Here is a 57,671-nt window from a genome sequence, read left to right on the forward strand (position 1 = left end):
CGCTTCTCCAAGGGGCTGTTCTCCTGGATCGGCTTCGACACCACCGGCTTCACCTACCGCAACGCACAACGAGCCGCCGGACGCTCCAAATGGGGCGGACGACGCCTGCTCGACTACGGCATCGACGGACTGCTCTCCTTCAACAGCCGCCCCCTGCGCATGGCCATCCACACCGGCCTGTGGCTCTTCCTGTCCGCCCTCGTCTACGCCCTGTGGATCGTCGCCAACGCCGCACTCAACGGCATCGACACACCCGGCTACGCCACCCTCATCACCGCGATCGTCGCCCTCAGCGGCATCCAACTCGCCACCCTCGGCATCATCGGCGAATACGTCGGCCGGATCTACCACGAATCCAAACGACGCCCCCACTACGTCGTGCGAGAGACCGACGTATCGGGACCCGTGCGCCACGCCGGCCGCTCCGCGGCTCCGGCCGGTGCACCGGCCCCACCGGAGCCATGAACGCCTCCGGCTTCCGGCAGTTCGCCGTCTTCGCCGCGATCGGTTTCGCCAACACGGGCGTGTACTGCGCCGTCTACGCGGTGCTGAACATCTGGCTGCCGTATCTCGCTGCCCATGCCCTGGCGTATGCGGTCAGCATCACCGGTTCGTTCCTGCTCAACTCGTCCATCACGCTTCGGACCAGGCCGACCTGGCGTGCTTTCGTGCGGTATCCCGTTTCGGCCGCCGCCAATCTCGTGGGCAGCGGTCTGTTGCTGCATCTCGCCGTGGCGAGGCTGGGGATGGACGAGCAGCTCGCCGCCCTTGCGGCCGGCGTCCTCGTCACACCGCTCTCGTTCCTGCTCGCGCGGTGGGCGATCACCTCCGGTGCGAAGGAGCCCGTCACGGAACGCGCGTCGAGTAGATGACCCGGTCCAGGTGGTAGTAGTCGGCCACACAGCGGGCCGGCCATGGGTGGCGCCCCTGGTCGCCGAAGGGCTCCAGCATGCCGCTCACGGGCAGCGGCTTGTACGGAAGTGCGTCCGCGCCCTCGGCAGCGCGGGCGCGCAGCCATGCGTCCTGCCGGTCCCAGAGCTGTGCCCTGGCCCGCATGTCGTGGCCCAGCTGCAGCAGCGGTGCGGCGAGTCCGGCGACGGTGACGAGGCAGACCGTCGCCATGACCGCAGCCGCGACGTCGGTCCACCGCCCGGGCAGGCGCGTGCGGACCACACGCCCCAGCAGACAACCGGCGGCCATGAGCATGAAGACGTACAGCAGCAGGTAGTCGTTCCAGGTCCGCGCGGCGGATGCGACGCGTGCGCCGAAGACGGGATAGGTGATGACCGTGCACAGATAGCCGGAGACCAGGAATGCGAGTGCGCCGCAACAGATCAGCAGCAGCGGACTCCGTCGCGGGGAGGCCGGATCGATGCGCCGGCGACGCGCAAGCAGGCCCAGCAGCGCTCCGGCGGCGACGGCGCCCGCGTACTGCCATGAGGTGAGGACCGTCTCCAGGATGCGCAGATAGCCTCGTGCGGCGGCGATGAGCGTCTCCGGCGCCGCCATGGACGCGGACTCGGCACCGTAGCGTTCACGCCTGTGGCGCGCTCCTGGCGACGTGAGCAGCACCACCGTACCCACGGCCACCCCTGCCATGGCGATCAGGGCAGTGCCCCTCGCACGGCCCCGGTCCCGTTCGGTGAAAAGCCGGCGGCTGAGCAGGAGAAGCCCGGAGAGCACCACCAGGACGACGACGGATGTCTCCTCCGAGAGGGTGCCCAGGAAGACTCCCGCCACGGCGGCGACGGCGAGCGCGGCCCGGCGTGCCCGTCGGCTGCGGGCGAGCAGCGCCGGGACGGCCGCGGCGCAGGCCAGCACGGGGGCCAGAGTGTGCGAGACGGATGCGGCCGGCCAGTAGAACGTCTTGTACGTGTTGGGCGTGGCGAGCAGCAGCACCGCGGTGACCATGGCCGCCGCGGACAACGGCACGCCACGCGGCACTCGCAGTGCCGCGAAGCGCAGCACAAGCACGACGAGAACCCACATGACGAGCAGCACGAGAGCCCCGCTGACGAGGCCGAACCACTGATGACCGGCAACCGGGAACCGGGCGTACAGCCCGACCAGCAGTCCGTTGCCGAGTCGGCCGTTGTCGGTGACGTAGAACTTCTCGATGAGACCGGCGATGCCGTGGTCCCGCACCACGGGCAAAAAGCACCAGTCGTCGGCGCTGGGCCGGACATGGCGGCCCAGCCACGCGGCCAGGGCCAGCAGCCCGAGCGGGGGCAGCACAGGCACCAGGGCCGGCAGCGCCGTGAGCATCCCCCGCTCGCGCCGCTGTCGTGCGTGCCGTCGGCGTGGTGCGCCGGGTCCGTCCGGTTCTCGCGGGACGGTGGCGCTCGATGCGCCGACGGCCATGTGCGTCACTGCCTTTCGGGATCCTTCCCCGCCGTTGGCCCGGCGGGTGCTCCCCACTCGACGGCAGGCTTCCGGCGTCCGCAACCCGCATGCGTCAAGTGGGGCAACGCGGGCGCACGCCCGCAGCCCCGGCCGTTGCATCCGTGCTGGTCGAGAAGAAGGCTCCGGGTGCCGTCCCGGCAGGCAGGGGCCGGTCCGGCCACCCGTCCCGTCCGCGGGTACGGCACGCCGGACGCCCCCTCAGGTACGCACGTTGCCGTCGCCGTTGCCGTCGATCCGGACGCGGGGGCTCAGCCCTGTGCGGAGTGCCGTGCCGGCTCCGGGCGCGCCTCCGGCCGACGCACCTTCCCCCGCCCCGGCGGGCGGTTCCGCCGCGCCGACGGGCACGGACGCATGGGCTGCATCCGGTCGCGGGGACCACGAGCCCACCGCGCCGGAGGGCGTACCGCCCGCGCCTGCCGTGCCGGGCGGGGCGACTCCCTGGGCCGGGACGGACACGGACGAGGCCCGGGGGTGCTGTGGACCGACCGCGTGTCAGGGCCTGTCGGGCCTGGTGACATCGTGCTCTCCGGGCGCGGCGAGCTCCTCGACCGCGTCGACGCCGACCACCGCTCCGGTGGACTTCTTGCCGCGTCGCAGCCGGCCCTCGAGCCAGGCGGCAAAGGTGGTGAGGACGAGGTTCAGCACCACGAAGACCACGGCGACGACGGTGAAGCTCGCGATGGTGTTCGCCCCGTAGTTGGCACTCATGGGCCGCACCGACGCCAGCAGTTCGGAGAAGCCCAGCAACGCGCCGCCGAGCGCGGTGTCCTTCACGATGACCACCAGCTGGCTGACGATGGCGGGCAGCATCGCGGTGACCGACTGCGGGAGCAGGACGTAGCGCATGGTCTGGCCCTTGCGCATGCCGATCGCCTTGGCCGCGTCCGTCTGGCCCCGCGGCAGGGACAGGATCCCGGCCCGTACGACCTCGGCGAGTACCGATGCGTTGTACAGCACAAGGCCGGTCACCACGGCATACAGGGGTCGGCTGTCGGGACTGACGTCGGTGAATTCGGAGTAGGCCGCGTTGGCGAAGAGCATCAGGATCAGCACCGGGATGGCACGGAAGAACTCCACGACGGTGCCGGCCGAGCCGCGCACCCAGCGACGCTCGGAGAGTCTGGCGACACCGAACAGCGCGCCGAGGGGCAGGGCGATGGCCATGGCGAGAGCGGCACCGATGAGGGTGTTCTCGAGACCGGGCAGGATGTAGGTGGTCCAGACGCGGGGGTCGGTGAAGAACGGCTCCCACTTGGCCCAGTCCAGCTGGTTCTTGTCGGCGAGGCTCTGGACGACCCACCAGCCGAGCGCCACCAGCACGGCCAGGAACACCACCGTGTACACGGCGTTGCGGCGTCGGGCCCGGGGCCCGGGTTCGTCGTAGAGGGCGACGGTCATCGCTTCACCGCCACCTTCTTGGCCACCCAGCCGAAGAACAGCCCGGTGGGCAGCGTGAGGCAGATGAAGCCGACCGCGAAGATGACGGAGATGAGGATGAGCTGGGCCTCGTTCTCGATCATCTCCCGCATCAGCAGCGCGGCCTCGGCCACGCCGATCGCGGCGGCCACGGTGGTGTTCTTGGTCAGCGCGATGAACACGTTCGTCAGCGGACCCACCACCGAGCGGAAGGCCTGGGGAAGGACGATGAGGCCCAGGACCTGGGGGAAGCCGAGACCGATGGCCCGCGCCGCCTCCACCTGGCCGATGGGCACCGTGTTGATGCCGGACCGCAGCGCCTCGCAGACGAACGCCGCCGTATAGGCGATCAGGCCGAGAACGGCGAGCCGGAAGTTGATGCCCTCGAAGTCCTTCGCGCCGAGGCTGACGTTGAGCGTCTGGAAGAGACCGAGCGAGGTGAAGACGATGATCACGGTGAGGGGGATGTTCCGCACGACGTTCACATAGACGGTTCCGAAGCCGCGCATCAGGGGCACCGGACTGACCCGCATGGCGGCCAGGAGCGTCCCCCAGATCAGGGCGCCGATCGCGGAGTAGACCGTGAGCTGCACCGTCGTCCAGAACGCCCCCAGCAGGTCATAACCCTCAAGGAAATCGAACACGATCTGCCGCACTTCCGCGTGTGTGGAGGGCGCAGCGCGCCACCCTGGCGTGCGGTGCGCCGGTCGGGCCCTGTCTCAGCCGACGATGACGCCGATCTTCGGGGCGGGCTCGTTCTGGTAGCCGGCCGGGCCGAAGTTCTTCTTGACGTATGCCTCCCAGGAGCCGTCCTGGACCATCTTCTCCAGTGCAGTGTTGATCTTGCCCTTGAGCTCGCTGCCCTTCTGTACGCCGATGCCGTAGTTCTCGTCGCTCATCTTGAAGCCGCCCAGCTTGAACTTGCCTTTGAACTGGGGCTGCGCGGCGTAGCCGGCGAGAATGGAATCGTCGGTGGTCAGCGCGTCCACGGCCTTGTTCTCCAGCCCGGTCAGGCACTCCGAGTAGCCGCCGTACTCCTGCAGCTGGGCCGCGGGCGCGAGCTTCGTCTTGACGTTCTGCGCAGATGTGGACCCCGTGACCGAGCAGAGCTTCTTGTTGTTCAGATCCGAGGGCTTCTTGATGGAGTTGTCGTCGGCCCGGACCAGCACGTCCTGGTGCGCCAGCAGATAGGGGCCGGCGAAGTCGACCTTCTTCTGGCGCTCGTCGTTGATCGAGTACGAGGCCGCGATGAAGTCGACGTCGCCGCGGTCGAGCAGGGACTCGCGGTCGGCGCTCTTGGCTTCCTTCCACACGATGTCGCCGGGCTCGTACCCGAGCTGCTTGGCGACGTAGGTGGCGACATCGACGTCGAAGCCGGTGAATTTCCCGTCGGGCGTCTTCAGGCCGATGCCCGGCTGGTCGTACTTGATACCAACGGTGATCTTGTTTCCGTCGCCGTCCGATCCGCTGCCGTCGCCGCCGTCGGATCCGCAGGCTGCGGCGGTCAGGGAAAGCGCGGCTGCGGCCGCGGCCGCAGCGGTGACCTTGTAAAACTTCATCGTGATCATCCCTGGGGATAGCTGTGCAGTGCTTGTCGGGCTCAGTGGTGGAGGATCTTCGAAAGGAAGTCCTTGGCCCGCTCACTGCGCGGATTGACGAAGAACTCGTCGGGCGTCGTCTCCTCAACGATCCGCCCATCGGCCATGAACACCACACGGTTGGCGGCCGAACGGGCGAAGCCCATCTCATGGGTGACGACGACCATGGTCATGCCGTCCTGGGCGAGCTGCTGCATGACCTCCAGTACCTCGTTGATCATTTCGGGATCGAGCGCCGAGGTCGGCTCGTCGAAGAGCATGATCTTCGGCTCCATGGCCAGCGCTCGCGCGATGGCCACACGCTGCTGCTGGCCGCCCGAGAGCTGGGCGGGGTACTTGTCGGCCTGGGAAGCGACACCGACGCGGTCGAGCAGCGATCGAGCCCGTTCCTCTGCGGCGCGTTTCTCCTTCTTACGGACCTTGATCTGGCCGAGCGTGACGTTCTGCAGCACGGTCTTGTGCGCGAAGAGGTTGAAGGACTGGAAGACCATGCCCACGTCGGCCCGAAGCCGTGCGAGTTCCTTGCCCTCGGCCGGCAGTGGCTTCCCGTCGATGACGATCTCGCCCGAGTCGATGGTCTCGAGCCTGTTGATGGCACGGCACAGGGTGGACTTTCCCGACCCCGAGGGCCCGATGACGACGACGACCTCACCGCGATGGATGGTCAGATCGATGTCCTGGAGCACATGCAGCGCGCCGAAGTGCTTGTTGACCTTGTTCAGGACAACCAGGTCACCACCTGCGCCGGGCATGGCATGGTCCTTGCTCACTGTCGCTCCGCTCCTCGGCTTCATGCTGCGTCCTCGCCGGGCGGTGCGCACGCCGGGAACGGGGTTACGGTCAGGGGCCCGGTCCAGGGGCCCCGGGAAGCTCCTGCTCGGTCCAGATGATCTTGCCGATTCCGGTCCGTCGAGTGCCCCATCGCCGCGCGAAATGCGCGACCATGTCCAGGCCCCGGCCGCCCTCGTCGTCGTCCTCGGCGTGCCGCAGATGGGGGGAGGCATTGCTGGTGTCGGAGACTTCGAAGATCAGAACGGAGTCGCGGATCATCCGGAGCCCGACGGGTCCGGACGAGTAGCGCACCGCATTGGTCACCAGCTCACTGGCGATGAGTTCGGTGGTGAAGCCGAGTTCCTCGAGGTCCCATTCCGCGAGCAGCCGTCCGACCAGGCGGCGGGCTGCGGCCGCGCTCTCCGGCTCGTTGCGCAGCGTCCAGGAGCGGATACGGTCGGGTCCGAGTGCGCGGGTGCGCGCCAGCAGCAGCAGGGCGTCGTCGTCGGGGGGCTCGGGCAGCAGCGCCGAAACCAGCGCGTCGCACATGTCCTGCAGGCGGCCCGACGGCCGTCCCAGGGCTGCGGTGTAGTGCGGAAGCCGGCTCTCGGCGGTGCCCTGGAGGAGCCCCGCGTTCTGGAGGGTGAGGATGCTGCCCTCGGGCAGGTCCACGAGGGTGGTCGTGTACGCGGGCATGCCCCGGCCGAGCACCGGGCCGTCGGGACAGTCGACGACACGGACGCTGCCGTCGGGCAGGGCGAGGAACGGCGGTGGGTGGCCGGCCCTGGCCAGTGCGCACGTGCGGGTGGCGGGGTCGTAGACGACGTACAGGCAGGCGGCGGTGAGGGGGGCCGGATCGGTACGGTCGAGGTGGGTGAACGGATGCTCGTGGGCGAGCTGCCCGGTCAGGTCGTGGAGGCATTCGAGGAGTTCGTCGGGCCGCAGGTCCATGGAGGCGAAGGCACTGACGGCCGTGCGCAGCCTTCCCATCGTGGTCACGGTGGACATGCCCCGCCCGGACACGTCCCCCGCCACGAGAGCGACACGCGCACCGGACAGCGGGAGGACGTCGTACCACACGCCGCTGGAGGCCACCGGCAGATAGGTGTAGGCGGTCTCCAGGGCGGTGTGCGCGGGCAGCCGATAGGGCACCAGGGCGCGCTGGGTCAGACGGGCGAGGGTGTGCTCACGGGTGTAGCGGCGGGCGTTGTCGACGCACACCGCCGCACGTGCGGCCAGGTCGCGGGCGACATCGAGGTCGGCGTCGACGAAAGGCCCGGAGCCCTTCGTGCGGTAGAAGGCCGCCATGCCGAGCACCACGCCCCGGGCGGTCAGCGGGACGGCCATCAGGGAGTGTGCGCCCGTCTGCCGCAGCACCGCGGAGCCGCTCGGGTCCCGGGCGAGCCAGGCGTCGTCGTCCTCCAGCCGGCGCACCAGCCTGGGCCGCAGATCGGCCATGGCCTGGGCATACGGGGTGCCGAAGCGCATCACTCTGGCATCGCCGATCTCGTACGGACTGCGGATCCCGCTCTCGCCGGCCGAGCCGAAGGCCGCCCTGCGGACGGTGATGTGGTCGACCAGCGGCCCGGGAGCCGGGGCCTCGCCGTGCAGCACCGAGTCCAGGACGTCGACCGCGACCACATCGGCCAGACCGGGCGCAGCGGCGTCGGCGAGCTCCTGTGCCGTGCGGAACACGTCCAGCGTGCTGCCGATGCGCTCACCGGCGCGGTAGACGAGGTCCAGACGCCGTTCGGCGCGGTCCCGTTCGGTGATGTCGACCACCGTCGCGGAGACTCCCAGGGTGCGGCCTTCGGCGTCCTGGAGGCGGAAGGCGGAGATGGACAGCAGTCGTTCCTCCCCTACCTGCGCATGCAAAGGCAGATAGCGGTGCCTGAAGCCGATGACGGATTCACCGCTGTCCAGTACATGACGGAGCATGCGTTCGGCGTCGTCCGCGATGACTCCCAGCTCGGTCCATGTGCGGCCGACCATCCCGCTCGTGTCGACGCCCCGCATGCCAGGCGCACCAGTGTTGAACCGCACGATCCGCAGATCGCGGTCGAGAACGTGCAGTCCGATCGGCGACTGGGTGAACAGCGCCTGGAGCAGAGCCGCACCATAGGGATCCATGCCGTACGCGCCTCCTTTGTCGTACGGCGCTTGCGCACACCTCGTCCTCCATTGACCCGCGGCAGACGCGGTCCCGCACCCCAGGCCCCGTCCGACCGGGTGAGAGCGCGGCGTCAGGCACGCGGAACCGGCCATTGCCGGTCAGCTCTGAGTGACGGGTTCCGCACACTCGGCGACGGATCCGGGGCGGGAGTGCACATGGGTGATACCCGGCGCATATGCGGGCCACCACGGGCGCGCAAGGAACGCCGGGAACCGCCTTCGACGTCCGCAGGTTTCGCGCCGTGGGGGCCACTACCGGGCGCAGAGCGGAAGACGTCACGGGCGGAGGTCTCCTAGCCTCCCTGCCCATGCGCATCACACACCTGAGACGTTTAGGTCTCTCCGCGGTCCTGGCCTTCGCCCTCGCCTGCTTCGGCATGGCGCAGCCCGCCGGCGCCGAAACCCCCGATCTGAGCTTCACCATCGACCAGCCGGTCTCAGCGCCGGGCTCGACGGTCTCGCTCACGATGACCCTGACGAACAACCAGTCCACGGACATCTGGTTCGTGTACCAGTCCGTCCAGCCGACCTGGACGACGACGCAACGCAAGGACCTCAAGTACAGCTTCGTCTCGTGCACCGCCGAGGGCGCCTCGTGCTCGGGGACCGGCAGCACCGGCCTCGGCGTCAACTACGAGATCCCGCTCCCGCCGGGAGCGACCCGCACGGTCACCCTGACCTACCGGATCGCCGCCGATTCCGGCTGCAACGGCAACATCGGCTTCTACTCGTACCTCTACTACGAGTACAACAACGGTCAGAACACCAAGGACGGCATCGTCAACACCCCGGACACCCGCGTCGCCTGCCAGCCGACGACACCGGCTGCCTCCTGATCCAGGGCACCGCACGGCATGCACCGCACCGCATGCACCGCACCGCACGGCATGCACCGCACGGCATGGCGGCCGGTCCGGACCCTTGGGTCCGGACCGGCCGCCATGACTTTCCGCGCCGCGTCCGATGGCGCAACACCCTTGGCCGAAAATACTCATGCACGGATCAGGGCATCTTGTCTGGACCACTGGCAAAAGCAAGCGTTTACCCTCCGTGCCCACTTGATCTCGACTCGTACGGGCTGCCCCCCACGGACTTCGACACCACCGCGACAGCTGCGCTTTTTCGTCAATTTTCACCGCAGGCGCACATAACTCACACGCAGACTCCACTATGTGACGCGTCAGGGCACAACGGCGGCACGCTCCCGGGAGCGGTGCGGCCGTTGTGCTGGGGGGAGACGGGGAGGGACCTCACCGCATGAAGCGGACCCGCACACAGCGGACCCTGCGCATGGCCGCGCTCACCGCCGGAGCGCTCATAGTCTCGCTCGGCCTGCCGGCAGCGCCGGTTCAGGCCGACGACGGAACACCCCGCATCGATCTGCGGGTGCTGATCGTGTCCGACGGGGGGCCGGCCACGGACGCCATAGCCGCCGAACTCGACGGTGCGGGAACCCCGTACACCGTCATCGAACTCGCGAGTTCCGACCGCCCGTCGATCGACGCGGCGTTTCTGGCCGACACGGTCGACGGGCGCCCGAGAGCGAAGTACCAGGCCGTCGTCCTGCCCAACGACAACCCGTTCCCGGCCGGTTCGCCCGAGATGGCGGCTCTCGTCGCGTACGAGAAGACGTATGCGATCCCGCAGGTCGACGCCTACACCTACGCGAGGCCGCAGGCGGGGCTCGACTACCCGGTGAACGGCGGATACGCGGGGCCCGTCGACGGGATCACCGCGGGGGTCACCGCGGCCGGCACGGCAGGGCCCTTCGGCTATCTCGACGGCTCCTTCACCTTCGAGGACAACGACCCTTCCGTGGACGAGAGCTGGGGCTTCCTGTCCCGACCCAGGGCCGGGGCGAACTTCACCACCTACGTCGACGCGCAGATACCCGGCAGGGCGACCAGGGGCAGCCTCGTCGGCGAGTACCGGCACGACGGCCGCCGCGAACTCGTCGTCACTTTTGTCGCCAACCGGTACCAGCAGCAGTTCCGGCTGCTCGCCCGCGGAATCGTCGACTGGATGACCCAGGGCGTGCGTCTGGGCTCCTCGCGGAACTACTTCTCCGTCCACGTCGACGACGTCTTCGCGAGCGACGACCGCTGGGACACCGTGCTCAACTGCACCCCCGGTGATGTGGACTGCCGGCCGGGGCAGGGCACGCCGAACCCGATCCGCATGACTCCCGACGACGTCCGGCAGGCCGTCGACTGGTCCCGCGCCCGTGGCCTCACCCTGGACCTCGCGTACAACGGCGGCGGCAGCGTCGAGTACCGCGAGGACCACGGCGGGGCCGACCCGCTGGCCGACCGCCTGACCGCGGACCGCGACGCATTCCGCTGGATCAACCACACCTACGACCACCCGTATCTGGGCTGCGAGCAGGACGTCACCGTCGTCCCGTGGAAGTGCGCCACGAACCCGGACGGCAGTACCCGCTATGTCGGCCGGGCCGAGATCTCGCGGCAGATCTCCGAGAACCGGCAGTGGGCGCAGCAGGCAGGTCTGCCGCTGGAGAGCGGTGAGCTGGTGACCGGCGAGCACTCCGGTCTCAAACTGCTGCCCCAGCAGCCCGACGACAACCCCGGCCTGGCACCCGCGCTCTCCGACAACGGCATCAGCTGGCTCGGTTCCGACAACTCCCGCGATCCGCAGCAGCGTCGGGTCGGTCCGGCCCTGACCGTCTCGCGCTACCCGATGAATGTCTTCTACAACGTGGGCCGGGCCGCCGAACAGGTCGACGAGTACAACTGGATCTATACCAGCAGGGCCCAGGGCGGCAGCGGCATCTGTGAGGGTTCGGCGACCACGACCTGCCTCGACGCACCGCTCGACCCCGCGACCGGCTACACGGACCACATCGTGCCGCTGGAGGCGCGGATCGCGATGGGACACGTGCTGGCGAACGACCCCCGTCCGCACTTCATCCACCAGTCGAACCTCGCCGAGGACCGTATCGCCTACCCGGTCCTCGACCGGGTCATCGGCCAGTACACCGCGCTCTACGCGGACAGTGCCCCGCTGGTGAATCTGCGGATGAAGGACATCGGGGCCGAGCTGCGCGAACGCGCCGCCTGGAACAGCGCGGTGAAGGCCGGTCAGGTCACGGCCTACCGGATCGGCGACTCGGTGAGCATCACAGCACCCGAGGGCATCGCGGTGAACGCCACGATGCCGTCCGGCACGGTCCTGTCGCTCCCGGACGGCCCGGCCGCCTTCGGACAGCCGTACGCGGGGACCGTCTCGGGCCGGGTGTCGCCGGCGGCGGGCCAGGAGAGCGTGGCGCTCGTCCTGCCGTCCGCGCCGGCAGGGGCCGAGGCCGGCGTCGGGACCGCGCGCGGTACGACACCCGCGCCCGACGTGCCCGTGCCTGCAGGAGTCGAGCGCCAGGTGCCGCCCGACGGCGACCGGCGTCGCTGAACCGGCCGCACCGGCCGACCGCGAGCAAGCGGGTTCCGGACGCCCATGCGGCGTCCGGGACCCTTCGCTCGCCCCCCGCACACTTCTTCCTGCCGTGGAGCTCATCCATGCACGTTCAGCACCGCGCGCCGCGCCCAGGCGCGGCGCGGGTCACTCTTCTCACCGAAGGCACCTACCCGCACAGTCACGGCGGCGTGAGTGTCTGGTGCGACCAACTCGTGGGCGGCATGCCCGACATCGACTTCGACGTGATCGCGGTGACCGGCACCGGGCGTGAGCCCGTCGTATGGGACCTGCCACCCCATGTGGCCGAGCCGGTGACGGTGCCGATGTGGGGCCCCGCCCCCGCCGGTTCCCCTCCGCGCGGCCGCAGGGAACGGCGTCTGATGGCCGCGTACGAGAGATTCCTGACCGCCCTGCTCGACCCCACCGCCGAGGACGGCTTCGCTCCCGCGCTGTACGAGATGGCGCGCGTCGCACGCGACGGGCAGCTCAGCCCGGCGCTGCGCGGCGACCGCGCCCTGCGGGTGCTGACCGGCGTCTGGAACCGGCCCGGCCTGACCGTTCGGGAGGCACGGCCCACACTCCACGATGCCGTCACCGCCACCGCGCTGCTGGAGCACGCCCTGCGGCCGCTCGCGGCCCTCCCGCCCGAGCAGGGCGTGGCGCATGCGGTCAGCGGAGGGGTCGCCGTGCTGCCCGGCCTCGCCGCCCAGGAACTCCACGGCGTCCCGCTGTTGCTGACCGAGCACGGCGTATACCTGCGGGAACGCTATCTGGGCTACCGGACGGCGCCTTACCGCTGGCCGGTCAAGGCCGTGCTTCTCGGCTTCTTCCGGCTGTTGGCGGAGGAAACCTACCGGCGCGCCGCCCTGATCACCCCCGGCAACCGGTACAACCGGCTCTGGGAGGAGGAGGGTGGTGCCGATCCCCGGCTGATACGCACGGTCTACAACGGGGTCGACCCGGCCGCTTTTCCGCCCGCCGGTCCCGAGCCGGAGGGACCGACCCTCAGCTGGGCGGGCCGGGTCGACCCGATCAAGGACCTGGAGACGCTGATACGGGCGTTCGCCCAGGTCCGTGGTGTCCTCCCGGAAGCCACCCTCCGGCTGTTCGGCGGCACTCCGCGCGGCGGCGAGGCCTACCGCGAGCGCTGCGAGGCGCTCGCGGACGAGCTCGGCCACGGCGACGCGGTCACCTTCGAAGGCCGGGTCGACGACATCCGCGACGCCTATGCGGCGGGCAGTGTGGTGATGCTCTCGAGCATCAGCGAAGGCTTTCCCTTCACCCTGATCGAGGCGATGTCGTGCGGCCGGGCCACCGTCTCCACCGATGTGGGCGGAGTGCGGGAGGCGGTGGGCGACGCCGGACTGGTCGTCCCGCCGCGCGATCCGGGCGCGATGGCGGCGGCCGCGCTCGAGCTGCTGGCCGATCCACCCCGCCGGTCGGCGATGGGAGAGGCCGCCAGACTGCGGGTCATCGAGCAGTTCACGCTCCGTCAGACCATCGACACCTTCCGGGCCATCTACCTCGAACTGTCCGTACGCGGCACGCTCCGGCTCGCCGATCCCTGGAGCGAGGACCTCACAGGCGAGGCGGTCCTCAGGAGCGTGGCCGGATGAGCGGTCCCATGGCCCTGGAACCCGACGGCGGCCAGGGCGACACCCTCGCGCTGCGGCTCTCGTCCTGCGACACCATGCTCGCGTTGCGCCTGGACGGATCCGCGCCCGACAGCGCGCTCGCGCTGCGGATGCCACGGGCGGCCGACGACCCGGTGGACGTGCTGGCCGCCGAACTGGCGGACCGGATAGGGCCCTCGGTGCACCCCTACGAGGTCGCGGCCGTGCTGGAGTCGGAGGGGCTGACGGGCGAGCAGATCAGGGAGCGATACGGCCACCCGGACCTGTTCTCCCTCGCCGCCGACCTCTACGGACGGGTGCCGCGCAGCTTTCCAGAACCGCCGACGGGGGCCGATCCATGGGCGCCCGACCATGTCAGATGTGCTCTGCGTGGTGCGCTGTTCGCCCTGCCGGGACTGGCGTATCTGCTGACCGGCCGGCTGTGGCACGGCGAGCGAGGGGTCTACGCGCTGGTCGCGGCGGGACTGCTTTCGTGGGCCTGGGGACAGGCGCTCAGCCATCGTGCGTATCTGCGGCTGGCCGTGGGGCGCCGGGAGGCAGGCAGAACACTGGTCCTCGGAGCGCCGGCGGGGGCTCTGGCCGCGGCGACGGCCGGAGTCGCGGTGTCGGGGCCTGGTCCGGCCGCTGTGTTCGCGGTCGGGCAGTCGCTGTACCTTGCGGCGGCGGGAGTGCTGCTGGTGTGCGGGAAGGAACGCGTCCTGCTGTGCACGCTCACCCCACTGCTGGCGGGAGCCGCGGTCCTGCCCTGGTGGGACCCCCTTCCCTCGGTGCGCGTCGCGGTGCCTTCGCTGACCGTGGTGCTGGCCGTCGCAGCCGCGGGGCATGCGGTCCGGGGCATGCTCGGGGCCGATGCCGCGTCAGGCGACGCCGCGCGCCCGCGTCTCCTCGAGTCGCTTCCGTACGGGCTGTTCGGACTGTCCGCCGGCGTACTGGTCATGTTCGTGGGGCGGCAACAGCCGCTCGCCGTGATCGCGCTCACCCTGAGCATGGGCCCGGCTGAATGGCTGCTGTACCGCTACCGCGGGCTGTCGGTGGCGGCGCTGCGGGCGGCGGCGGACGAGACCGGATTCCGGCTGCGTTCCGCGGGAACGCTGGCGATCTGTCTCGGCGTCTATCTGCTCCCCCTGGTGCCGGCTGCTCTGCTGACGGGCACGGAACCGGCCCCGCTCCTCGCCGTCGCGGCACTGCTGTGGACCGCCCTGCTGCTGCAGGCGTTCGGGATCGCATGGCCCCCGGCCATGGTGGCCCTCGCCGCGGCGTCCGGTGCGTCGACCGCCGCGGCCGTCGGCCGGACACCGGGCGCCGCGGCCCTACTGCTCTGTTCGGGCATCGCGGCCTCACTGCTCGTGGCCGCCGTCCTGTGGCTGCTGGGACGGCCGACCGCGCACGCCTGATCCACTCCGGCGGCACAAGAGCCGTCACCCCTGCCCGACGGGCACTACCCACCGCACACCACTGATCACCAAGAGACACCAACGGCATATGAACTTCCGGGAAAGGAACTCCAGTTGACTACCGCACCGCTCGCCGCCGTCACCGGCGCAGAGGGCTTCATCGGCTCGCACCTCACCGAGGCGCTCGTGGCCTCCGGGCACCGGGTCCGGGCCATGGCCCAGTACAACTCCTTCTCCTCATACGGCTGGCTGGAGACTCTGCCGCCCGAGGTACTCGACCACGTCGAGATCGTTCTGGGCGACGTCCGCGACCCCGGCTCGGTCCGTGCCCTCGTCGAAGGCGCGGAGGCGGCCTACCACCTCGCCGCGCTCATCGCGATCCCGTACTCGTACCAGGCGCCGCACAGTTACGTCGACACGAACGTCACCGGCACGCTCAATGTGCTGGAGGCCGTCCGCGCCCTGGACGTCCCCCGCCTGGTCCACACCTCCACGAGTGAGACCTACGGAACCGCCCGGACGGTGCCCATCACTGAGGACCATCCCATCAACACCCAGTCCCCGTACGCGGCCTCGAAGGCAGGCGGGGACAGGCTCGCCGACAGCTATCACGCGAGTTTCGAGACGCCCGTGGTCACTCTGCGCCCCTTCAACACCTTCGGCCCCCGTCAGTCGATGCGCGCCGTGATCCCGACCGTGATCGGCCAGGTCGCCGCCGGCGCTCGCACCATCACCCTGGGCGATCTGCGGCCGACCCGTGACTTCACCTTCGTCAAGGACACGGCGAACGCCTTCCTGGCGGTGGGCAGCGCTCCGGCCGAGGCCGTCGTGGGCCGGACCTTCAACGCGGGTACCGGCGGGGAGATCTCGGTGGGTGACCTCGTGCGGCTCATCGGCAAGGTGATGGACACCGACCTCGAGGTGCAGGAGGACGAGAAGCGCATCCGGCCCGCGGGCTCGGAGGTCATGCGTCTGGTCGCGGATGCGACCAGGCTGCGCGAAGCGACCGGCTGGTCGCCCGCGCACGACCTGGAGCAGGGCCTCGCACGGACCGTGGAGTTCTTCCGCGACCCGGCCAATCTCGCCCGGTACAAGACCGGCATCTACAACATCTGACCCGACCCGACGGTCCGGTCCCGGCCGTCCGGACCGTCCACTTCCACGACCGCCGCACCGACAGGGGGCTCCTCATGCACGCAGTAATTCTCGCCGGAGGCAAAGGCATCCGGCTCCGTCCCTACACCACGGCACTCCCCAAGCCACTCGTTCCGATCGGGGACCAGCACGCGATCCTGGAGATCGTGCTCCGGCAGCTCGCGGCCTGTGGGTTCACCGGTTGCACCATCGCCGTCGGCCACCTCGGTCAGATCATCCGTGCCTATGTCGGCAGCGGTTCACGCTGGGGGCTGAACATCGACTACGCGACCGAGGAAAGCCCACTGGGCACCATGGGCCCACTGCTGACCATGCGGGACCGGCTCCCCGAGACCTTCCTGGTCATGAACGGCGACATCCTCACCGACCTCGACTATGCCGACGTACTGCTCCGGCACCGTGCGTCGGAGGCCGCACTGACCATCGCCACCTACGCCCGCAGGGTCCACATCGATTTCGGGGTGCTGACCACGGACGCGGGCAGGGTGGTGGGCTTCGCGGAGAAGCCGAGCATGGACTACCGCGTCTCCATGGGGGTGTACGGACTGTCCCGCACCACCCTCGACGGCTACACCCCCGGGCTCCCGCTCGGGTTCGACGAGCTCGTCCTCGACCTGCTGAAGGACCAGAACCCTCCGCATGCCTATGAGTTCGACGGTTACTGGCTCGACATCGGACGGCCCGACGACTACGACCGGGCCAACGCCGAATTCACCACCCACCAGTCGCTGCTGCTCAAGGGAGCCTGAACACCTCATGCACATCATCGTCCTGGGCCACACCGGGTACCTGGGCCGGCACATCGCCGAGCAACTGGGGGCCGTGGAGGGCGTCCGGCTGTTCGGCGGCGGCCGCGCGCCCTCCGCCGACCTCCGCGTCGACCTCGCCACGGCCGACCCGGGGCGGCTGGCCGACGTCCTCGCGGACTTCGCCCCCGACGCCGTCGTCAACTGCGCGGGGGCTCTGGGCGGCGACCCGGTGACGGACGCCGAGGTCAACGCCCGCGGTCCCGCCGTGCTGTGTGCGGCCCTGCGGAAAGCCGCGCCCTCCGCCCGGCTGGTGCATCTGGGTTCGGCCGCGGAATACGGGGCGACCGAGCACGGCGTGCGCGTCACCGAGGACGCCCCGACCCGGCCGGTCGCCTCCTACGGCGCGACCAAGCTCGCGGGAACGATCGCGGTGGCGTCGTCGGGGCTCGACGCGGTCGTCCTTCGTGTGGGGAACCCGGTCGGCCCCGGTGCCGTGCCGATGAGCCTGCCCGGCGGCACCGCGATGCGGCTGCGCCGGGCGGGTACGGGCCCGGACGCCGCCGTACGCTTCGGCGATCTGTCCGCCTACCGCGACTTCGTCGATGTGAGGGACCTGGCCCGAGCGGTGGTGCTGGCGACGACCGCGGACGGGCCGCTCCCCCGCATCCTCAACATCAGCGGCGGCCGTGCCCTCCCGATCCGCGATCTGGTCCACGCGCTCGCGGACGTGGCGGGATTCCGCGGACGGATCGACGAGGCGGGCACCGGCTCGTCCCGCTCCGCCGGTGTCCCCTGGCAGTGCTCCGACATCACGGCTGCACACGACGCCCTCGGCTGGGAGCCCCGGTTCGGGCTGGAGGACTCCGTCGCCGCCCTGTGGGCCTCTCTGTACGCACGACCGGAATCGGACCCGGAGGCGGCACAGGCGCCATGACCCTGCTCGTCCCGCTCTATGTCCACCCCGCGCAGGACCCGGGCGCCTGGGAACTGCTCGCGGCATCCGCGGACCGGGTCTACGGCGTCGTGCTCAATGCCGCGAGCGGTCCTGGCACGCAGCCCGACCCGGCGTTCGTCTCCGCCGCCCGCGCCCTGCGGGCGGCGGGCACCCGCGTTCTCGGCTACGTCGACCTGGACTATGGTGTACGCCCCCACTCCGCCGTGCTCCACGACCTCGACCGCCATCGTGAGTGGTACGGCACCGACGGCTGCTTCTTCGACCAGGTGCCGGCCGACCGCTCCGCCCTGCCGGACTGCCGCCGGCTCGTGCGGGCGGCACGCCAGCGGGGTGCGGCAACGGTCGTGCTCAATCCGGGTGTTCACCCCGCCCCGGGCTACGCTCGGATCGCCGATCTTCTGGTGACCTTCGAGGGCCCTTGGTCGGTGTACCTGTCCTCCTTCACCCGCCCCCGCTGGACCGCCCGCCACCCGGAGGAGCGGTTCTGCCATCTGGTGTACGGTGTGCCGCCCGCGCTCGCCCGGGTCGCCGCGCGGGCGGCCGAGGAGCGCGGGGCCGCGGTGTCCTGTGCGGTGCCCGACAGCCTGCCGAACCCCTGGACGGCCCCGCCGCCCGCCCTTCTCGGGGAGACGCCGTGACCGCCCGCACCCATCCGCCGCTGCTGTTCGTCGCCCTTGTTCTGCTCCTGGTGGCGGGGTGTACGGCGGAACCCCGCCCGGACCCGGCGCACGGGCCGGGTCGTGAGCGCTGGCGGCCGAGGCCGGGCACGCCCTGGCAGTGGCAGCTCGACGGGCGTGCCGATCCTGCCGCGGCGGACGTTCCCGTGTACGACATCGACGGTTTCGAGAATTCCGCGGCGGATGTGGCACGCCTCCACCGGGACGGCCGGAAGGTCATCTGCTACATCAACGCCGGTGCCTGGGAGGACTTCAGACCCGACCATGCCGCGTTTCCCGCTGCCGTGCGGGGCAGGCCGAACGGCTGGGACGGTGAGCGCTGGCTGGACATCCGCCGGCTGGACGTGCTCCGGCCGCTGCTGGAACGGCGCTTCGACATGTGCCGCGACAAGGGCTTCGACGCGGTGGAGCCGGACCTCATGGACGGCTACCTCAATGACACGGGCTTCCCCCTGACCGCCGCCCACCAGCTCGCGTACAACCGCATGCTCGCCCGTATCGCCCATGACCGCGGTCTGTCCGTGGGGCTCAAGAACGACGTGCCCCAGATCCCCGAACTGGTGAGGGACTTCGACTTCGCGGTCAACGAGGAGTGCGCCCAGTACGGCGAATGCACACGGCTCACCCCCTTCATCAAGGCCGGGAAGGCGGTCTTCCATGTCGAATACGCCCTGTCCACACAGGACTTCTGCGCTGAGTCCCGCCGGATCGGCCTGTCCTCGATGCGCAAGAGGCTCGGCCTGGACCGCTGGCGTCAGCCCTGCTGACCCCGCGGCCCTGCCGATCGTCCCATCGTGCCGGTCGTCGCCTGCCCGTCGGCGTGCGGGCGGCTGGTAGTCGTCTGCCGGTCGTCGTTCGTTGACTGCCGGTCGTCGACTACCGGTGGCATGGTCATGTACCGGGGCGAAGGAAGCGCCGGAGCCTCGTCAGGGTCCAGGTGTTGATGATGTCGTCCTTGGTCAGCCAGCCGCGCTGTGCCGTCGCCACCCCGTAGCGCATGTACGGCAGATGCGTGGTGGAGTGGGAGTCCGAGTTCACGGCGAACTTCACGCCGTACCGCTTCGCTCGCAGGACGTCCTCGTCGCAGAGGTCGAGCCGCTCGGGGTGGGCGTTGATCTCCAGGGCGGTGCCGGTCCTGGCACAGGCTTCGAAGACGGCGTCGAAGTCGGCGTCGATGCCGGGGCGCTTGCCGATCCGGCGGGTCGTGGGGTGACCGATGACCGCGACATGGGGGTTCTCGCAGGCACGGACGAGGCGGCGGGTGAGTGCCTGCCGGCTCTGGTTGAAGTGCGAGTGGACCGAGGCGACACAGATGTCGAAGCCTGCGAGGAAGTCGTCGGGCCAGTCCACGTCGCCGTCGGGGCCGATGTTGAGCTCCGTGCCGTGGAGCAGCCTCATTCCCCGGTGTTTCCGGTCGAGTTCGCGGACCCGTTCGCGCTGGGCGAGCATCTTCTCCCTGGTCATGCGCTGCATGGCTAGATCGGGCGCATGGTCGGTGACCGCGTAGTAGGAGTATCCGCGCTCAGCCGCCGCGGCGATCATGTCCTCGAGCGGGGCCAGTCCGTCGGTCAGATCGGTGTGTGTATGGAGATCACCCCTGATGTCCTTCTCGGTGACCAGGTCGGGCAGTTCGCCCCGCAGTCCGGCCGCGATCTCGCCGCGGTCCTCCCGGAGGGTCGGCGGGATCCAGGGCAGCCCGAGGCGTCGGTAGATCTCCTCCTCGGTCGCGGAGGCGATCTTCTCCCCGCTCCCGGCGTCGAAGAGACCGTACTCGGACAGCTTGAGCTTGTGGCGTACGGCGATCTTGCGGGTGCGGATGTTGTGCGCCTTGGAGCCGGTGAAGTACTGCAGTCCGGCGCCCCAGGAGTCGGGAGGCAGCACTCTCAGATCGACCTGGAGGCCCCTGGTGGTGCGGATGGAGGTCTTCTTGGCGCCGTGCGCGATGACCTCGGCGGTGTACGGGAGGCTCCCGAGCGCCTCCATGAACGGCGCCGAGGTGTCGGCTGCCACGAGGATGTCGATGTCGCCGATGGTCTCCCTCATCCGCCGCAGTGATCCTGCGTACGTACACCCTTCGCAGCCCTTGATCTGCGACAGCTCGCCGACGATCTGCTCGGCGGATTCCATCGCGGCGTTGAGGAGGATGCGGCTGCCGGCCTTCTGCATCAGTGAGATGCCATGGAGGAGATTCTCCTCGGTCCTCTCCCCGAAGCCCTTCAGATCGCGCAGCCGCTCTTCGTGGATGGCGTCGAGCAGCTGGTCCACGGAGGAGATCTCCAGCTCCTGGTAGAGCGCCATGGCCTTCTTCGGCCCGAGCATCGGGATCGTCATCAGCTCGCGCACTCCGGCCGGGACCGACCGCCTCCGCTCCTCGACGACGGAGATCGACCCGGTCGTCAGATATTCGGTCACCTTGTCGGCGATGGACTTGCCGACATTGGGGATCTCCCGCAGCCCCGTCGCGTCGAGCTTGGCGACATCGGTGGGGTGGCCGCCGATGGCGCGGGCCGCCTTCTCGTAGGACCTGGCTCTGAAGGCGTCCCCTCCGGTGATCGCGATGAGATCGGCGTATTCCTGGAGGAGCGCCTCGATCTCTTCGTTGGCCCTGGGCATGCTTCCAGCCTCACATGGGCCACGGCCGCGCGCCCGGCTGGTGGGCACACCAGGGCCCGACACCGGTCCAGGGCCGATCGGGACGGAGAAACCGCAGGTCGGACCAGGTGTCGTCACGGCAGGGAACACCAGATCGACCCTCGGCGTTGTCACCGGGAAGCGCCGTTGATGCTGGGAAGGCGCCGACGTCGACGAGCTGTGGTGTCCACCCGGCTGCCCCACCGGAGATCCATGTCCAGTCCCCGAGGCTCCCGAGCCGTTCCCGCCACGCTCGCCGCGGCGGTCGTCGCCCTGCTCGTGGGCTGCTCGGCCGGCGGCGGCACCGCGGCCGCAAGGCCCGCAGGCGCCACCACCGCATCCCCCGTCGACGCGCCGCCGCGGGCGATACCCACGGACACACCGGTCGCCGGTGGGTCGGCTCGCGCCCCGGCGCCCACACCTTCGCTGCCCCCGCCGGCTCCGGACTCCACCCCGGCCGTGGCGGCACCCGCCTCGTTGTCCATCCCGTCGATCGGACTCGAGAACCTGCGTGTCGTTCCGTACGCGGGCACGACCGACGACCTACCGGGCACCCGTATCCAGGACCGCGGCGTCGCCGCCAGTCCGCACGGCGCCGATGGCGGCGTCGGCCCGGGCCAGGTCGGCAACTATCTGGTGACGGCCCACCGTCTGTCCGCCGGCGGCCCTCTGCGAGAGCTTCCGTCCGTCGATGTGGGCGACAGCGTTCTCGTCGCCTCGGCTGGCACGGTATACGAGTACCGGATCACCGAGAGCAGGAAGACGTCCTTCCGCTCCGATCGCTCCCTCGCCGAGCAGCGGGCAGCGGTTCCCGGCTTCCCGGGACGACGGCCCACCCAGGCGATGGTCACGATCTCCACCTGCGCAACCCCGGAGGACACTGCGGCCGGGAACTTCTGGCGCGACGACAGGGGGAACCCGGAGCACCGCATCGACAAGGTCGGCGTGCTGACCTCGGTACGGGAGTCCGGCTCGGGTCGTTGACCACCCGTGATGCCGGCCGGCAACGGGCTCGGGCTCGGCTTGCGCGGCCGGTGACCTTGTGCGCCGCCAACGCCGGTGCTGTGCCGACGACCTGACCTCGACCGCAGTCGACCGCAGGGCCCCTTCGCCTCCTGCGCAACCAGCTCCGCGTGCAACTGCCCTGTTCCTGGCCGCCGTCGGCGCCCATGACGCCACGGCACGGCCCCCGGGCGGCGCTTGAACCACCTCGGCGTTGCGTGCCCGAGCCGACCGACGGGTGCCGTGATGCGTGAGCGGGACGGCAGACCTAGCCTCGAATGAGTGGTCCGTTCGAGGGAGAGAGCAGATGTCAACCGCATACATGCCTTCCGGGCCGGTGCTCGAGCCCGAGGCCACGGAGTTCGCCGCGGCCACGGGCAGCCACCCGTTCCTGTTCGAAATGCCTCCGGTGGAAGGCCGCAGAGCCGTCGACGACGTGCAGTCCGGCGACATCGCCATGCCCGAGGTAGACGAGGAGTGGGTCACCGTTCACAGTGGTCCCACCGGCTCGGTCCGTGCCCGCATCGTCAAACCCTCGGGCGCCACCGGCACGCTCCCCGTGATCATCTACATCCATGGGGCCGGCTGGGTGTTCGGCGACGCGCACACCCATGACCGCCTGGTGCGCGAACTGGCCGCCGGCGTGGGTGCGGCGGTGGTCTTCCCCGAGTACGACCGCTCTCCTGAGGCCCACTACCCGGTGGCCATCGAGCAGAACTACGCGGTCGCGCGGTGGGTCGTCACCGATGGTGCGAGCAAAGGTCTGGACGCGTCGAGAATGGCGGTGTCCGGAGACTCGGTGGGCGGCAACATGGCCATCGCGCTCACGCTGATGGCCAAGGAACGCGGTGACGTACCGCTGGTGCACCAGGTGCTCTTCTATCCGGTGACCGACGCGAACTTCGACACACCTTCGTACCACCAGTTCGCTGAGGGGTACTTTCTGCGCCGCGACGGCATGCAGTGGTTCTGGGACCAGTACACGACCGATGAGAGCCAGCGGGAACAGATCACCGCCTCGCCGCTGCGCGCGGGCCTGGACGAGCTCGCGGGGCTTCCCCCGGCCCTGGTCATCACCGGTGAGGCGGATGTCCTGCGCGACGAGGGCGAGGCGTACGCGAACAAGCTCCGCCAGGCGGGCGTGCCGGTGACCGCCACGCGCTACCAGGGGATCATCCACGACTTCGTGATGCTCAACGCCCTGCGATCCACGCATGCCGCCGAAGCGGCCATCGCCCAGGCCATCGCCACGCTGAAGAGCGCGCTCGACAGCGGCTGAGACCGGACCGCAGCGGCTGAGACCGCACCGCGCCCGAGAGTCCGGCCCACGGCAGACGCGGGGGCCGGGTCTCCCGAGGGTGACCGTGTCGGGCAGCGGTACGTCCCGGGCGCGGGGCCGCGCCTCAGGCCACAGCGGCCAGCGTGTCCACCAGTCTGCGGCGTGCGGCACGTGCCGCGGGCAGGGCGGACAGCGCCACCGCGCCCAGCACGGCCGTCACCGCCAGCAGGGCCAGCAGTCCCGGGGACGGGGCATGGGCGATCCCGGAACCGATACCGCTGGAGCGGCCCTCGGCATTGATCAGCCAGTGCGCGAGCGGCACACCGAGCCCCGCACCCACCACGGCCGCGGCCAGGGCCGTGAAACCCACGGCGGTCACCGTGACCGCCGTGATCTCGCGCGGCGACAGCCCGATCGCCTTCAGCGCGAGCAGGTCCCGTTCGCCCTCCCGTACGGTCCCGCCGATCACCGTCGACAGTTCGGTGAGGCCGATCAGCGCCAGCACGGCGATCAGCCCGACGACGACACCGCGCATGGGCGACAGTCGGTCGGCGGGGCTGGTCACCTCGTGGATGTCCAGCCGCCCCCGGGACACCTCCGACAGCGCCTTTCGCACCTCGGTGGGGTCCGCGCCCGGACGCAGCTGGAGCTGGTGGAGCGTCGCCCTCAGCCCCGGGTCGTTCTCCCGGAGCGTGTCGAGCGAGGTCGACACAGTGCGTCCACCGTTCTCCGGCTCGATGCTGCGGCCGACGATGTGCAGGATCTGCGGGTGACCGCCGACCGTCATCCGGACCCAGTCACCGACACCGACGCCGAGGAGATCCAGCAGGCCCTGTCCGGCGACGGCCTCGTCGGGGCCGACGGCCGCACGGCCCTCGGCCACCGAGTACGGATAGGGACGCTCCCGGGTGCCGAACCCGCGCAGTGCGATGGTGCCGGTCTGGCCGGGGACGAGCGCTGCGACCTCCACGCCCGGATGGGCCGCTGCGACCCGTTCGTCGCCTTCGAGAAGGATCTGCGCCTCCCGGTCTCCCAGGGTCTCGTCCGCCCGGGCCGTGAGGGCGGCGGCGAGCCCGAGCTCCGACGGCCTGCTCTCGAAGCGGCCGATGGTCGTCCAGGCACTCAGTGCGACCGTGATGAGCAGCAGCGGCAGCGCGAGCCGGGCGACCGTGGCCGGGGCCTGCGGTCCGCGTGCGAAGGCCCGGTGGAATCCGAGGACCAGCGCGGGCAGTAGCCGTAGCCCGAGGGCCCTGCGCGCCGGACCGCTCAGCCGCCCGCCCGCGCCCGTGGCCGCAAGGAGTACCGGAACGGGAGGCACCCGGCCCGCCCGCCATGCGGCGAGACATGTGGTGACGCCGATGAACAGCACCGCCGCGACCGGGACGGCGAGCAGCACTGCGGTGTGTCCGGGGAATCCCTGCCACACGCCGACCGCCTCACCGAGTCTGCCGGGCATACGGCCGCCGAGCGTTTCGGTGAGGACCGTGGCGGCGAAGGCGCCGAGCACGGCGAACGCCAGATGCTGGACGAGGAAGACGCGCACCACCTGGCCCGGGGTGAAGCCGATGGCCTTGAGGACGGAGATGTCCCGCAGATGCCCTCGGACCCGGGTGCTGATCGCGCCGTAGACGGCGAGCGCGGCGGCGAGCAGCGCGCCGAGGCCGAAGAGCCCCAGCACCTGGCCGAGCAGTCGGGTGTCGCCCTGGGCGTCCGCACGCGCTTCCTGCCAGTTCGACACGCCGGTCACGGCTCCGGCGCCGAGCCGGGTGACGGCGCGCTGGACCGCGTAGTCCGTGTCCTCGGGTTCGGTGAGGAGCAGCCCGGCGACCTGCCCCGGCCGGTCACCGGCGCTTTGGGCCGCCCGGACCGCGGAGGGGAGTGCCCAGACGGTGCCGGGGCGCTCGCCGGGGCGGTAGCGGGGCTCGGCGCTGTCCGCGACTCCGAGCACGGTGAGCGTGCGCCCGGTGCCCGGCAGGGTGAGGATGTCGCCCGGGGCCGCCACCAGGGTCCTGGCCAGGCTGCTCTCCAGGACGACGCCGTCGGGGGTCGCCCCGGTGAGCCACTGGCCGGCGGTGATCAGGGGCCGCCCGGCCGCGGGGGGCTCCTCGGCCGCGCCGCGCAGCTCGACGCCCGCCCGCGCACCGCGGGTCTCCACCGTGGCGGTGGCCGTGCGATAGGGGCCCGCGACCGATTCGACGCCGTCGAGCGATTCGAGGCCGGCCATGTCGGCGGACGGCCCGGCGTGGATCCAGACATGCGCCCCGTGGGACTGCGTGAAGACTCGCTGCCAGGGGTTGGTGGCGTAGCCGAAGAGGGCGGCGGCCAGCAGCAGTGCGGCGACGATGCCGGCGGTCGCGGAGACGATGAACGTCGCCTCGCCGCGGTGCGTGCGCAGATCCGCGTGCGCCCAGCGCAGAGTGGCCCGCACCGGTCAGTCCTTCAGCTCGAGGACGCCGGACAGTCCCGTGCCCCTGGCCGGAGTGCCGCCGAGTTCGGCGTCGTCGGCTATGCGTCCGTCGAAGAAGCTGATCACGCGGTCGGCGGCGCTGGCCAGCCGCGCGTCATGGGTGACGAGCAGAATGGTCTGGCCGCGCTGGTGGAAGCGGGAGAGCAGCCGCATCACCTCACGGGTGCCCTTGCTGTCGAGGCTGCCCGCGGGTTCGTCGGCCAGCAGCAGCCGCGGATGGTTGACGAGCGCCCTGGCGAGCGCCACACGCTGCTGCTCACCACCGGAGAGCTCGCCCGGCATGCTGCGCGCCTTGCCCTCGAGGCCCAGCTCGGCCAGCAGCTTCTCGCGCTCGGCACGGGCCTGCTTCGGGCCGGTCCCGGCGAGCAGTGCGGGAAGTTCCACGTTGTCGGCGACCGTCAGGTTCGAGACCAGGTTGAAGAACTGGAAGACGATGCCGATCCGGCGCCTGCGCTCCGTCGCCCAACGGGCCTCGCTGTAGTCGTCCGTGCACTCGCCGTCGAGCCAGATGCTGCCGCTGTCCGGCCGCTGCAGCCCGCCGAGCAGATGCAGCAGGGTCGACTTGCCGGCGCCCGACGGCCCGCTGACGGCCACGAACTCGCCGTGCCGTACGGAAAGATCGACTCCGCGCACGGCATGGGCGGGTGCACCTTCACCGTGGTGGGTCTTGACGAGTCCTTCCGCGCGCAGCAGAGGGACTGTCCCCGGGCCGGTGGCGGCCCGGTCGGCGGCGCGGCTCATTCCAGCCCCTCCAGCTCCTCCTGGCAGCGCTCCAGCCAGTCCAGGTCGGCCTGCAGGTGCAGCATGGCTCCCTCGATCAGCAGGTGTGCGATGCGGTTGTCCCGGTTCTCGGTCGCGGAAAGCTTCGACAGATTGCGCATGGTGTTGAGGTACTCACGCCGCTGCTTGTTGATGAGGGCGATCTGGTCGGCGAGTCCGGTCTGCTGCGCGAGCGCGAGCTTCATGAAGAACTCGTCGCGGATCCGTGGCTCGTCCGCCGTCTCCTCGAACCAGGCGCGCAGCGCCTCCGTCCCGGCGTCGGTGAGGCGGTAGACCTTCTTGTTGGGTCTGTTCGACTGGGCGACGTCCTCGCCCTCGATCAGCCCCGATTTCTCCAGCCGGCCCAGCGTGACATAGATCTGGCCGACGTTCGGCTGAGGGTACGCGGCACCCAGCAGTTGCTCAAGGTCCTGCTTGAGTTCATAGCCATGGGCCGGGCCCCGGGAGAGGAGAGCCAGGAGGGGCAACCGCACTCGTGCTCTCCTCCCTCCGCCATGCCGGCAGTGTGCGTGCCGGGAGCAGTGCCGGCGGTTGTCGTAGTGTGGTCCGGATCGCTCTCGTCATCCGATACCGGCCCTAGTATCGCCCATGCCTAACGGGTATACATGCCCCTACGCCGGACGACGATGCCCGGGGGCCGATGTACTGGGAGGAACCTATGCGGTGGATACGTGCCGCGGGTAGGGGTCTCCTTGTCGCGGCGGTCGTACTGGCGGGGTACGTGTCGTCGGGTACGCATGCCGGGAGCACGCCGCAGGGCGGTGCGTCGGGCAGCGGGCGCGGGCCCATGACGCTGGCCACGGCCGGCGATCTCACCGGCTATCTCGGCCCGCTCCTCGAAGGCTGGAACCGTGACCGTCCCGGCGAGAAGGTCACCCTGGTGGAGTTGCCGGACTCGGCGGACGAGACCCGCGCCCAGATGACCACCGAACTACGGCCGGGCGGCGGCCGGTTCGACATCCTCAACATCGATGTCGCCTGGACCTCGGAGTTCGCCGCGGCGGGTTGGATAGCCCCGCTGGAGTCGCGGCGGTTCCCGCTGAACAGTTTCCTGCCGCCGGTCGTCGACACGGCGACGTACGAGGGGAAGCTGTACGCCGTCCCCTACGTCACCAACGCCGGGATGCTCTACTACCGCAAGGACATCCTGGAGCGGGAAGGCGAGAGCCCGCCCCGCACCTGGGCGGATCTGGAACGCCAGGCGAGGACCATCGCCCCCGGGTACGGCATCGGCGGCTACGCGGGCCAGTTCCTGCCGTACGAAGGACTGACCGTGAACGCCACCGAGGCCGTGTACTCGGCCGGAGGGACGGTACTCGGTGACGACGGCCGGGTGACCGTGGACTCGGCCGCCGCCCGCTCCGGCATCGGGTTCCTCGCCCGCGGGGTGCGCGACGGCTGGATTCCGAAGGAAGCGCTCGCCTTCAAGGAGGAGGAGTCCCGGCAGGCCTTCCAGGACGGCCGGCTGCTCTTCCTCCGCAACTGGCCGTACGCGTACGCCGGCGCATCCGCAAAGGACTCCAGGATTGCGGGGAAGTTCGGCGCGGTACCCCTGCCGGGCCCCGAGGGGGCCGGCACCAGCGTCCTGGGCGGCTCCAATCTCGCGGTCAGTTCGAGCGCACGCCATCCCGAGTCGGCCAACGACCTGATCGCCTATCTCACCAGCGGTCCGGTGCAGCGCAAGGTGCTCACGGAGGGCGCTCTGCCGCCCGTGAGGGCCGAGCTGTACCAGGACCCGGAGCTCGTTCGGGACCATCCGTATCTGCCCGCGCTGCGCGCGAGCGTACTGGCGGCCGCTCCGCGCCCGAAGAGCCCGCGCTACGAGCAGGTGAGTCTCGCGATGCAGGCCGTGATGCACGACGCCATGGCGCAGCACCAGGAGCCCGCGGCAGCGGTACGCCGGCTGGCCGCCGAACTGGCCGCCATCGCCCGTCGCGGCTGAGTCCGACCCTTTCTACTTACACGTTAGGTATCCACGTCGGACGCTTCTGCGCCCATGGGGTGGATATAGACGGGCAAATCACCCCACTTCTGTTCCGCTTTCTGCATGACCGTTGACACCCTCTCGTCACGCCTACTTAACATGCATGCATAACCGCTGGCCGCCTCTTGGCCGCGGACACCCCTTCGTGCAGAAACAGGTCAACGGGTGACGCTCACAGCCCCGGCCGGCGACGGCCTCTCGCACCGCGGCGCGGACCGCCTCACGCAGCACCACTGGTGGCGTGACGCGGTCATCTACCAGGTCTACGTCCGCAGCTTCCTCGACAGCACCGGTGACGGCATCGGCGATCTCGCCGGGGTCCGCGCCGGACTGCCGTACCTCAAGAAGCTCGGCGTGGACGGCATCTGGCTGAGTCCCTTTTATCCGTCGCCGCAGCACGACCACGGCTACGACGTCGCCGACTACTGCGACGTGGATCCGGTCTTCGGCGATCTCGCCGAGTTCGGCCTGCTGATCGCCGACGCACACCGGCTCGGCATCAAGGTGCTGCTCGACATCGTCCCCAACCACTGCTCCAGCGAGCACGACTGGTTCCGCGAGGCCCTGGCCTCGCCTCCGGGCAGCGAGGCACGCGCCCGTTTCCACTTCGCCGAAGGCCGCGGTCCCGGAGGGGACGTGCCGCCGAACAACTGGCACGCCATGTTCGGCGGCCCCGCCTGGAGCCGGGTCACCGAGCCGGACGGCACCCCCGGCCAGTGGTATCTGCACATGTTCACGCCCGAGCAGCCCGACCTCAACTGGCGCAGCCCCGAGACGAGCGCGCACTTCGACCAGGTCCTGCGCTTCTGGCTGGACCGGGGGGTCGACGGCTTCCGTATCGACGTGGCCGCGGGGCTCTTCAAGCACCCCGAGCTGCCCGACTCCCCCGACCCGGAGGCCGACGCCCGCACCCGTGACTCGGTGAACCCGCTCGCCTGGAACCAGCCCGAGGTCCACGACGTGTGGCGCCACTGGCGGTCGGTGTGCGAGGACTACACGGCACGGGACGGCCGTGACCGGCTGCTCGTCGGTGAGGTCTCCGTACCGACCGCGCGCGAACACGCCCAGTACGTGCGCCCGGACGAACTGCACCAGGCGTTCTTCTTCGACCTGCTCGGAGCGTCCTGGGACGCGGACGCGTTCCGCAAGGTGATCTCGGACGCGATGCAGGACATCGCGGGCACCGGTTCGACCGTCACCTGGGTCCTCAACAACCACGACCAGGTCCGCACCGTCACCCGCTACGGAGAATCCGGTACGGAGGGCAGTGGGCTCGGGGCGGCCCGGGCCAGGGCCGCCGCGCTGCTGATGCTGGCGCTCCCGGGGGCCGCATACATCTACCAGGGCGAGGAGCTCGGTCTGCCCGAGGTCGTCGACCTTCCGGACGAGGTCCTCACCGACCCGATCTTCCGGCGCACGGGGAGCCGCGCGCGGATCCGTGACGGCTGCCGGGTCCCGTTGCCGTGGTCGGGCCACGCCTCGCCGTTCGGGTTCACCTCGGGTGCCGAAGGAGCCAAGCCCTGGCTGCCTCAGCCGGGGTGGTTCGCCGAGCACGCCACCGACCGCGCACTCGCCGACACCCGCTCGTTCTGGCACCTCTACCGCGACGGACTGCAGCTGCGCAGGAGCCTGCCCCAGCTGGGTGAGGGCACCCTGCGCTGGCTCGAGTCCGCACCGGGCGTCCTCGCCTTCGTCCGGGGCGACGGACTCGTCTGTGCCGTCAACTTCGGCACCGCCCCCGTGCCCGCCCCGGTCGCAGGTGCGCCACTGCTGTCCAGCGGGCCCTGCCCGAACGGCGTACTGCCCGGATCCACCGCCGCCTGGTGGATCAGCGACTGCACCAACCCGTGATCCCCGACCGCCGAACCTCCGTCCGTTCCTCCGCTCACAAAGGAAGATCCACGATGACGCGACGCATCACGCTTGCCAGCTGCACGGCCCTGACCCTCGCCCTCGCCGCCACCGCCTGCGGCGGCGGCCCCGTCACCACCGCGAAGGACGGTGACAAGTCCCTCGACGGCCAGACGATCACCGTCGCGGGCGTCTGGTCCGGCGCCGAGCAGAAGAACTTCCAGAAGGTGCTGGACGCCTTCACCGCCAAGACCGGGGCCAAGACCCAGTTCGTCTCGACCGGTGACAACGTCTCCACCGTCGTCGGCAGCAAGATCGAGGGCGGAAACGCACCCGATGTGGTGATGGTCCCCCAGGTCGGCGTGCTGAAGCAGTTCGCCGAGAACGGCTGGCTCACTCCGCTCTCCAAGACCGCCGAGAACTCCGTCGACACCAACTTCGCCAGCGTGTGGAAGCACTACGGCAGCGTCGAGGGCGACCTCTACGGGGTGTACTTCAAGGCTGCCCACAAGTCGACCGTCTGGTACAGCCCCGACGCCCTCGACCAGGCGGGGGTCAAGGCACCGAAGACGTACGCGGACATGCTGAAGGCGGGACGGACCGTCTCGGACTCGGGGCTGCCCGCCTTCGCGGTCGCCGGTGAGGACGGCTGGACGCTCACCGACTGGTTCGAGAACATCTACCTCTCCCAGGCCGGCCCCCAGATGTACGACCAGCTCGCCACCCACGCGATCGAGTGGACCGACCCGAGCGTGGTCAAGGCCCTCACCACCCTGGGCAAGCTCTTCGCCGACAAGGAACTGATCGCGGGCGGCCAGAAGGGCGCGCTGAGCACCGACTTCCCGGGCTCGGTCGAGAAGGTCTTCGGGCCCGAGCCCGAGGCGGGCATGGTCTACGAGGGCGACTTCGTCGCCGGTGTCGCCAAGGACCAGTTCGGCAGGAAGATCGGCGAGGACGCCGCCTTCTTCCCCTTCCCGGCGGTCGACGGCGGCAAGGCGCCCGTCGTCAGCGGCGGCGATGCGGCCGTGGCGCTGGAGAAGGGCAAGAACAAGAAGGCCGCCATGGCGTTCCTCGAATACCTGTCGACGCCCGAGGCGGCCGCCGTCTGGGCCAAGGCGGGCGGATTCCTGTCTCCCAACAAGAAGCTGGACCTCGCCTCGTACGGCGATGACACCACTCGTCAGACCGCCAAGTCGCTGCTCGACGCCGGTGACTCCGTCCGCTTCGACATGTCCGACCAGGCACCCGCGGCATTCGGAGGCACCAAGGGAGCGGGCGAGTGGAAGCTCCTCCAGGACTTCCTGCGCGACCCGTCGGACCCGAAGGGAACCGCGGCCAAGCTCGAGGACGCGGCGGCCAAGGCGTACAAGGGCTGACGTCATGACCTCTGTCACCGCCCCCACCCCTGAGACCGCCGACCGGCCTCGGCCCGCAAGGGCCGCTGATCCCCGGCGCCGTGCCAAGCGGCGCCGGCGGATCATCGCCGTCGCGTTCGTCCTGCCCGCGCTGCTGCTCCTCGGAGCTCTCGTCGTCTACCCGGTGCTGTTCTCGGTCGGCCGGAGCTTCTTCGATGCCGGCGGCACCCGTTTCGTCGGCGGCGAGAACTATGCCGAGATGTTCAGCGATCCGGCGACCCTCAAGGCCATCCGCAACAGCGCCATCTGGGTGGTCGTCGCACCCACCCTGCTCACCGGCCTGGGCCTGATGCTGGCCGTGCTGGTGGAGAAGATCCGCTGGGCCACGGCGTTCAAACTGCTGCTGTTCATGCCGATGGCGGTGTCCTTCCTCGCCGCGGGCATCATCTTCCGGCTCGCGTACGAGGAGGATCCCGACAAGGGCGTGCTGAACGCGGCTGTCGTCGGGGTGCACGATGCAGTCGAGGGCACGTCCTCGTACCCGTCCGCCCGCGCCCGGGACGGGCAGGGGCTGACGAAGGACGAGGACGGGTCGTACACGACGTCGGAAAAGGTGTCCCCCGGAAGCCGCAGCGTCAGCCTCGGGCTCGTCGGTGTACCGCCCAAGGAACTGCCCGCGGACACAAAGCCGGCGGCCACCGCCGCCTCACGGCAGGCGGAGGCCCGCGAGCTGCTCGGTGTGGTCTATCTGGACTTCACCCCCGGCGGGGGCGGTGAACAGGGACGGGTCGACGAGGCCGAGAGCGGACTGCCGAAGATGGCGGTCGAGGCGGTGCGTGACGGCAAGGTACTCGCCACGGCCACCACCGCGGCCGACGGCTCCTTCCGCTTCCAGGACCTGGACCCGGGCTCGTACAGCGTGCGACTGCCCGCGAGCAACTTCGCCCAGCCCTACGAAGGTGTCTCCTGGCTCGGCCCGGCGCTGGTCACCCCGGCCATCATCGGGGCGTACCTGTGGATCTGGACCGGCTTCGCCATGGTGCTCATCGGCGCGGGCCTGTCCGCACTGCCCCGGGACGCTCTGGAGGCGGCGCGGATGGACGGGGCCAATGAGTGGCAGGTGTTCCGCAAGATCACCGTCCCCCTGCTCGCTCCCATCCTGACCGTGGTGTTCGTGACCCTGGTGATCAATGTGATGAAGGTCTTCGACCTCGTCTACATCATCGCGCCCGGACCGGTGCAGGAGGACGCCACCGTGCTGGCCACCCAGATGTGGCTGGTGTCCTTCGGTGGCGGCAACAACCAGGGCCTGGGCAGCGCGCTCGGTGTACTGCTCCTGCTGCTGGTGATCCCCGCCATGGTCTTCAACGTCCGCCGTTTCCGCAGGAGCCAGTCATGAGCGCCACCGTCACCGACCCGATCGTCGCGAAGGAGCCGGGGGGCGACACCGGCCGGCCCGCACGCCGCAGGCGCTCCCGCGGCCGGCTCGGCAGGTGGCTCGGCAACGGAGTGGTCCAGGCGTTCCTGGTCGTCGTCGGGCTCGTCTGGATCACCCCGCTCGCCGGTCTTCTGCTCTCCTCGCTGCGCTCGGCGCAGGACAACGCGGGCAGCGGCTGGTGGACGACTCTGACCAGCCCGGGGCAGCTGTCCTTCGACAACTACTCCGCCCTCCTCGGCAACGCGGGGATGACGCAGGCGTTCTGGAACACCGTGCTGATCTCGGTGCCTGCCACCACTCTGGTCATCGTCATCGCGGCGCTCGCCGGCTATGCCTTCGCCTGGCTGGAGTTCCCCGGCAGGGACTGGCTGTTCCTGCTGGTGGTGGCGCTTCTGGTGGTGCCGGTCCAGGTCGGTCTGCTGCCGGTGGCCAAAATGTTCGGCCAATTGGGGCTGTTCGGCACGATCCCGGGCGTGGTGCTCTTCCACGTCGCGTACGGGCTCCCGTTCGCGATCTTCCTGCTGCGCAACTACTTCGCCGACATACCGCGCGAAATGCTGGAAGCGGCACGGATGGACGGGGGCAGCGAGTGGCGCATCTTCACCCGTCTGATCCTGCCGGTGGGGCGTCCGGCGATCGCGAGTCTGGCGATCTTCCAGTTCCTGTGGGTCTGGAACGACATGCTCGTGGCCCTGCTCTTCGCGGACAGTTCCTCACAGCCCCTGACGGTCGAACTTCAGTCCCAGGTGCGTCAGTTCGGCAGCAATATCGATGTGCTCGCGCCGGGTGCCTTCCTTTCCCTGATCGTGCCGGTGGTGGTCTTCTTCGCCTTCCAGAAGCACTTCGTACAGGGAGTCATGGCGGGCTCGGTCAAGTAGCCCTCACAGGACCGCGGCCAGGTGCCGCGCCACAAGGCTCCGCCGGTGCTCCACGGGGGAAGCACCGGCGGAGCCGATGTGATGCAGGAGCAGTACTGCGCGACTCAGCGGTACAGCAGCGCCTTCATGGCCGCCATCAGTGTCGCCTCGGGGTCGGACTCCGCTCCGACCGACCGCCATGCCATGAACCCGTCCGGCCGGACCACGACGGCCCCTTCGTCCGACGCCCCGTGCAACTCGGCCCAGTCGAAGCCGGTTTCGGGGATCAGATCGGCGTCGGGGCCCTCACCCACGAGGTAGGCGTCCAGAGTGCACGAGAGCCGGCCGGCGACGGCCGCGGCGGCCTCGCACCATCGCCGGCCGCCGGGGCCGGTCAGCAGTACGTACGAGCGCTCGTAGAGGTCCAGCGTGGAGATACGGCGTTGCGTACCGGGCCGGTGCAGCCACATGTGCGGGGCCCTGCTGCCGGGCTGACCGACGAGTGTCAGCCCCGGGGGGACGACGGCCATCTCGGGGTCGGCACCCAGAACGGCGCCGCGGGGGTAGCGATAGCCCATCGCCACGGCCAGCATCCCGCCCGGGCTTCCGCCGGGACCGCCGGCGATGCTCGGACCGCCCGGACCGCCCGCACCCGGACCACCGGGCCTGCCCGCACCCGGACCTCCCGGACCGCCGGGCCTGCCCGGACCACCCGCACCCGGACCACCGGGACCACCAGGACCGCCGGCACCCGGACCACCGGGACCACCGGGCCTGCCCGGACCGCCAGGACCACCCGCACCCGGACCACCGGGACCGCCCGGACCACCCGCACCCGGACCACCGGGACCGCCTTCACGGCCCGCAACCGATGACGGGTCGTACCCCGGGTGGCTGTGCTCCTCCGACCTGCTCGAGGCGCGCGCACCGGTCGCCCTGGCCACCGGCAGCCGCTCGGCCTCGTAGGTCTCCAGCAGCCCTGGGCCTGCGGAGCCGTCCAGGACCAGCGCGAGCTTCCAGGCCAGGTTGTGCGCGTCCTGGATGCCGGTGTTCGAACCGAACGCCCCGGTCGGGGACATCTCGTGACAGGAGTCGCCGGCCAGGAAGACCCTGCCCGACCCGTACCGCTCGGAGACACGCTCGGCGGCGTGCCAGGGGGCCTTCCCGGTGATCTCGACGTCGATGTCCGGGGCCCCGGTCGCCTTGCGGATGTGGGCGATACAGCGTTCCTCGGTGAAATCCTCCAGCGTCTCGCCCTTGTCGGGCTGCCAGGGCGCGTGGAAGACCCAGTTCTCCACGTTGTCCACCGGCAGCAGGGCACCGTCCGCCTCGGGGTTGGTCAGATAGCAGACGATGAAGCGCCGGTCGCCGACGACATCCGCGAGCGCGCGCGAGCGGAAGGTGACGCTCACATTGTGGAACAGGTCGCCGAGACCGGTCTGGCCGATGCCGAGCTTCTCGCGCACGGGGCTGCGAGGGCCGTCGGCGGCGATCAGATAGTCCGCCCGTACGGTCCTGAGGCGGCCGGAATCGCGGTCCTCGATGACGGCGGTGACACCTTCCGGGTCCTGTTCGAACGACTTGAGTTCGGTGGAGTACCGCAGGTCGCCACCGTTCTTGCGGGCGCACTCCAGCAGGACGGGTTCCAGGTCGTTCTGGCTGCACACGCACCAGCCGGCGGGGCTGATCCTGGCCAGTCCGTCTCCCGGGTCGATCTCCTTGAGCAGCCACTCGCCTTCGTCGCCGACGAGTGACGGCGTCTGGAGGATGCCGTGGTTGCCCGCGAGTGCGGACGCGGCCTCGTGGATGAGCGGCTCGGCTGCTGCCACCCGGAACAGCTCCATCGTGCGGACGTTGTTGCCGCGTCCGCGCGGGTGCCTCGAAGTGCTCGCATGCCGTTCGACGAGCATGTGCCCGACGCCGAGCCGGCCGAGGAACAGCGATGAGGACAGGCCCACCAAGGAGCCGCCCACGATCAGGACCGGTACGCGGTCGTCGAAGTTTTCTTCCATCAGTAGCTCCAGCTCCAGCCGCCGGTTGGTGGGGGGAATGGAGTTTCTCTGCCCTTGCGGGAGCGGCTCGATCGCCCCTTCACCCGCTTGGTTCACACATCTCGCGCCACCCGTGGTATCGGCACACGATCGAATCCGGACAGCCACATCGTGTGTGCGGTGAGCGGCCGTCCATCTGCGTCGGACCTCTTACTCCGAACCCCGGAGAGCCGGCTCCGTCCACAACTGTGGCGGCTTCACTGTCTCGAAGGAGATGCGTGGAAAATGACAACTCTGTCGGAACGTATATCTCAGTCGGCCTTCGACGGCTCCAGGCTGCGGGTCGTGCTGCTGGTGGATCTTCACGACGGCGCGCAGCAGCAGTTCCTCGCTGCGTACGAGCACATGCGCAACCAGGTGGCGTCGGTGCCGGGCCATCTCAGTGACCAGCTGTGCCAGTCGATCGAGAACCCCTCGCAATGGCTGATCACCAGCGAGTGGGAGAGCGCCCCGCCGTTCATCGAATGGGTGAACAGCGAGGAGCACGTCGACGTGGTCCGGCCGCTGCACAGTTGCGTACGGGACACCCGTTCCCTGCGCTTCAGCGTCCTCCGCGAAACGGGCAAGATCCACACCGAGGCCCGTGCCGCGGAGCTCGGCGGTGCTTTGCAGCCCTCCGCACGGATGGGCGACGGTGTGGTCCGCCACGCCCTCACCTTTACCGTCAAGCCGGGCAGCGAGGCGGTGGTCGCCGAGATCCTGGCGAACTACAAGTCACCCGAGGCCCGGGTCGATGACAACACCCGGTTGCGCCGTACCACCCTGTTCATGCACCGGAATCGAGTCATCCGGGCCGTCGAGGTGCAGGGCGACCTTCTCGCCGCACTGCGCCATGTCGCCCGTCAGCCCGAGGTCCAGGCCCTCGAGGAAGCCATCAACCCCTATCTGGAGCAGTACCGCGACCTCAACGACCAGGAGTCGGCGCGGATGTTCTTCACCCGGTCCTCACTGCCGGCGGTGCACCATCTGGCGGCCGTCGGCAGCGAACACCCGGATGTGAAGCGGCATGCGCTGTACTACCCGGCCAAGCCTGGCTGCGGTATGGCTCTGGCCAGGCTGTTGGCCCGTCAGGACGAGGAGGCGGCCAACGAGGGCTCCGGGGTCATCGAGAGCAGCACCATCTTCCTGCGCGACGACATCGTGATCCGACTCGTCGACGTGCGCGGCGGGCTCGACGCGGAGCCGCTGCGGGCAGGAGGAGCGCACGGACCGCGCAAGGTGGCCATGCTGGCCCGCCTGCTCAACGGCGACGCGTTCGACGGCGGTTCATCGGCGACGGAAGAGAACATGCTGCGCTTCCTCACACGCGCCGAGATGCGCCTGATCACCGACCGTCGGGCCCCTGCGGGCCCCTGAACCGCCCGTCCGGCGCCGAGCGGTGCGGTGCGCCAAGGCATCTCGGCACACCGCACCGCCGGCTCAACGTCACACGGCCACGTGGAGGAACCACTCATGACCACACCCCATCGCATCGTCGACCTCAGCGAGACCCAGCCCAACACCAAGCGCGGCGGCGATCTGCGCGCCATGCTCACGCCCACCACGGTGGGCGCCACGAGCGGCTTCATGGGTCTCGCCATCGTGGAGCCCGGCGATCGCATCGGTGAGCACTACCACCCGTACTCCGAGGAGTTCGTGTACGTCGTCAGCGGGGCACTCGAAGTGGACCTGGACGACGAGACGTACGTGCTCCGGCCGGACCAGGGGCTGCTGATCCCCCCGTACATGCGGCACCGGTTCCGCAACGTGGGCAGCGCGGAGGCCCGGATGGTCTTCCACCTGGGTCCGCTCGCCCCGCGTCCGGAGCTCGGACACGTCGACACCGAGGAGACGCCGGCCAGGGAGGGTGCCGCAGAGCGTCGGCCGCCCGAACGGACAAGGACGGCCTCATGACCCGGCGGGTAGCAGTCACCGGCGTCGGCATAGTGGCGCCGGGAGGCGTGGGCATACCGGCGTTCTGGGATCTCCTGTCCAACGGCCGCACGGCGACCCGGGGCATCACGCTCTTCGATCCCCAGGGGTTCCGCTCGCGCATCGCCGCCGAGTGCGACTTCGACCCGGCGGCCCACGGGCTCGAGGCACAGCAGATCCAGCGCGCGGACCGGTACGTCCAGTTCGCGATGGTCGCCGCGCGGGAGGCCCTGCGCGACGCCGGGCTCGACCCTCAGAGCGAGGACCCCTGGCGCGTCGGGGTGTCCCTGGGCACCGCGGTGGGCGGTACCACCCGGCTGGAGCACGACTACGTCAAGGTCAGCAGCTCCGGCCGGCGCTGGGACGTGGACCACAGCGAGGCGGAGCCGCATCTGCACCGGGCCTTCTCGCCCAGCGCCCTCGCCTCCGAAGTGGCCGAACAGACGGGCGCCCAGGGCCCGGTGCAGACCGTCTCCACCGGCTGCACCTCCGGTCTCGACGCCATCGGGTACGCCTTCCATGCGATAGAGGAGGGCAGGGTCGACGTCTGCATCGCCGGGGCGTCGGACTCGCCGATATCCCCCATCACGGTGGCCTGCTTCGACGCGATCAAGGCGACCTCCGCGAACAACGACGACCCCGCCCATGCCTCCCGTCCCTTCGACGCGAACCGGGACGGATTCGTGATGGGCGAAGGCGGAGCCGTTCTCGTCCTGGAGGAGCTCGAACACGCGCGAGCCCGCGGTGCGACGGTGTACTGCGAGATCGGCGGCTACGCCACCTTCGGCAACGCGTACCACATGACCGGTCTCACCCGGGAGGGCCTGGAAATGGCCCGCGCCATCGACACGGCGCTCGACCACGCGCGCATCAACGGGTCGGACATCGACTACGTCAATGCGCACGGATCGGGCACGCAGCAGAACGACCGGCACGAGACCGCAGCCGTCAAGGAATCGCTCGGAGCGCACGCCTACAAGGTGCCGATGAGTTCCATCAAGTCCATGGTGGGTCACTCGCTCGGCGCCATCGGGGCGATAGAGATCGTCGCCTGTGTGCTGGCGATGGCCAACCAGGTGGTGCCGCCGACGGCGAACTACGAGACCCCCGATCCCGAGTGCGATCTCGACTATGTGCCACGCACCGCGCGCGCCCTCAAGCTGCGCAACGTGCTCTCGGTCGGCAGCGGATTCGGCGGATTCCAGTCCGCCGTGGTCCTGACCCGGCCAGGAGGGAGGACACGATGAGTCCTCGGCAGGACCGGCGTCCGGTCATCACCGGAATGGGTGTCGTCGCCCCCAACGGAGTCGGCACCGACGCCTTCTGGAAGTCCACACGGGAGGGCCTCAGCGTCCTCGACCACATCACCCGGGAGGGTTGCGAGCACCTTCCGGTCCGTGTGGCCGGTGAGGTGCGGGGCTTCGAGCCCGAATCAGTAGTCGAGGAGCGCTACCTCGTCCAGACCGACCGGTTCACGCATTTCGCCATGGCCGCGGCCGACATGGCGCTGGCCGACGCACGGATCACTCCCGCCGACTACGCGGACTCGCCGTTCGGCGTGGGCGTGGTCACGGCAGCCGGGTCCGGTGGCGGCGAGTTCGGCCAGCGTGAGCTCCAGCGGCTGTGGGGACAGGGGTCACGCTATGTGGGCCCCTACCAGTCCATTGCCTGGTTCTACGCGGCGAGCACCGGCCAGATCTCGATCCGCGGCGGGTTCAAGGGCCCGTGCGGTGTCGTGGCCAGTGATGAGGCGGGCGGTCTGGACGCCATCGCACACGCAGGCCGGGCGATCGTACGCGGGACCGACGCCGTCGTCATCGGCGCGGCCGAGGCACCGCTCGCGCCGTACTCACTCGTCTGCCAGCTCGGCTACCGGGAACTCAGCATGGGCGAGGATCCGGAGCGGGCCTATCGGCCGTTCACCCCGAGCGCCTGCGGTTTCGTACCGGCGGAAGGCGGCGCGATGCTCGTGGTCGAAGCGGAGTCGGCGGCCCGCGACCGTGGTGCGGCGGTAAGGGCGGTGGTGGCGGGCCACGCCGCGACGTTCACCGGAGCCTCCCGGTGGCAGCAGTCGCGGGAAGGGCTGGCCCATGCGATCCGCGGGGCCCTTGCCGACGCCGAGTGCGCCCCCGAGGAGATCGATGTCGTGTTCGCGGACGCGCTCGGCATCCCGGAGGCGGACCGGGCCGAGGCACTGGCCATCGCCGACGCGCTGGGTCCGCACTGCACCCGGGTGCCGGTCACGGCTCCCAAAGCCGGTACGGGCCGGGCGTACTGCGGTGCCCCGGTGCTGGACACGGCCGCCGCGGTGCTCGCCCTGCAGGACGGGCTCGTCCCGCCCACGCCCAATGTCTCCGACGTGTGCCACGACCTGGAAGTGGTGACCGGCAGGGCCCGCCCCGCCGAGCTGCGCACGGCCCTGGTGCTGAGCCGAGGACTCATGGGCTCCAACGCGGCGCTCGTGCTGACGCGCGGCGCCGACAACCCCTCGTGAGAAAGAGGACCCCTCATGACCACGCAAATCACCAAGCTGACCATCGAGGAGCTGGCCGCTCTGATGAAGAAGGGCGCCGGTGTGACGGTCGACCCCACGGAGATGGGCGGCCGGCCCGAAGCACGGTTCGACGAGTACGGCCTCGACTCGCTCGGCCTGCTGGGCATCGTGGGCGAGCTGGAGAACCGGTACGGCCGGGCTCTGCCCCCTGACGCGGACCGCTGCAAGACCCCCCGCGAATTCCTCGACCTCGTCAACAACTCCCTCATGGCTGGAGCCTGAAGTGTCAGGACACACCGAGAACCAGATCACCATCGACGCGCCCCTTGATCTCGTCTGGGACGTGACCAACGACATCGAGAACTGGCCGCAGCTGTTCAGCGAGTACGCGAGCGTCGAGATCCTCGAACGCGAGAACGACGCGACGACGTTCCGTCTGACCATGCACCCCGATGAGAACGGCAAGGTCTGGAGCTGGGTCTCCGAGCGGGTCACCGACCGCAAGGGCCTGACGGTCCGCGCCCGCCGCGTCGAGACCGGCCCCTTCCAGCACATGGACATCCGCTGGACGTACAAGCAGACGCCGAAGGGCGTCCTGATGCACTGGACCCAGGACTTCGCGATGAAGCCGGACGCCCCGGTCGACGACGACTGGATGACCGACAACATCAACCGCAACTCGAAGGTCCAGATGGAACTGATCAGAGACAAGATCGAGCAGCGCGCCCGCGCACGCCAGGCCGTGTCGGTCAGCACCGACTGACCCACCGCCGATCCACACCAACCGAAGGGACCCTCCCTGATGCACCAGGCTCTGATCGTCGCCCGTATGGCACCGGACTCGGCCTCCGACATCGCCAAGGTGTTCGAGGCATCCGACCAGGGCGAACTGCCGGACCTCGTCGGGGTCACCCGGCGCAGCCTGTTCCAGTTCGGCGATGTGTACCTGCATCTGATTGAGGCCGACCGCCCGCCCGGGCCGGCGGTCGCCAAGCTGGTGGACCACCCCGAGTTCCGGGACATCAGCGACAGACTGTCCGCGTACGTGAGTGCGTACGACCCGAAGACCTGGCGGAGCCCGAAGGACGCGATGGCCCACGAGTTCTACCGGTGGGAGCGCGGCGCATGATGCGCGCGGCGTGACGCGTACGACGAGTCGCCGGCCCCGCGCGAGGAACGCGGAGCCGGCGAGGGGGTTTCCAGGTGGGGAACGGGGACGGGGGGAGTGCCGTCAGGCGGGGGTGATGCTCTCGACGGCGTGCAGATAGGGGTTGACCGGCCGGACGTCACCGACGATGAGGCCGGCGTCCGCCATCCGGCTGATCATGCTGTCCTTGGTGTGCTTCGCGCCACCGACGTTGAGGAGCAGCATCAGGTCCATCGAGGTGGTGAACTTCATCGAAGGGGTGTCGTCGACGAGGTTCTCGATGACCACGACCCTGGATCCGGGGCGGGCCACCTCGACCACGTTCCGCAGGGTTCTGCGGGTGCTCTCGTCGTCCCACTCCAGGATGTTCTTGATGATGTAGACGTCTGCATCCACCGGGATGGCCTCACGACAGTCGCCGGGGAGGATGCGCACGCGCTCGGCGAGCGAACCTCCGTCACGCAGCCGGGGATCGGCATTGGCCACCACACGGGGCAGATCGAGGAGCGTTCCTCGCATATGGGGGTACTTCTCCAGCAGGCTCGCCAGGACGTGCCCCTGCCCACCGCCGATGTCCGCGACCGTCGTCACCCCGGTGAGGTCGAGAAGCTCGGCGACATCGCGGGCGGACTGCATGCTGGAGGTGGTCATCGCCTGGTTGAAGACGTGGGCCGATTCCTGCGCGTCCTCGTGCAGGTAGTCGAAGAACCCCTTTCCGTACAGCCGGTCGAACACACTGCTGCCCGAGCGGACCGCCTCGTCGAGAAGGGGCCAGGCGTCCCAGGTCCAGGGCTCGGTGCACCACAGGGAGATGGAACGGAGACTGTGCGGGTCGTCCTCGCGCAGCAGCCGGGACATCTCGGTGTGCGCGAAGCGGCCGTCCTCCTTCTCCTCGAAGATGCCGTAGCAGGTAAGGGCACGCAGCATCCGCCGCAGCGCCCGCGGATCGGCGTTCACGGAGGCTGCCAGCTCCTCGGCGCCCGCGGGGGTGTCGCCGAGCGCGTCGGCGACACCGAGCCTCGCGGCAGCGCGCACGGCGGCGGCACAGGCCGCCCCGAAGACGAGCTCCCGCAGCCGCATGGACGGGGGCGTGGCGGCCTCCTGCGGCGTGGTGGTGCTTACGGTCGTCATACCGCCTCGTTTCTCATGGTGTGGGGGACGAGCGTGAGCGTCCGCATCAGCACAGGCCCGCGGGTTCGGATTTCGAGCAGAAGTTGCCGGCGAACGTGTTGGCCTGGCCGGTGTCCCGGTCGGCGAGGTCCGGCGTGGCATTGCCCGCCAGCACGTTGTTGGCGATGACATTGCGGTTGTTGGGCGCGCCCACGATGCTCTTGAACAGCACGATCCCGCCTGCGAAGGGCGACGAGCCCGAGTGGCCGAGGACCACGTTCGACTCGACGACCGTCTCCTCGGCACCGGTGAGGACGATTCCCGCGCCCTGGATCATCGGCAGCCGTGCGGTCTTGGGGCACGACTTGTTGTTCCGGTACACGTTGTTGGCGCGTACGGCCAGGTCCCCGGTCCGCGGCACGCCCTCGTCACCGACGACGAACACACCGGCACAGTTGCCGGTGATGGCGTTGCCCTCGACGACGAGGTTCCTGAGCCGCCGGATCGTGACCCCGATCCGGTTGCCGACGAGGTAGTTGCCGGCGACGACGGCGCCCTTGGCGTCCTGGGCGCCGGCCTCGGTGTCGGTGGTGTTCGACAGGAAGATGCCGGACTCGGCGTTGTCCCGGGCGATGTTGCCGCGGAACACACCCCGGACGGACCGCTCCTGGGCGATCCCCCAGTTCCCGTTCTTCTCGACGGTCACCCGACGCACAGTGAGCGCATCGGTGCGGGACGCCCAGATCCCGTTCTTCTTGAACCCCTTCACTCTCAGGGAACGGATGTGCACGCCCGAGACGGGCTTGGCGTCCGTTCCGAGCACACAGATTCCGTTGCCGCCCTTGGAACAGGCGTCGCCGCCGGCTTTCGCGGCGGGCGCGATGACGGTCCGCTCCCCCGCGCCGCGAAGCGTCAGGTTCGCCTTGGTGACCGTCACGCTCTCGTAGTAGGTCCCCGGGGCGATGTCGATGACATCCCCCGCCTTCGCGGCGTTCACCGCTGCCTGGATCGATTCCCCCGGATGGACGTCGTGTGCGACCGCGGCACGGGCGGGCGCTGCCGCGCCCAGCCCCGAGGTCACCATGAGGGCGACGCATCCGAGGTATGTGATCTGTCGTTTAGTCATGAGGCGAAATTATTGGTGTTTATGACCAATCGCCACATAGAGTGCCCAAACGGGCGTGTGTCGCCGTGTCAGGGCAATCCGGACAGCCGACGGAAGGGTGCCCGCCCATCGGCTCGGGGGTCCCGGGCTCGTGCCCTCACCGCTCGCCGCCGCCCTCTCACCAGTCCCCGTCCGTGACCGGCCTGCCGGGCCCGGGAGCGTCGCCGAGTGGTTCGATCTGATGCGCGCCGGGCGGGAGCCACGGGCTGTGGTCGTCACCCAGCCAGTCGCCGACCGGCTCGACCCTGCTCAGCGGATCAGCCGGTGGGAGATCGCTGCCCTTCTCGTCGTAGTAGTCGAACCAGGGCAGCCCGGCACGCGTGTACGCGGCACGGTCGACGGGCGATGGCGGCGCCTCCTCACCGGTGATGCTCCGCCATTGCGGCGGGGTCACCAAATGGACGAAGGCGCGCCCGGCGGGCTCCGGGGCCCAGTCCGCCATCGGCCGTTCGTCGCGGTAGACCTCCTGACGCATCGAACCGCCCGCTCCCAGCCCCATGGCCATCGCGGGCGGTGGCGGGCCGGCGGGCACGGCGGACGGGGCCGGCGCGGCCGCGGCCGCGGGGAACCCGGCCCCCTGGCCGCCCCATGAACCCATGGGGACCGGCCCGCCGGGCGGCGCCCCCCACGCCGCCTGCCGGGCCTGTGCGTGCGTCTGCTCCTCGCGCCATGCCCGCAGCGCCCGCCCGGACAGCGGGTACGCCTGGAGCTGGATTCCGCCCCAGGTCTCCTCGCCGGTGACCTGGCCCTCCACCGTGGCTCCGAGCCCCAGCGGCACCGCCACGAACTGACGCACCGTTCCCCGGCCGGAGTTGATGCCGTCCAGCCACGGCTGCCGCGGCAGCACCACATAGTTCTGCGGCTCGCGGGCGAGCCTGCCGCTCCACCGCTCCCCGGAGACGGCGCAGACCTTGCCGACGCCGATCTGCAGCGCAGCGGGCTCCTCGCTGCCGGCGAAACTGAGCCACATCGCCTCCCGCAGATACACGGGCAGCATCACCCCGCCCCGGTCCAGCCACTGGCGCGGGGCGGTGTCCGGGAAGTCCTCCACGCGCCGTACCGGGAACTCACCGAGCCCCGGCGGCAGCGGATGCGTCCCCGACTCGGGCAGCCGCAGCGTCCGGATGAAACGGACGCGCACACCACCCCCCAGAAGCAGACTGCTGCCGTCGATCCGCACCCCACTGTCGGCCACGGCGGACTCCCCCCTCTTCAGCTGTTCTTTCTCGGTGCTACCACGGCCTGCCGCCGCTCGGCGGTTCCAGCCGGCCCGGCTCTTCTCCCGTCGGCCTCCCGTTCGGCGGGTGACCGTGCGCAGGTGCACCCCCCTGCGAACGCGGTCACGGAATGTGACACACCGCCTCCGCCACCGAGCTGTGGCGCGCAGTGGCGGAGTCCCTCGTTCTGCGAAGCGCGTCCGTTCTCTCTAGTGTCATAGCTGAACCACCACGGAAGCGCGCCGGGATGTTCTCCCGAATCCGGAGGTCCCCATGCCCGAGCTGTTCATCGGCGGTGTCTGGACCGCAGCGGCCGACGGGAAGGTACGGGAGATCAGGTGCCCTGCGGACGGCTCGCCGGTGGCGGCCGTCGACGAAGCAGGGCCGCGGGACGCCGCCGCGGCTGTCGCGGCGGCCCGCGACGCCTTCGACCGGGGCCCCTGGCCCCGCACCACGGCCGCCGAGCGCGGCGCACTGCTTCTGCGCGTCGCGGATCTGCTGGAGCGCGACAAGGAGGCACTCGCTCGCGCCGAATCCCTCGACACAGGGAAACGGCTGGTCGAAAGCGAGTACGACATGGACGACATCGCCAGGTGCTTCCGCTACTTCGGCAGCCTGGTGGCGTCCGGCACGGAGGGCCGCATCGTCGACACCGGCGACCCGGGTGTGGACAGCCGTGTCGTCCATGAGCCGGTCGGCGTCTGCGCACTGATCACCCCTTGGAACTATCCCCTGCTGCAGACCGCCTGGAAGGTTGCTCCGGCCCTCGGTGCGGGCAACACCTTTGTGCTCAAGCCGAGTGAGCTGACCCCGCACACCGCCATCCTGCTGATGAGGCTGCTCGACGAGGCCGGGCTGCCCGCCGGGGCGGCCAATCTGGTGCTGGGGGCGGGTGCCGTCGTGGGCGCACCGCTCACCGAGGACCCGAGGGTGGACCTGGTGTCGTTCACCGGCGGCCTCGTGACCGGACGTCGCATCATGGCCGCCGCCGCTCCCACGGTGAAGAAGGTGGCTCTGGAACTCGGCGGCAAGAACCCCAACGTCGTCTTCGCCGACGCCGCGTTCGAGGCCGCCGTCGACTACGCACTGACAGCGGTGTTCCTCCACTCCGGGCAGGTGTGCTCGGCCGGGGCACGACTGCTGGTCCAGGAGGAACTCCACGACGCGTTCGTCGCCGAGATCGTCGAGCAGGCGGAGGCCATCCCCCTCGGCGGGCCCTTCGACGAGAACGCCCGAGCCGGCCCGCTGATCTCCGCCGCGCACCGCGAGAAGGTCGAGGCCTACGTGGCCGCGGGACTGGCCGAGGGCGCGGTGCTGCGGTGCGGCGGGAGACGGCCCGACGACCCTGCGCTCCAGGACGGCTTCTACTATCTGCCGACCGTGCTGGACGAGTGCACCCCCGGGATGTCGGTGGTGACCGACGAGTCGTTCGGACCCGTGCTCACCGTCGAGCGGTTCCGCGACGAGGCCGAAGCGGTCGCACTCGCCAATGACACGGTCTACGGGCTGGCCGGAGCCGTCTGGACACAGGACTCCGGCCGCGCTCACCGGGTGGCGTCAGCTCTGCGGGCCGGCACCGTGTGGATCAACGACTTCCACCCCTACGTGCCCCAGGCGGAGTGGGGCGGGATGAAGCAGTCCGGCTTCGGCCGTGAACTGGGCCCGGCAGGACTCGCCGAGTACCAGGAAGCCAAGCACATCTGGCGCAATCTGTCGCCGAGCCCCCAGAGGTGGTTCGCATGACCACGGATGCCGGTCCCACCCCCCATGCGAAGGAGCCGTCCCGGGGCCCCGGTGGCCACGACGACGACGCGGCGGTCGCCGAACTCGGATACAAGCCGGAACTGAAGCGCACCCTGGGCGACTTCCACACCTTCGCCGCCGGGATCAGCTACATCTCGATCCTCACCGGAACCTTCCAGCTGTTCTACTTCGGTGTTGCCTTCGGCGGCCCCGCCTACTGGTGGTCCTGGCCGATGGTGTTCACCGGGCAGCTGATGGTGGCCCTCTGCTTCTGCGAGCTGGCCGCCCGCTACCCGGTGGCCGGTTCCGTCTACAACTGGTCCAAGAAGATGGGCGGGCCCCATGTGGGCTGGCTCGGCGGCTGGATGATGATGACCGCGACCATGGTGACGCTGTCCGCCGTGGCGCTGGCCTACCAGATCACCCTGCCCCGGATCGACGACTGGTTCCAGTTCATCGGCGACGGCAGCGGCACGTCGGCGGCCGCCAACGCCGTGCTCCTGGGCACGGTGCTCATCCTGTTCTCCACCATCGTCAATGCCTTCGGCGTCCAGCTCATGGCCCGCATCAACTCAGCCGGCGTCTTCATCGAACTGGTCGCCGCGGTCGCCCTCATCATCTGCCTGGCCGCGCACATCACCCGCGGACCGAGCACGGTCCTCACGGACACCAACGGGCTCGGGGCGGGTTACCACTGGGGCTACTTCGGCGCGTTCCTGACCGCGTCCCTGGCATCCGCGTATGTGATGTACGGCTTCGACACGGCCTCGTCCCTGGGCGAGGAGTCCCACAACCCGGCACGCAACTGCCCCCGGGCCATTCTGCGCGCCCTGATCGCCTCCTTCCTCATCGGCGGGCTGATCCTCCTGTTCGCGCTCATGGCCGTGCCGGACCTGAACTCCGAGCAGCTGTCCACGGAGGGTCTCCAGTACGTGGTGCTGGTGACGCTGGGCTCGACCGTCGGCGAGATCTTCCTGTGGTGCGTCGTCGTCGCGATCACCGTGTGCGTGCTGGCCGTGCACGCCGCCGGGATCCGGCTGATGTTCGCCATGGCCCGGGACAACAACCTCCCGGCGGGCTCGCACCTCGCCCGGGTCAGCCCTCGCTTCCGGACGCCCGTCGTTCCGGCGGTCGTCATCGGCCTGGTGGGAGTCTTCATCCTGGTCATCAACATCAATCAGCCGCAGATCTTCTCGGTGATCACCAGCATCGCCATCATCATGATCTACATCGCCTATCTGCTGGTGACCACTCCCATGCTGATCCGGCGGCTGCGCGGCGAGTGGCGCCCGGCGGAGGGCGCCTTCTCGCTCGGCCGGTTCGGGCTGCCGGTCAACATCCTCGCCGTGCTCTGGGGTGTGGCCATGTCCATCAACCTCGCCTGGCCGCGGGCGGAGGTGTACAACGCGACCGGACCACAGCACTGGTACCTGCGCTGGGGCGCGGTCCTGTTCATCGGCATCGTCGCCGGCTGCGGATTCGCCTACTACTGGTTCGTACAGCGTCACCGCACGGGCGTACTCACCGAACACGCCGCGCAGGTCATCAAGGCCGGTGATCCCACGACCCCCTGACACCCCGGTGGCCCCCGCGACGCGACCGCCGCCTCCGCCCGACGCCCTGCCCTGGAGATCCGATGGCCTCAGACAGTTTCCCGGCGGAATTCGACTACGTCCTGGTCGGCGGCGGCACGGCCGGTTCCGTCGTCGCGGCGCGGCTCAGCGAGAACCCGGACGTCAGCGTCTGTCTGGTGGAGGCCGGTCCCTCGGACGTGGGGGACGACAACGTCCTCAGACTGGACCGCTGGATGGCGCTCCTCGAATCGGGCTACGACTGGGACTACCCGGTCGAGCAGCAGGAGAAGGGCAACAGCTTCCTGCGCCACGCCCGTGCCAAGGTGCTGGGCGGCTGCTCCTCGCACAACTCCTGCATCGCCTTCTGGGCGCCCGCCGAGGACCTCGACGAGTGGGGCGCCATGGGCTGCACCGGCTGGGGTGCGGCCGACTGCTTCCCGCTCTACCGGCGTCTGGAGACCAATGACGCGCCGGGCGACCACCACGGCCGCTCCGGACCCGTCCGGCTGCGCACCGTGCCCCCGGACGACCCTTGCGGGCGGGCCCTTCTGGAGGCGTGTGCGGAGGCCGGTATCCCGGTCACGCCGTTCAACAACGGCACCACGGTGGTGCGCGGAGCCCACTGGTTCCAGATCAACGCGCTCGCCGACGGCACCCGTTCGTCCGCCTCGGTCTCGTATCTCCATCCGGTGCTCGGCAAGCGGCCCAATCTGGAGGTACGGACGGGCCTTCAGGCCAGACAGCTGCTGTTCGACACGGACGGGCGCTGCCGGGGGGTGGAGTATCTGGAGCCGGACACGATCCACACCGGTGCGGTCTCCGCCCGGCGGGAAGTGGTCGTGTGCTGTGGAGCGATCGACTCGCCGAAGCTGCTGATGCTTTCGGGTATCGGCCCGGGGGCGCATCTGCGCGAGGTCGGGGTCGACGTACGGGTGGACTCCCCCGGGGTCGGGTCCCATCTGCAGGACCACCCCGAGGGCGTGATCATGTGGGAGGCGAAGCAGCCCATGGTCACGAAGTCCACGCAGTGGTGGGAGATCGGGATCTTCGCCGGCACCGAGCCGGGGCTCGACCGGCCCGATCTGATGTTCCACTACGGCTCGGTGCCGTTCGACATGAACACCTACCGGCGCGGTTACCCCACTTCCGACAACGCCTTCTGTCTCACACCGAACGTGACTCGGGCCCGGTCCATGGGCACGGTGAGGCTGCGCTCCCGCGACTTCAGGGACAAACCGAAGGTCGACCCTCGCTACTTCACGCACGAGCACGACATCCGTGTGATGACGTACGGGCTGCGTCTTGCGCGCGAGATCGTGGGCCGTGCCCCGATGGCTGCCTGGGCGGGTGCGGAGCTCGCTCCGGGCCCCGGCGCCCGGAGCGACGAAGAGCTGTTCACATACATCCGCGAGACGCACAACACCGTCTACCACCCGGCCTGCACGGTGCGGATGGGTGCCGAAGACGACGCCCACTCACCGCTCGACCCCCGCCTCCGGGTGAAGGGCGTCCGGGGGCTGCGGGTGGCCGACGCGTCCGTGATGCCGTTCCTCACGGCGGTCAACCCCTGCATCACCACGATGATGATCGGCGAGAAGTGCGCCGACATGATCAAGGACGAGGGATGACACGGATGACGCCTGCAGCGCCGGCGGAGCGGACCGGCCGGCCCGCGGAACCGGTCGACCGGCCCGCGGAACCGGCCTGCCGCCGGTTCACGGTGTGCTGGTGATCCAACGCCGCACCGTCGCATTCGTCGGGTCGTCGAGCCCGCACAGCGCCTCGATGGCCTCGAGGTCGCCGGGAAGGGGCGCGATCCCCGCGGAGGTGAGGGCGGCGTGCAGATCGAGCCGCCGCTTGTCCTCGGGGCCGAGCGGAATCGGGAGCCGCTGTCCCGCGTCGGGTGCCGGCAGGAGAAAGTCACCGGCGTGGATACCGCTGGTGTCACCGAGCCGGCCGAAGACACCGGCTCCGGGGTGACGGTAGAGATCAACAGCCATATGAGCCTCCTCAGTGTGTCACTGAGGGGCAGGAGTCCCGCACGGACCTGTCCGGTTGCGGGCCGGGCGGAGCACCACCCGGACGGCCCCTATGGCGTCTTTTCATACCGGTCGAGTCGTGCCGGCCGAATCGTGCCGTCGAGTCGTGCCGGTCGCCCGGCGCTGTGACCGGCAGGGTTCGGCGGGGATGCTCGATGGCGCGACCTTCCGGCAAACCGTTCCGGCCACAGCACCAGGCGCCGTCAGGGGCCGCGAGCCGGTGACCCTGCCCGGCGGTCATCGCGCCGGGTCACCCGGACCGGGGGCACGGTCCGGCCGCGGTACCCGCTCGGCCGGCCGGCCGGTGGGCGACCAGCTGGGCAGCGGTACTCGCTGCGCGGCCGGGAGGGTCCCAGGTCCAGGTGCGCACATGGTCGAAGCCCGCTTCCGCGACCGCGGCCGCGAGCGCGGGCAGCCCGCCGGGCAGCCACTTCTCGTGGGCCGACACGAGGAGGCGGCCGCCCGGCCGCAGGACCCGGCGGAGCTCTGCGAGACCTGCGGGCACGTCGGGCCAGAGCTGCACGCTGTTGACGGAGATCACCGCATCCACCGAGGCGTCGGGCAGACCGGTACGGTCCGCGGTGCCCCTGACGAGCCGGATCCGCCCCTGCGCGATCAGGTCCGAGCAGCGGCGGCGGCACATCCCGAGCATCACGTCCGAGGGGTCGACGCCGATCACCCGGCCCGACCGCTCGGCCGCGGCTTCCAGGCCGACGCCGGGCCCGGGGCCGACGACCAGCACCACGTCGTGCCGCGTCGGTGCGGCGACGGCGACCAGGTGCCGCTCGGTGGCGGCGTTGCCGTGCGCCATCAGCCGGCCTCCGATGCGGCCGAGCAGTCCGCTGGGGCGGCCGAACCCCTTAGTGAGGAGCCGTTCGACAACGCTGTTCACCCATGCATCGAAACACGTCCCCCGCGGCGCCGCGGAACACCGGCACGACCGGTGCCGCGGCAGAACGGCACGTGCACGCCGCCGAGGATCGCGCACGCCCCGCGCCGGGGAGACCGGCATTCCCCCGTCCGGCGCAGCGGCCCCTTTGACGGCCTCTGCGCACGGCACTGCCCCCATGGGACCAGTCCGGCCCCCGGGCGCAGCTCACGTCCGCCCAGCGCCCTTCGCGGGTTGCCGTATGCGTACCCATGGCCGAATCCGCACCCTGGTGAGTAGGGTCTTCGCCGACCGGTCGCTCCCCCTCGGACGCCTCACCGTCCGTCCCTGACTCGCCCCCACGGTCCGAGGCGCGACAGCATGGAGGTAGGCCGGTCGACGGTGGTGGCCCGCGCAGGGAGGCGATAGTGGCTGTGACCAGGCAAAGCTTTGCTTTCTGCGGGGCTGAGCTGGCCGCTGTCTATGTGCTCGCGGAGGGGGGCCTGGAACTCCATCTGACGGAAATGGCCGGGGACCGCAGCGTGGTGTACGGACTGCCGTCGATCCTCGCCGTGGCCGGTCACTCCCCCGCAGCCGACGCCTTCCGCGCGGGCAGCCCGTTGTGGCTGAGTCCCGAGGGTCTCGCGGCCTATGTCGAGGGCGATCCGCACCACTTCCCCGGCCGGGTTCTCCGCAACAGCGTGGGAACACCGGCCAAGATTTCTCTGGGCGCCCTGCCGCTGGGGCGCGGCGCCACGGAACTGGGCTGCCTGATCGTGGCGGGCGAGGTCCCCGACGGCTTCAGTGCCGACCGCCGCGCCCTTCTCGAGCTCTATGCCGACCAGGTCGCCGCGGGACTCGAGTCGGTCGCCGCTCGTGCGGCCGGACGGGCGGCACCCCGGCCGCATCTGGGGCGGGCCCTGGTGCCGCTCCAGGGCGGCGCGTTCATCCTCGAGCTGGGCACCGGACGTATGGAGGCCCACGCACTCGTCCTGGAGTTGCTGGGCATCGATCCGGACCACTTCGACGGTCAGGTGGAGACCCTGCTCTCCTGCGCCGTCCCGGACGACATCCCCACGCTTATGGCCATCGTGGATCCCGGCCGGCTGTCCGCTTCGGCACAGCAGCTCGCGTTCCGTATCCGCCGTCCCAACGGTGAGCTGCGCTGGCTGGGAGTGCGCTGCCGGGTCGAGGTGGACGCCGACGGCAAGCCGGTGCGGGTGCTGGGCGTGGTCGCGGACGCCGCCTATCTGCGACCCAGCGCCGACGAGGTCTCCATCGTGCAGCGGCTGTCCGCCACGCTGGCCGGTGCGACGACGATCCGGGACGTCAGCCAGAAGGTCGTCGCCGCCCTTCGCGAACCGCTGAGCGCGAGCCGGGTTGCGGTCGCCGAACTGGAGGCGGACCGGCTCGTCGTCACGGTTCTGGACCCTCCTGAGCCCGACGCCTGGCCCGAGCTGTGGCGGTCCGAGTGGCGGTCGGAATGGCCGGACGCAGCGATCCACAGCCTGCCCACCCTGCAGAGCGCTCTGCGGGAGGGCCATATGAGCCTGTGGCCCCCGGGCGCGGATCTGGAGCCCGGACTCGGGGGGATCGGCCCGGGCGGACTCGCGGTGGTCCCGCTGCCCGCCGACGGGCGGATGGTCGGGCTGTGCCTGGTCGGGTGGGACGACGAGCATCTCTTCGGTCCGGAGGAGCGGTCGCTGCTGACCGCCACCGCCGGTCTCGTCGGACAGGCACTGGTGCGCGCCCACGCCCTGGACGCCGGTCATGAGCTCGCCACGATGCTCCAGCGCAGCCTCCTGCCGCGAAAGCTCCCCGAACTCTCGGGAGGGGTGGCCGTGGCGCGCTACCTCCCCGCCACAGTCGGGCTGGAGGTGGGCGGCGACTGGTACGACGTCATACCGCTCCGGGACAGTCATGTGGCGCTCGTCATCGGGGATGTGCAGGGCCACAGCGCCGGCGCCGCCACCATCATGGGGCAGATGCGCACCGCCGTCAGGGCCTACGCAGTGGAAGGCCACCCGCCCGACGTCGTGGTCGCCCGTGCCAACCGGCTGCTCGTCGGCATGGAGACCGACCTCTTCGCCACCTGCCTCTATGTGGACCTGGACATGGAGGAGGGCATCGCCAGGTTCGTACGGGCGGGGCATCTGCCACCGGTGATCCGCCGCCCCGACGGCAGCACCCAGGAGCTGGAGGTGGAGGGCGGGCCACCGCTGGGCGTGCTCATGGACGCGGAATTCCCCATGACCGAAGCGGGTCTCGTTCCGGGGACCCTGCTGACCCTGATGACGGACGGCCTGGTCGAGTCGCCGAACCTCCACCTGGAGGACGGCATGCGCCGCGTGTGCGAGGTGCTCGGTCCGGCCGACCCGGAAGAGACCGGAAGGGTGGCCGACGAACTGCTCGGGAGCGCGAACCGGCGCGACGACGACGTGGCGCTGCTGCTCCTGCGCTACGACGGCACGCGCGTCCGGCCGATGCGCACCCAGTGGACGGTGTGGCGACTGCCCAACGCCGTTCAGCACGCCCGCCGCTTCACTGCGCGCACACTGCGCTCCTGGGGTGCGGTCGACGAACTCGACGTGGTTCTCCTGGTCGTGTCGGAGCTGGTCACCAATGCCATCGCCCACACGCAGGGGGAGGTGCGCCTCGAACTCACCCTGTCGGCCGACCGCCTCCGGATCGGAGTGAACGACGCATCCCCCCGGAGCCCGGTCAAGCCCGCGAATGTGGACTGGGAGGCTACGGGAGGCCGCGGGATCCTCATCGTCGAGGCGACGACAGCGGCCTGGGGCGCGGTGCCGCTGAGCAGCGGCAAGCAGGTGTGGGCCGAGGTCGCACTGGCCCCGGGGGAACGGCAGGCGAGGGACCGACAGACCGTCTGATCCGGCCGGAACTCCGCGGCCGTCCTCCCCGTCGGCGTCCGGGCCGGTGACCGCACCGGCCTCCCCGTCCGAAGCCGGCCGGAGTTCCCACCGGCCTGGACGCCGCGACCGGCGGGCCGGGCGGGCACGCCGCGGGCCGGCAACCCCCCTGCTTCGCAAGGCAGTACACACCTCTGTCCGGCCAACCCCTCCCGTAGACACTGTCTACTCGGGCGTGGTAGACAGTGTCTATGACCGAACAGGAGGCGGGCCTGCGCGCCCGTTTGATCGAGACCGGTGTCGAACTGGTGGCCACCGAAGGCGTCCAGGCTCTGTCCCTGCGAGAAATCGCACGCCGGGCGGGTGTCTCGCACGGAGCGCCACGCCGCTACTTCCCGACCCACCTGGAACTGCTGTCGGCCATCGCGCGCCGGGGTTTCACCGAGCTGACCGGGAGAGCCGCCGAGACGATCGGGGACGGCCGGGCGGAGCCCCGCGCCCAGCTGACGGCCCTCGGGCGCGCCTATCTCGACTTCGCACTCACCAATCGCGGCATGTTCGAGCTGATGTTCCGTCACGATCTGCTGGAGAGCAATCATCTGGGCCTCAGGGAGACGAGCCTGCCGCTCTTCGCCCTGCTCGTCGACCTGGTGACCCGAGCACGTGCGCAGGGTGAGGCGGCGACCGAAGCAGCTTCGGACACGGCACCGCCGGTCGTCGCAGCCGCGCTGTGGGCGAACCTCCACGGCATCGCCCAGCTGTGGGTATGGGGCAGCCTCCCGCTCGTGGCCGGACTCGACGACATCGACCCACTGCTGCACGCCGCGCTCGACGCCCATCTGGGCCCGGTGAAGCGATGAGCACGAGGACCCATCGCCGCGCGACGCTCGCCTGCAGCATCACCGGTGCCGCGATCGTCGCCCTGGACGGCACCGTGCTGACCGTCGCGCAACCCACCATGCAGCGCGAGCTGAACGCCTCGTTCGCGCAGATCCAGTGGACCAGCACGGGATATCTGATCGCCGTGGCGAGCCTGCTGGTCTTCGCCGGCCGCCTGGGCGACCGCTACGGCCACCGGCAGGTTTTCGCCGCCGGAACGGTCGGCTTCGCCGTCACGTCGGCGGGAATCGCGCTGGCCCCCGACGTCGGCTGGGTGATCGCCCTGCGGGTCGCGCAGGGGATCTTCGGGGCCCTGCTCCAGCCGGCCACCCTCGGCATGCTGCGTGCCGTGTACCCGCGCGACGAACTGAGCATGCCCATCGCCCTGCGGACCAGCGTCATCGCCGCAGCAGCGGCCGCCGGTCCCGTCATCGGCGGAGCACTCACCACCCACCTCGGCTGGCGAGCCGTCTTCCTCCTCGGTGTCGTACCCGCCGTCGCCATCGGGGCACTGGCACTCGCCGTCCGCGTGCCCATGCCCCGCAACCAGTCCAACGGACTCGACCTGCCCGGCGCCTGCCTCCTGTCAGCGGCCCTGGTGTCCCTGGTGTACGCGCTCGCCGGCATTCCGGAGAACGGCTGGACGGCGACGACCACGGGAGCGTGCGCCGTGGCCACGGCGGCCTCGGCGGCATTCGTCCGGCACGAGCGACGCACCACCAGTCCGCTGGTGCCCCGCGAGGTGGTCGGCTCGACCACCGTCCGCGCATCGCTCGCCGTTCTGCTCGCCGCATCCGCGGCAATGTTCGGCTCGCTCTTCGTGGGCACCTACCTCCTGCAGGACGTCCTGGGTCTGGACCCGCTGAGGAGCAGCCTGGCGGCGCTGCCGGGGCCGGTGGCGATGGTGCTCGGCGCACCTGCCGCGACGATGGCGTTCCGCCGGTGGGGCCACCGTCGAACGGCGATGACGGCGATGGTCCTGCTCGCCCTCGGCATCCTCGTCCTCTCCCGCCTCGACCGGACCGCCGGGCCGATCGCGGTCGCCGGCGGTTTCCTCCTGCTGGGCGCCGGCTTCGGCACCGTGATGGTCACGGCAACGGCCGTCATCGTGCACCAGGCGTCCGTGCACCACGGCGGGGTGGCCGGCGGGCTCCAGCAGACCGCCATGAACATCGGCCCGGCGCTCGGGATCGCCATGGCGACCGCGTTGCTGACCCTCACCGCACCGGGTGGCGCCCGCAACGGCCCGTACGGCAGCGGACCTCACGGGTCAGGCGGCGCGTTCACCTTCTCCATGAGCGTCACCCTGGCCGTCCTTGCGGCCGTAGCCCTGGCCGGTGCGCTCACGGCACTCGGACTGCCCCGCCGCCTCGGCCCGGCGAAGAGCCAGGGGACGGGCGCCAGGCACAGCACCAACGGCGACCGGAGCACCGGAGTACGCACGGGATAGACGTTCGTCAGCAGGACGGGCGCACGGCCCGGCTCCGGGGGCAGGGGCGGCCCCGGCTCCGCACACCGGGCGGGACGTGGCGGCGGCCTGCGCGCGTGCACCCGTGCTGCCCGGCGACGGTGAACGGATGCGTCCGTCAGCCGTGCGCCTCCGCCTCGAGCCGGCGCAGCCGCTCGTCGTCGCACACCCGGGGGCACGTACCGCAGGCCTCGGCCGGGCGGATCGTGTAGTAGAGGCAGCAGCCGAGTCTTGTGCGGGTCGGGTACGACCGCCCCTCGCTGCCGGCGAGCCGGCGGAAGTCCGCGCCACCGGGGAACGGCGGCATGGGCCCCGGCAGCAGTTCGCCCGCCGCGCGTATGCCCCGCTCCTCGTCCCCCAGCATCCTGCCGAGGCACCAGATGCCGGACACCAGATCGTCACCCACCATGCCCCACAGCGCCCGCGGGCCCCGCCGGAGCCGTGGACCGAACGCCGCGAGCAGCGGCCGCACATGGCCGGCCACCGCGGCGCGCAGTTCGGCACGGAGGGCTTCCTCGTCCGTCACCGTACGAACGCCGGGCAGCAATGCGGCCGGGTCTCCGGGCAGACACGCGAAGCCCCCGGGAACGACGCCGTACTTCCCCGTGGTCAGACTGATCCGCACATCGGCCGGTCGGATCAGTGGCACACGGCGCCGCAGGTACCAGGGGCCGCTCATCAGCAGGCAGACGGACCATAGGTAGTCGTGCAAGGCCCGGGAGGCGACGACGTCGGGCCGGGCGATGTGCCCGTACCGGCTCTGGATGCGCAGGGCCTCCGATTCGAGAAAGGCCTCGAGGAATTCCGGACGGGCCGCCAGTTCCGCTCCGTCCGCCCACCCCTGCCCGGCCGGTGATCCGGGCACCACCGGTTCCGCCTGCAAGGTCGGGCAGACCTCGGTGAGCCGTCGAAGGACCGAGGCCAGCAGGGCAGCGCAGCTCACGGCGGTTCCGACCGGCGGACATGCCGGGGCCAGGGTCACGGTCACTCCTCGGCGAAGGTGAACACATGGTCGGGTAAGGCAAGCCTCACCTTAACCCCATGAAGATCCATCAGTGTCAACCAGGGTCGTGTCGCGTCGAATTGACAGGGTTAGGTGTACCTAACCTAGGCTCTCGCCTCGTGCCCCGGAGCTTCGACC

General features: G+C 70.2%; 47 protein-coding genes and 1 pseudogene. 31 read left to right on the plus strand and 17 right to left on the minus strand.

Annotated features, from left to right (window positions below):
• Together AC068D_RS25225 and AC068D_RS25230 are read left to right on the plus strand one after the other, a co-directional pair.
• Positions 1-465, plus strand: a pseudogene (locus AC068D_RS25225) (glycosyltransferase); the annotation flags it as partial.
• Entirely contained in the window at positions 462-872 is a 411-nt protein-coding gene (locus tag AC068D_RS25230) for a GtrA family protein (protein WP_478825326.1), read from the plus strand. The pseudogene AC068D_RS25225 and the gene AC068D_RS25230, both read left to right, overlap by 4 nt.
• Here the strand turns inward: AC068D_RS25230 and AC068D_RS25235 are convergent.
• The 6 genes from AC068D_RS25235 to AC068D_RS25260 all read right to left on the minus strand — a co-directional run bounded on the left by AC068D_RS25235 (position 847) and on the right by AC068D_RS25260 (position 8,318).
• Entirely contained in the window at positions 847-2,361 is a 1,515-nt protein-coding gene (locus AC068D_RS25235) for a DUF6056 family protein (RefSeq protein ID WP_478825541.1), read from the minus strand. The two genes, AC068D_RS25230 and AC068D_RS25235, sit on opposite strands and share 26 nt — an antisense overlap.
• A gap of 534 nt (positions 2,362-2,895) precedes the next feature.
• Positions 2,896-3,801: an amino acid ABC transporter permease gene (locus AC068D_RS25240; RefSeq protein ID WP_478825327.1), complete on the minus strand. Its 906-nt coding sequence runs from the start codon at positions 3,799-3,801 to the stop codon at positions 2,896-2,898.
• Complete coding sequence (locus AC068D_RS25245; RefSeq protein WP_478825328.1) at positions 3,798-4,463, minus strand: amino acid ABC transporter permease; 666 nt, start codon at positions 4,461-4,463, stop codon at positions 3,798-3,800. The genes AC068D_RS25240 and AC068D_RS25245 overlap by 4 nt, the downstream gene beginning before the upstream one ends.
• Before the next feature lie 75 nt (positions 4,464-4,538).
• The gene (locus AC068D_RS25250) at positions 4,539-5,378 is read right to left on the minus strand and encodes a glutamate ABC transporter substrate-binding protein (protein ID WP_478825329.1); all 840 of its coding nucleotides are present in this window, start codon (positions 5,376-5,378) and stop codon (positions 4,539-4,541) included.
• 41 nt (positions 5,379-5,419) lie between these two features.
• Complete coding sequence (locus AC068D_RS25255) at positions 5,420-6,169, minus strand: amino acid ABC transporter ATP-binding protein (RefSeq protein WP_478825542.1); 750 nt, start codon at positions 6,167-6,169, stop codon at positions 5,420-5,422.
• Positions 6,170-6,257: 88 nt separating this feature from the next.
• Positions 6,258-8,318 (minus strand): ATP-binding SpoIIE family protein phosphatase, encoded by a 2,061-nt coding sequence (locus AC068D_RS25260; RefSeq protein WP_478825330.1) that lies wholly within the window; start codon positions 8,316-8,318, stop codon positions 6,258-6,260.
• A gap of 350 nt (positions 8,319-8,668) precedes the next feature.
• Here AC068D_RS25260 and AC068D_RS25265 point away from each other — a divergent pair, with 350 nt between their 5' ends.
• The 9 genes from AC068D_RS25265 to AC068D_RS25305 all read left to right on the plus strand — a co-directional run bounded on the left by AC068D_RS25265 (position 8,669) and on the right by AC068D_RS25305 (position 19,117).
• Complete coding sequence (locus AC068D_RS25265; RefSeq protein WP_478825331.1) at positions 8,669-9,196, plus strand: hypothetical protein; 528 nt, start codon at positions 8,669-8,671, stop codon at positions 9,194-9,196.
• Between the two features lie 421 nt (positions 9,197-9,617).
• Positions 9,618-11,780: a hypothetical protein gene (locus AC068D_RS25270; protein ID WP_478825332.1), complete on the plus strand. Its 2,163-nt coding sequence runs from the start codon at positions 9,618-9,620 to the stop codon at positions 11,778-11,780.
• Between the two features lie 107 nt (positions 11,781-11,887).
• Positions 11,888-13,402, plus strand: coding sequence for a GT4 family glycosyltransferase PelF (gene pelF, locus AC068D_RS25275; protein ID WP_478825333.1), 1,515 nt, complete (start codon positions 11,888-11,890; stop codon positions 13,400-13,402).
• Positions 13,399-14,814 (plus strand): hypothetical protein, encoded by a 1,416-nt coding sequence (locus AC068D_RS25280; protein ID WP_478825334.1) that lies wholly within the window; start codon positions 13,399-13,401, stop codon positions 14,812-14,814. The genes pelF and AC068D_RS25280 overlap by 4 nt, the downstream gene beginning before the upstream one ends.
• Positions 14,815-14,928: 114 nt before the next feature.
• Positions 14,929-15,930, plus strand: coding sequence for an SDR family NAD(P)-dependent oxidoreductase (locus AC068D_RS25285; RefSeq protein WP_478825335.1), 1,002 nt, complete (start codon positions 14,929-14,931; stop codon positions 15,928-15,930).
• Positions 15,931-16,004: 74 nt separating this feature from the next.
• The gene (locus AC068D_RS25290; RefSeq protein WP_478825336.1) at positions 16,005-16,718 is read left to right on the plus strand and encodes a sugar phosphate nucleotidyltransferase; all 714 of its coding nucleotides are present in this window, start codon (positions 16,005-16,007) and stop codon (positions 16,716-16,718) included.
• A 7-nt stretch (positions 16,719-16,725) separates the two neighbouring features.
• Complete coding sequence (locus AC068D_RS25295) at positions 16,726-17,652, plus strand: NAD-dependent epimerase/dehydratase family protein (protein ID WP_478825337.1); 927 nt, start codon at positions 16,726-16,728, stop codon at positions 17,650-17,652.
• The gene (locus AC068D_RS25300) at positions 17,649-18,311 is read left to right on the plus strand and encodes a spherulation-specific family 4 protein (protein WP_478825338.1); all 663 of its coding nucleotides are present in this window, start codon (positions 17,649-17,651) and stop codon (positions 18,309-18,311) included. The genes AC068D_RS25295 and AC068D_RS25300 overlap by 4 nt, the downstream gene beginning before the upstream one ends.
• The gene (locus AC068D_RS25305) at positions 18,308-19,117 is read left to right on the plus strand and encodes an endo alpha-1,4 polygalactosaminidase (protein WP_478825339.1); all 810 of its coding nucleotides are present in this window, start codon (positions 18,308-18,310) and stop codon (positions 19,115-19,117) included. Before AC068D_RS25300 ends, AC068D_RS25305 begins: the two co-directional genes overlap by 4 nt.
• A gap of 124 nt (positions 19,118-19,241) precedes the next feature.
• Here the strand turns inward: AC068D_RS25305 and polX are convergent, their stop codons facing one another.
• The gene (polX, locus tag AC068D_RS25310) at positions 19,242-20,963 is read right to left on the minus strand and encodes a DNA polymerase/3'-5' exonuclease PolX (RefSeq protein WP_478825340.1); all 1,722 of its coding nucleotides are present in this window, start codon (positions 20,961-20,963) and stop codon (positions 19,242-19,244) included.
• 231 nt (positions 20,964-21,194) lie between these two features.
• Between polX and AC068D_RS25315 the strand changes: the two genes are divergently transcribed.
• On the plus strand, positions 21,195-21,965 hold the full coding sequence (locus AC068D_RS25315; protein ID WP_478825341.1) for a class E sortase: 771 nt from the start codon (positions 21,195-21,197) through the stop codon (positions 21,963-21,965).
• A 325-nt stretch (positions 21,966-22,290) separates the two neighbouring features.
• Positions 22,291-23,262, plus strand: a complete 972-nt coding sequence (locus AC068D_RS25320; protein ID WP_478825342.1) for an alpha/beta hydrolase — start codon at positions 22,291-22,293, stop codon at positions 23,260-23,262.
• 124 nt (positions 23,263-23,386) lie between these two features.
• On the opposite strand, the gene AC068D_RS25325 is transcribed toward AC068D_RS25320, so the two are convergent.
• Genes AC068D_RS25325 through AC068D_RS25335 form a run of 3 tightly spaced genes read right to left on the minus strand, consistent with a single transcriptional unit; the run spans position 23,387 to position 26,982 of the window.
• Positions 23,387-25,690 carry an ABC transporter permease gene (locus AC068D_RS25325; protein WP_478825343.1) on the minus strand — a complete coding sequence of 768 codons (2,304 nt, stop codon included), beginning with the start codon at positions 25,688-25,690 and terminating at the stop codon, positions 23,387-23,389.
• A 3-nt stretch (positions 25,691-25,693) separates the two neighbouring features.
• Positions 25,694-26,470, minus strand: coding sequence for an ABC transporter ATP-binding protein (locus tag AC068D_RS25330; protein WP_478825344.1), 777 nt, complete (start codon positions 26,468-26,470; stop codon positions 25,694-25,696).
• Positions 26,467-26,982, minus strand: coding sequence for a PadR family transcriptional regulator (locus AC068D_RS25335; protein ID WP_478825345.1), 516 nt, complete (start codon positions 26,980-26,982; stop codon positions 26,467-26,469). The genes AC068D_RS25330 and AC068D_RS25335 overlap by 4 nt, the downstream gene beginning before the upstream one ends.
• 185 nt (positions 26,983-27,167) lie before the next feature.
• Here AC068D_RS25335 and AC068D_RS25340 point away from each other — a divergent pair, with 185 nt between their 5' ends.
• The 5 genes from AC068D_RS25340 to AC068D_RS25360 all read left to right on the plus strand — a co-directional run bounded on the left by AC068D_RS25340 (position 27,168) and on the right by AC068D_RS25360 (position 34,015).
• Positions 27,168-28,451 carry an ABC transporter substrate-binding protein gene (locus tag AC068D_RS25340; protein WP_478825346.1) on the plus strand — a complete coding sequence of 428 codons (1,284 nt, stop codon included), beginning with the start codon at positions 27,168-27,170 and terminating at the stop codon, positions 28,449-28,451.
• A gap of 207 nt (positions 28,452-28,658) precedes the next feature.
• Entirely contained in the window at positions 28,659-30,344 is a 1,686-nt protein-coding gene (locus AC068D_RS25345) for a glycoside hydrolase family 13 protein (protein WP_478825347.1), read from the plus strand.
• Between the two features lie 53 nt (positions 30,345-30,397).
• Complete coding sequence (locus AC068D_RS25350) at positions 30,398-31,720, plus strand: ABC transporter substrate-binding protein (RefSeq protein ID WP_478825348.1); 1,323 nt, start codon at positions 30,398-30,400, stop codon at positions 31,718-31,720.
• Between the two features lie 4 nt (positions 31,721-31,724).
• Positions 31,725-33,098, plus strand: a complete 1,374-nt coding sequence (locus AC068D_RS25355; protein WP_478825349.1) for an ABC transporter permease — start codon at positions 31,725-31,727, stop codon at positions 33,096-33,098.
• Positions 33,095-34,015 carry a carbohydrate ABC transporter permease gene (locus AC068D_RS25360; RefSeq protein ID WP_478825350.1) on the plus strand — a complete coding sequence of 307 codons (921 nt, stop codon included), beginning with the start codon at positions 33,095-33,097 and terminating at the stop codon, positions 34,013-34,015. The genes AC068D_RS25355 and AC068D_RS25360 overlap by 4 nt, the downstream gene beginning before the upstream one ends.
• 104 nt (positions 34,016-34,119) lie before the next feature.
• On the opposite strand, the gene AC068D_RS25365 is transcribed toward AC068D_RS25360, so the two are convergent.
• Complete coding sequence (locus AC068D_RS25365; RefSeq protein ID WP_478825351.1) at positions 34,120-36,006, minus strand: FAD-dependent oxidoreductase; 1,887 nt, start codon at positions 36,004-36,006, stop codon at positions 34,120-34,122.
• A 264-nt stretch (positions 36,007-36,270) separates the two neighbouring features.
• On the opposite strand from AC068D_RS25365, the gene AC068D_RS25370 reads away from it, so the two are divergent.
• From AC068D_RS25370 to AC068D_RS25400, 7 genes are all read left to right on the plus strand, one after another.
• Positions 36,271-37,401, plus strand: coding sequence for a SchA/CurD-like domain-containing protein (locus tag AC068D_RS25370; RefSeq protein WP_478825352.1), 1,131 nt, complete (start codon positions 36,271-36,273; stop codon positions 37,399-37,401).
• A 96-nt stretch (positions 37,402-37,497) separates the two neighbouring features.
• On the plus strand, positions 37,498-37,938 hold the full coding sequence (locus AC068D_RS25375; RefSeq protein WP_478825353.1) for a cupin domain-containing protein: 441 nt from the start codon (positions 37,498-37,500) through the stop codon (positions 37,936-37,938).
• Complete coding sequence (locus tag AC068D_RS25380; protein WP_478825354.1) at positions 37,935-39,203, plus strand: beta-ketoacyl-[acyl-carrier-protein] synthase family protein; 1,269 nt, start codon at positions 37,935-37,937, stop codon at positions 39,201-39,203. Before AC068D_RS25375 ends, AC068D_RS25380 begins: the two co-directional genes overlap by 4 nt.
• Positions 39,200-40,450, plus strand: coding sequence for a ketosynthase chain-length factor (locus AC068D_RS25385; protein ID WP_478825355.1), 1,251 nt, complete (start codon positions 39,200-39,202; stop codon positions 40,448-40,450). Before AC068D_RS25380 ends, AC068D_RS25385 begins: the two co-directional genes overlap by 4 nt.
• Positions 40,451-40,465: 15 nt before the next feature.
• Positions 40,466-40,732 (plus strand): acyl carrier protein, encoded by a 267-nt coding sequence (locus tag AC068D_RS25390; RefSeq protein ID WP_478825356.1) that lies wholly within the window; start codon positions 40,466-40,468, stop codon positions 40,730-40,732.
• A 1-nt stretch (position 40,733) separates the two neighbouring features.
• On the plus strand, positions 40,734-41,213 hold the full coding sequence (locus AC068D_RS25395; protein ID WP_478825357.1) for an SRPBCC family protein: 480 nt from the start codon (positions 40,734-40,736) through the stop codon (positions 41,211-41,213).
• Positions 41,214-41,252: 39 nt separating this feature from the next.
• A complete protein-coding gene (locus AC068D_RS25400) occupies positions 41,253-41,579 on the plus strand; it encodes a TcmI family type II polyketide cyclase (protein ID WP_478825358.1) in 327 nt (108 codons plus the stop codon).
• Between the two features lie 102 nt (positions 41,580-41,681).
• Here the strand turns inward: AC068D_RS25400 and AC068D_RS25405 are convergent, their stop codons facing one another.
• From AC068D_RS25405 to AC068D_RS25415, 3 genes are all read right to left on the minus strand, one after another.
• Positions 41,682-42,728 (minus strand): methyltransferase, encoded by a 1,047-nt coding sequence (locus AC068D_RS25405; RefSeq protein ID WP_478825359.1) that lies wholly within the window; start codon positions 42,726-42,728, stop codon positions 41,682-41,684.
• Positions 42,729-42,774: 46 nt separating this feature from the next.
• Positions 42,775-43,833, minus strand: a complete 1,059-nt coding sequence (locus AC068D_RS25410) for a right-handed parallel beta-helix repeat-containing protein (RefSeq protein WP_478825360.1) — start codon at positions 43,831-43,833, stop codon at positions 42,775-42,777.
• 157 nt (positions 43,834-43,990) lie between these two features.
• Positions 43,991-45,067 (minus strand): hypothetical protein, encoded by a 1,077-nt coding sequence (locus AC068D_RS25415; RefSeq protein WP_478825361.1) that lies wholly within the window; start codon positions 45,065-45,067, stop codon positions 43,991-43,993.
• Between the two features lie 295 nt (positions 45,068-45,362).
• Here AC068D_RS25415 and AC068D_RS25420 point away from each other — a divergent pair, with 295 nt between their 5' ends.
• The 3 genes from AC068D_RS25420 (at position 45,363) to AC068D_RS25430 (ending at position 50,034) form a co-directional block, all read left to right on the plus strand.
• On the plus strand, positions 45,363-46,832 hold the full coding sequence (locus AC068D_RS25420; RefSeq protein ID WP_478825362.1) for an aldehyde dehydrogenase family protein: 1,470 nt from the start codon (positions 45,363-45,365) through the stop codon (positions 46,830-46,832).
• A complete protein-coding gene (locus AC068D_RS25425) occupies positions 46,829-48,406 on the plus strand; it encodes an APC family permease (protein ID WP_478825363.1) in 1,578 nt (525 codons plus the stop codon). Before AC068D_RS25420 ends, AC068D_RS25425 begins: the two co-directional genes overlap by 4 nt.
• Positions 48,407-48,468: 62 nt before the next feature.
• Positions 48,469-50,034, plus strand: a complete 1,566-nt coding sequence (locus AC068D_RS25430) for a GMC family oxidoreductase (RefSeq protein ID WP_478825364.1) — start codon at positions 48,469-48,471, stop codon at positions 50,032-50,034.
• Between the two features lie 87 nt (positions 50,035-50,121).
• Here the strand turns inward: AC068D_RS25430 and AC068D_RS25435 are convergent, their stop codons facing one another.
• Together AC068D_RS25435 and AC068D_RS25440 are read right to left on the minus strand one after the other, a co-directional pair.
• A complete protein-coding gene (locus tag AC068D_RS25435; RefSeq protein ID WP_478825365.1) occupies positions 50,122-50,406 on the minus strand; it encodes a hypothetical protein in 285 nt (94 codons plus the stop codon).
• Positions 50,407-50,695: 289 nt separating this feature from the next.
• Positions 50,696-51,337, minus strand: coding sequence for a class I SAM-dependent methyltransferase (locus AC068D_RS25440; protein ID WP_478825366.1), 642 nt, complete (start codon positions 51,335-51,337; stop codon positions 50,696-50,698).
• Between the two features lie 410 nt (positions 51,338-51,747).
• Between AC068D_RS25440 and AC068D_RS25445 the strand changes: the two genes are divergently transcribed.
• From AC068D_RS25445 to AC068D_RS25455, 3 genes are all read left to right on the plus strand, one after another.
• Positions 51,748-54,204: a SpoIIE family protein phosphatase gene (locus tag AC068D_RS25445; RefSeq protein ID WP_478825543.1), complete on the plus strand. Its 2,457-nt coding sequence runs from the start codon at positions 51,748-51,750 to the stop codon at positions 54,202-54,204.
• A gap of 230 nt (positions 54,205-54,434) precedes the next feature.
• A complete protein-coding gene (locus AC068D_RS25450) occupies positions 54,435-55,043 on the plus strand; it encodes a TetR/AcrR family transcriptional regulator (protein WP_478825367.1) in 609 nt (202 codons plus the stop codon).
• Positions 55,040-56,512, plus strand: coding sequence for an MFS transporter (locus tag AC068D_RS25455; RefSeq protein ID WP_478825368.1), 1,473 nt, complete (start codon positions 55,040-55,042; stop codon positions 56,510-56,512). The genes AC068D_RS25450 and AC068D_RS25455 overlap by 4 nt, the downstream gene beginning before the upstream one ends.
• A gap of 136 nt (positions 56,513-56,648) precedes the next feature.
• Here the strand turns inward: AC068D_RS25455 and AC068D_RS25460 are convergent, their stop codons facing one another.
• Positions 56,649-57,512 (minus strand): (2Fe-2S)-binding protein, encoded by an 864-nt coding sequence (locus tag AC068D_RS25460; RefSeq protein ID WP_478825369.1) that lies wholly within the window; start codon positions 57,510-57,512, stop codon positions 56,649-56,651.
• Between the last annotated feature and the right edge of the window lie 159 nt (positions 57,513-57,671).

It is taken from the genome of Streptomyces sp. NPDC043861 (genome assembly GCF_056435905.1).

Bases quoted from the DNA above. Each gene is read 5' to 3' on its own strand.
- AC068D_RS25385 (WP_478825355.1), top strand. From the start codon at position 39,200: ATGAGTCCTCGGCAGGACCGGCGTCCGGTCATCACCGGAATGGGTGTC.
- AC068D_RS25435 (WP_478825365.1), bottom strand. From the start codon at position 50,406: ATGGCTGTTGATCTCTACCGTCACCCCGGAGCCGGTGTCTTCGGCCGG.
- AC068D_RS25430 (WP_478825364.1), top strand. From the start codon at position 48,469: ATGGCCTCAGACAGTTTCCCGGCGGAATTCGACTACGTCCTGGTCGGC.
- AC068D_RS25340 (WP_478825346.1), top strand. From the start codon at position 27,168: ATGCGGTGGATACGTGCCGCGGGTAGGGGTCTCCTTGTCGCGGCGGTC.
- AC068D_RS25260 (WP_478825330.1), bottom strand. From the start codon at position 8,318: ATGGATCCCTATGGTGCGGCTCTGCTCCAGGCGCTGTTCACCCAGTCG.
- AC068D_RS25425 (WP_478825363.1), top strand. From the start codon at position 46,829: ATGACCACGGATGCCGGTCCCACCCCCCATGCGAAGGAGCCGTCCCGG.
- AC068D_RS25235 (WP_478825541.1), bottom strand. From the start codon at position 2,361: ATGGCCGTCGGCGCATCGAGCGCCACCGTCCCGCGAGAACCGGACGGA.
- AC068D_RS25290 (WP_478825336.1), top strand. From the start codon at position 16,005: ATGCACGCAGTAATTCTCGCCGGAGGCAAAGGCATCCGGCTCCGTCCC.
- AC068D_RS25300 (WP_478825338.1), top strand. From the start codon at position 17,649: ATGACCCTGCTCGTCCCGCTCTATGTCCACCCCGCGCAGGACCCGGGC.
- AC068D_RS25250 (WP_478825329.1), bottom strand. From the start codon at position 5,378: ATGAAGTTTTACAAGGTCACCGCTGCGGCCGCGGCCGCAGCCGCGCTT.
- AC068D_RS25315 (WP_478825341.1), top strand. From the start codon at position 21,195: ATGTCCAGTCCCCGAGGCTCCCGAGCCGTTCCCGCCACGCTCGCCGCG.
- AC068D_RS25400 (WP_478825358.1), top strand. From the start codon at position 41,253: ATGCACCAGGCTCTGATCGTCGCCCGTATGGCACCGGACTCGGCCTCC.
- AC068D_RS25295 (WP_478825337.1), top strand. From the start codon at position 16,726: ATGCACATCATCGTCCTGGGCCACACCGGGTACCTGGGCCGGCACATC.
- AC068D_RS25330 (WP_478825344.1), bottom strand. From the start codon at position 26,470: ATGAGCCGCGCCGCCGACCGGGCCGCCACCGGCCCGGGGACAGTCCCT.
- AC068D_RS25450 (WP_478825367.1), top strand. From the start codon at position 54,435: ATGACCGAACAGGAGGCGGGCCTGCGCGCCCGTTTGATCGAGACCGGT.
- pelF (WP_478825333.1), top strand. From the start codon at position 11,888: ATGCACGTTCAGCACCGCGCGCCGCGCCCAGGCGCGGCGCGGGTCACT.
- AC068D_RS25280 (WP_478825334.1), top strand. From the start codon at position 13,399: ATGAGCGGTCCCATGGCCCTGGAACCCGACGGCGGCCAGGGCGACACC.
- AC068D_RS25350 (WP_478825348.1), top strand. From the start codon at position 30,398: ATGACGCGACGCATCACGCTTGCCAGCTGCACGGCCCTGACCCTCGCC.
- AC068D_RS25240 (WP_478825327.1), bottom strand. From the start codon at position 3,801: ATGACCGTCGCCCTCTACGACGAACCCGGGCCCCGGGCCCGACGCCGC.
- AC068D_RS25265 (WP_478825331.1), top strand. From the start codon at position 8,669: ATGCGCATCACACACCTGAGACGTTTAGGTCTCTCCGCGGTCCTGGCC.
- AC068D_RS25455 (WP_478825368.1), top strand. From the start codon at position 55,040: ATGAGCACGAGGACCCATCGCCGCGCGACGCTCGCCTGCAGCATCACC.
- AC068D_RS25390 (WP_478825356.1), top strand. From the start codon at position 40,466: ATGACCACGCAAATCACCAAGCTGACCATCGAGGAGCTGGCCGCTCTG.
- AC068D_RS25255 (WP_478825542.1), bottom strand. From the start codon at position 6,169: ATGCCCGGCGCAGGTGGTGACCTGGTTGTCCTGAACAAGGTCAACAAG.
- AC068D_RS25420 (WP_478825362.1), top strand. From the start codon at position 45,363: ATGCCCGAGCTGTTCATCGGCGGTGTCTGGACCGCAGCGGCCGACGGG.
- AC068D_RS25355 (WP_478825349.1), top strand. From the start codon at position 31,725: ATGACCTCTGTCACCGCCCCCACCCCTGAGACCGCCGACCGGCCTCGG.
- AC068D_RS25270 (WP_478825332.1), top strand. From the start codon at position 9,618: ATGAAGCGGACCCGCACACAGCGGACCCTGCGCATGGCCGCGCTCACC.
- AC068D_RS25365 (WP_478825351.1), bottom strand. From the start codon at position 36,006: ATGGAAGAAAACTTCGACGACCGCGTACCGGTCCTGATCGTGGGCGGC.
- AC068D_RS25405 (WP_478825359.1), bottom strand. From the start codon at position 42,728: ATGACGACCGTAAGCACCACCACGCCGCAGGAGGCCGCCACGCCCCCG.
- AC068D_RS25375 (WP_478825353.1), top strand. From the start codon at position 37,498: ATGACCACACCCCATCGCATCGTCGACCTCAGCGAGACCCAGCCCAAC.
- AC068D_RS25380 (WP_478825354.1), top strand. From the start codon at position 37,935: ATGACCCGGCGGGTAGCAGTCACCGGCGTCGGCATAGTGGCGCCGGGA.
- AC068D_RS25230 (WP_478825326.1), top strand. From the start codon at position 462: ATGAACGCCTCCGGCTTCCGGCAGTTCGCCGTCTTCGCCGCGATCGGT.
- AC068D_RS25370 (WP_478825352.1), top strand. From the start codon at position 36,271: ATGACAACTCTGTCGGAACGTATATCTCAGTCGGCCTTCGACGGCTCC.
- AC068D_RS25360 (WP_478825350.1), top strand. From the start codon at position 33,095: ATGAGCGCCACCGTCACCGACCCGATCGTCGCGAAGGAGCCGGGGGGC.
- polX (WP_478825340.1), bottom strand. From the start codon at position 20,963: ATGCCCAGGGCCAACGAAGAGATCGAGGCGCTCCTCCAGGAATACGCC.
- AC068D_RS25320 (WP_478825342.1), top strand. From the start codon at position 22,291: ATGTCAACCGCATACATGCCTTCCGGGCCGGTGCTCGAGCCCGAGGCC.
- AC068D_RS25410 (WP_478825360.1), bottom strand. From the start codon at position 43,833: ATGACTAAACGACAGATCACATACCTCGGATGCGTCGCCCTCATGGTG.